We start from the raw sequence: 51,869 nt of genomic DNA, 5'->3' as shown, positions 1-51,869 counted from the left end.
CGTATGACCCATGTTCGACTTGATCGAACCCAGCCACAGCGGTAGGTCGGCCGGGCGCTCCTGGCCGTACGTGGCGATCAGCGCCTGCGCCTCGATCGGGTCACCCAGCGTCGTCCCCGTCCCGTGGCCCTCGACCACGTCGACGTCGGACGGGGAGAGGCGCGAGCCGGACAGCGCCTGCTTGATGACGCGTTGCTGGGAGGGGCCGTTGGGCGCGGTGAAACTGCTGGAGGCGCCGTCCTGGTTGACTGCGCTTCCCCGTACCAGGGCCAGCACCGGGTGGCCGTTGCGACGCGCGTCCGACAGCCGCTCCACCAGGAGCATGCCCGCGCCCTCCGAGCAGCCCATGCCGTCGGCCGACTCGGAGAAGGACTTGCAGCGGCCGTCCTTCGCGAGCCCGCCCTGGGTGCTGAAGTAGACGAACATCTCGGGGTTGGACATGACGGTCACGCCGCCGGCGAGAGCGAGCGTGCAGTCGCCGCGGCGCAGCGCCTGTGCGGCGAGGTGCAGCGCGACCAGCGACGACGAGCACGCCGTGTCCACGCTGACCGCCGGGCCCTCCAGGCCCAGCGTGTAGGCGACCCGGCCGGAGACCAGGCTGCCGGCGCTGGAGCTGCCGGCTTCCCTGCCCTGAGCGTAGTCGTGGTACATCACGCCGGCGAAGACGCCGGTGCGGCTGCCCCGCAGGGCCAGCGGGTCGACGCCCGCCCGCTCGCACGCCTCCCAGGCGGTCTCCAGCAGCAGCCGCTGCTGCGGGTCCATCACCAGCGCCTCGTTCGGGCTGATCCCGAAGAAGTCCGGGTCGAAGTCAGCCGCATCGTGGAGGAAGCCGCCTTCGCGCGCATAGGTCTTCCCGGGGGTGCCGGGTTCCGGGGCGAACACCCCCGGATCCCAGCCGCGGTCGGACGGGAACCCCGACACCGCGTCCGCCCCGTCGGCCACCAGCCGCCACAGGTCCTCCGGCGAGGCCACACCCCCCGGATAGCGGCACGCCATCCCGACGATCGCGACGGACTCGTCGTCGGGCTTCCGTGCCGCTTCGGCGAGGCATCTGCGAGCGTCACGCAGCTCCGCGAGCGTGCGCTTGAGGTATTGCAGGAGCCGTTCCTCGTTGCTCACAGGTGGCCATCTCCTTCCACATGGGGTGTTGCAGCGGTGTCGACAGGGGGTCAGGCGCCGGTGTTGGACAGTCCGGGCCTGTGAGCGTCGTGCTTGAACAGCTCGCCGATCTGCGGGAACTGGGCGGCGGCCTGTTCCGACGTGAGCTGCGGCTTGTCCGGGCCGCGCATGACCGCCGCGAGGAGCGGCAGTGACATCAGCCGGCTCTGCGGGCTGCGCAGGGAGCTGACCTCGTACACCGCGCGAAGCACCTTCTCGTTGGCCGTGGCGGTACGCGCGTAGCGGGCGGCCATGTTCTGCTGCATGCCCGCACCGCGGACGGTGATGTTGGTCTGGACCCCGGGGAAGAACAGGTCGGTGGTGCTGGCCGCCTTCCAGGAGCCGAGGCCGGCCTTGGCGATGTCGTTCTGCACCGCGCGGGACAGGCCGGGGCGCAGGCCGTGCGTCTTGAGGCGGGTACGCAGCGCCAGGGCGCCGAAGGCGGCCATCGACATGCCGGTGGCGTAGTTGGGGCTGAGTACCATCACGGCGTCGCCGATGGCGAGGAAGCCGTCGGGGACGGGCAGCTTGTGGTACAAGCGCCGGCGGTTGGCGAGACCGCGGGAGCCGCGCACCTCCGTCAGCGGGCGGGCGGTGCCGATGAGGTCGGCGACGACCGGATCGCGCACTTCGCGGGCGAACTCCAGGAACTCCTCGTCTCCGGTGGGCGGCTGGCCTCCCTTGGTGCCGATCAGGGAGACGATCCACCTGCCGTCCTCCTGCGGCATGAACGCCGCGCCCTTCCCGGGCAGTCCGGTGCCGGGCACCGTCTGGATGAGGACGCCGGGGAAGTCCTTGGCCGCCTCGACGGGGGCCTCGTACTCGCGTCCGGCGTAGGCGAGTCCGGCGTCGACGTACTCCTCGACGACCGTGGGCAGTCCCAGGTCGGCAAGCCACTGGGGCGCCTTGGAGCGGTTGCCGGAGGCGTCGACGATCAGGGAGCCGGTGACGACCTCCTCGGAGCGGCCGGCGCGCTCGACGCGGACCCCGGTGACCCTGCCGGCGTCGCCGGTCAGGCCGACGGCCTTGGTGGACTCCAGGACGGTGACGGTCCCGTCGGACAGCACCTGGCCGCGGACGACGTGGTCGATCAGCGGCCGGCTGCACGCGATGGTGTACGACTCGTCGTCGAAGGTGCGGAACCAGCCCTCGGAGGACAGGGTGAGCAGGTCCCCGCCCATCCTGAGCCGGTGGGCGCCGGCCGCGGTGAGGCGGGCGACGGTACCGGGCAGGAGCTGGTCGAGCGCCTCGGCGCCACCCGCCATGAGCATGTGGTTCTGCCGGCCCTGGGGGAGGCCCCTGCGCTGCTGTGGGCCGTCCGGGTAGACGTCACCCTCGATGACGGTGACCTTGTCCGCGTGCCGGGAGAGCACCCGTGCGGCGAGCAGGCCCGCGAGGCCGCCGCCTATCACCACCGCTTCGGTCATCGCGCGCTGCCCGTCTCTGCGGTACGGCGCCGGGCTTCCTGCTCCAGCGCCTTGAACGTGCTGCGGGTGTCACCCTGGAACGCCTTCGCCCAGAACAGCCGGAAGACGGGGGTGAAGGGGCCGTGGACCTCGACGCGGCGGCTGACCTCGACCCGGCTCGGACCGGCTTCGCGGTAGTTGTTGATGATCAGCATCTTGCCGCCGGGCATCGGGGACTCGGTGGTGTAGGAGCGCTTGTCCTCGACCTTCACGAGCTTGAAGTAGCCGCGCTGGCGGGAGACCAGGCGGGAGATGGTCCAGCCGCCGCTGCCCGGCTCGAACGGGCCGTCGAAGCCGCACTGGAGGACGTGCGGGTCCCAGGTGGCCCAGGACGGTACGTCGGACACCGTCTGCCAGACCGCGTCGAGTTCGGCATCGATGGTGTCCGACTCTTCGAATGCGTACATGTCGGAATACCTCTCAGTTCCATTTCGCGGGAGAAGGGTGCGGTGTCGCGGCGCGAGAGGGCCCCGGCGCAGGGAGATCTGGTGGAACTTCCGCGCCGGGGCCAGTGCTTGGCCGCGCCTCGCGCACCGTGGGTAAGTGCCGCCGTTCCGCGGCGGCTCAGCTCTCGGTCGCGGGCGCCTGGTTCTGGAATTCCTCCATGTCGGTGCGGATGACGTAGTCGGACACGTCCACGTCGGAGTCCGTGATGCGTTCGAGTGCGTTCTTGACCGGTACGGCAAGGCGTTCCTGCTTGGCGGTCTCCTCCGCCTCGCGGCGCTCGGCGAATTCCGGCATGACCTCGCGGGCGAAGAGTTCCAGGGATTCGCAGATGTGCTCGTGCTTGTTGGCGCCGAGCTGCACCTGGAAGATGATCTCGTCGACGCCGGCTTCCTCCTGGACCCGGATCATGTCGGCGATCTTCTGCGGGGTGCCGATGCCGCGGCGGACCACCATGTCCATGCGGGCCGCGTTCTCCGGCGGGACCGGCGGCCGCTTGGCGAACTCCGTGCGCAGGTCGGTGGTGCCGGGGCGGTGGGCGCCCTGCACGTAGAAGTGCATGAAGGAGTTGACGTAGAAGTCGACACCGCCGAGGGCCCGCTCGTAGGCGGTCTCCTCGTCGGTGTGGCACAGGAACGGCAGCGCGACGGCGAAGTTGGCGTTGACGGCCTTGCCGACGGGCACGCATTCGTCGGACTCGAGGATCCGGTAGTAGGCCGCGACGCGCTCCTTGGCCTCCTCGGGCGTCATGAACGCGAAGGAGAGGGCGCCGACGCCGTTGCGGGCGGCGGTCTCGACGGTCTCGGGGGAACTGCAGGCGACCCACAGCGGCGGGTGCGGCTTCTGCTTCGGCTTGGGCAGTACGTTGCGCGGGGGCATGTCGATCCACTGGCCCTGATGTCCGGTGAAGGGCACCTCGGTGAACATGCGGGTGATGACGCCTATCGCCTCGCGCCACTGGTCGCGCTTGGTGGCGCGGTCGATCCCGAACGCGCCGAGTTCGTGCTGGGTGCTGCCCTGTCCGGAGCCGAACTCGACGCGGCCGCCCGAGACCAGGTCCAGCATGGCGATGCGTTCCGCGACGCGCGCCGGGTGGTTGACGGCCGGCGGCAGGGTGACGATTCCGTGGGCGAGACGGATGTTCTTCGTACGCGCGGCGGCCGCGGCGAGGAACACCTCGGGGGCGGAGGAGTGGGAATACTCGTCGAGGAAGTGGTGCTCGGACGCCCACACGGTGTCGAAGCCCAGCCTGTCGGCGAGTTCGATCTGATCAAGGGCCTCGTTGACCACCTTTTCCTCACCGTCCTCGCTCCACGGGCGAGGATTCTGCAGGAGATATATCAGACCGAAGCGCATGCTCGCTCCTCATCGTCGACAGGAATTTCACCGCTGCCGGAAGACGGAATCCATGGTTTTCACCGGCCACTTCCTCGCAGAGGACTCCCTGTGGAAGCAGGCTCGGCCACGGTATGAGGAGAGCGTTCTCGACCGCTCCCCCTACGAGCCCCTTAGAAGCCCTTACCGCACCCGTCGGGGTGCGGTAAGGGGGAGGAGTGCGCCGACGCCGCGAGCCGCATGTGCCGCCGGAGGCGGTGGCCCGGCGACCCCTACGGCGCGCACCGTTCCCCCTAATGCGGCCCGGGCGGATTCGGCCGTGTTCGGGCAGCGCCCCGAAGGGCCGTCGTCGCGGGTGCTCTATCCGCGGCTCCGCCGCGACGGGGGTCCCCGGGCCGGAGCGAAGCCGAGAACCCGGGTGAGCGGTCGATCCACCACCATAATGCCGCGGATGGCAGGCGGTGGCTCGCGGCACCCGCGGCGGAGCGCTCGGTCGCGGTCGCGGTCGTGCCCTGTCAGGCACCGGGCACGACCGGTGTCAGGCACCGGACCGCTAACCACCCCGGCGGAACGGGCCTGCCGGGGCGGTCGGGGGCGGGATGGTCGTGGGCGTCGCGTGCGTTCGGTGCCCGACCGCCCGGGTTCGGTGCGCGTTCCAGCCCGACGACCGGAGTCCGGTGCTCGCCGGGGCACCGAAGGCGGACGGTCAGTGCGCGCGGGTCTCCTCCGCGAGGACCTCGCAGGGCAGCTCGATGGTCACGGTGGTGGGGCCGCCGGGCGGGCTGTTGAGGGCGAGGACCCCGTCGAAGGCACCGAGCCTGCGCTCCGTGCCGGTGAGCCCGGTGCCGCGGGTGGGGTCGGCGCCGCCCTTGCCGTCGTCGGTCACCGTGATGCGCAACATGCCGTCCTCGTGCCGCATGTCGATCCAGATGCGCTGCGCCTCGGCGTGCTTGGCCACGTTGGTCAGCATCTCGGACACCGCGAAGTAGGCGGCCGCCTCCACCGGAGCCGCCAGTCGTCCCACGGACTCGATGCCGACCTCGGTCCTGATGTGGCTGCGCAGCGCAAGCGCCCGCACCGCGTCGCCCAGCCCGCGTTCGGCGAGGACCGGCGGGTGGATGCCCCGCACCAGCTGGCGCAGTTCGTCCAGTGCCTCGGCGGAGAACTTACGGGTCTCCGCGAGCATCTGGACGGCCTTGTCGGGGTCGGTGCGCACCAGGTGCTCGATGGTGCCGAGGCTCATGCCCATCGCCACCAGGCGGGCCTGCGCCCCGTCGTGCAGGTCGCGCTCGATACGGCGGAGTTCGGCGGCGGAGACGTCGACGGCGTCGGCCCTGCTCTCGGTGAGACGCTCGATGCGGAGTTCCAGCGCACGCTCCTGGTTCGGGGCGAGGAACGCCTTGGTGAGCAGGCCGTGAGCGCGCACCAGGGCGGGGTCGTAGCGCAGTCCGGCGGCGATGACGAGGACTCCGAGCCCGGCTGCGGCGAAGGCGGTGAGCTGGCTGTCGACCGGGATGAACCCGTACCAGTAGCCGACGTCGCGCATGGGCCGCCAGACGCCGGCTGCGAGGACGAAACCCCACGCACCGTAGGCGATCAGGCCGGCGGCGAAGATCCCCAGAGCGAAGCCCGCGATCGGGTCGACGATCAGCCACAGCAGGTCCCGCCAGGTCGCGGGATCCTTCAGGAGCCATTCGCAACGCTGCGACATGCCCACCAGCCCGCCTTCGAACCGCGGCGGGGTGCGGTAGGGCACCGGAACATCCACTCCGCTCCACTTGCCGGCCAGACCGCGGCGGAAGGTGGCGTTGGCGCGGACGGCGCGCATGATCCAGGGGGTTGTGAGGACGCCGAGCCCGACGACGATGAGCGTGATCGAGACCACCGAGAGGCAGAACAGTACGAGCGAGAACGCCATGGACAGCAGGGCCAGGGCCAGGCCTCTCACTGAAGCCGTCAATCCGGCCCGAACGTTCATGTCGCCTCCCGTTGTCGAGGTGTGCCGGACCCGCCGTGCCGGCGGAGACCGGGGAACCGTTCTCGTACGTGTCCTACTCTGCCCGCGCCGCGGGCCGCGGGCACTGGTTCCAAACCCCGATTCGAGGGTGTACCCACCCCCACCCCCACCCCGCCCCCGTTCATCGCCGTCCGAGCGAGGTCCGCTCCCGGCGTGCCTTTCGGGCTCGCGGCGTACCCACGACGTGGGGCAGCGGCGTGCCTTCGGGAAGCGGCGCATGCGGTTCGGCGTCGATGCCGACGACGCCCCTCGGTTCCGTCGCGCGGGCAGGGCCGCCGGCCTCACCGCGGCCGAGGCACCGCGCCGGACGGGCCGGCCCGTGCGCTCGGGGACCGCCTCGGCCGCGGACTCGCCGGCCGAGCAGGGCCCCGGAAACCACGGAACCCCCGTCTGACCAGGTCAGCGGGGGTTCTGACCCCGAGGGGTCCGGTAGGCCCTGTGGGACTCGAACCCACATCCAATGGATCAAAAGTCCTGGCCGAAGCTTGCCGGGTGCTTCCGAGCGGTGCTTCAGGGTCCGAAACCACCTGGTCAGATCGCATCCGTCGTGCGGCGCGATCCACCTCATGGCGACTTGTACTCCACCATCCGCTCACGCCGCTCACGCAGAAGAGCCTGCTGGCCAGCGGCTCGACGAGCAGATCCGCGACGAGGTCGCCAGCGCCCTCAACTGGTGTGAGCGGCCGGACCTCTACCGCGCCGGCCCTGGTTCCCCCTGTTCGGTGTTCGCTGGCCCCGGGAAAGACCCACCATTCACGACGCCCGCCCGCGGTCACAGCAGTTCGGGCCGCTGCCACTCGGCACCGAGGACGTGGTGGTCGAGGAAGTTCAGGAACGCCTCGTACCAGACCTGGATGTGGCCCGGGGTGAGGATCCAGTGGTTCTCGTCCGGGAAGTACAGGTACTTCGCAGGCACCTCGAACCGCTGCAGATCCTGGAAGAGCGCGGCGCCCTGGCCGACCGGCACGCGGTAGTCCTTCGCACCGTGGATGACCAGCATCGGCGTACGGATCTTCGCGGCGTCCAGGTACGGCGAGTGCGCCTCGTACCGCTCGGGCCGGGTCACCGGGTCCCCGAAGATGCACCGGAAGTACCAGGGCGCGTCGGTGTCGCCCTGGAAGGACCGCAGGTCCCACAGGCCCGCGTGGCTCACGATCGCCTTGAACCGATCGGTGCTCGTGGCGACCCGGTTGGCCATGTAGCCGCCGTAGGAGCCGCCCCCGAGCGCGGTGCGCGCGGCATCGATGTCGTCACGGGCCTCGGTTGCGTCGGTCAGCGCCATCACGTCCGTGTACGGGACCCCGCCCCACTGCCCCCAGCCGCGCCGGTGGCCCTGCTGACCGTAGCCGGTCGACAGGGCCGGGTCGGGCAGCAGCACCGCGTAGCCGCGGGCCGCGAACGGCCACGGGTTCCACCGCCAGGTCCAGCCGTTCCAGCTGCCCTGCGGCCCGCCGTGCACGGCGACGAGCAGCGGCGCGGGGTTCTCGGCCGACGCGCCCTCGGGCAGCACGAGCCAGCCGCGCAGCCGGTACCCGTCCGCCGCGTCGGCGTGCACCTCGGTGAGGGTGCCCGGCAGCGCGTCGAACGCACCGGGGGCGGGCAGCTCGACCGGCGTCTGATCGGCGGCGCCGGCCTCGAACCTGACCGGCCGCGGCGGCGAGTCGATCGCGTTGCGCAGCGCGTACAGCGTCTGCCCGTCGGGGGCCACGCAGAGCGAGCCGTACGCGCCCGAGGCGGTGAGCCGGGTCACGGTGCCGTCCGCGTCCCGCCGGAAGACGGGCGCGTGCCCCTCCACATCGGCCACGAAGAAGAGGGCGTCGTCGGCCGGCGAACAGACGGCGCCGACGGGCCAGTTGTCGAACCCGGGCAGCAGATCGACGGCCTCGCCGCCGTCCACGCCGACCCGGACGAGCGTCATGTCCATCGACTCGTCGTAAGTCGGCCACGTCATCCGCGAGCACACGACCGCCGAGCCGTCGTGGGTGAACACCGGCGCCTCGTAGAGGTGCTCCACATCGCCCAGGACGAAGACCTCCTCGCCGGTGGCCGCGTCTGCCACCACCACGGCAGTGCGGTTCTCGGCGGGCACCCGGCCGGGTACGAACCGGGTGTAGGCCACTCGCGTCCCGTCGGGCGACAGCGCCACATCCCCGGGGCGCTCGAGGCCGACGCCCTGCCCGCCGGCGTCGACCGCGGCGCCCTCGGCCCCCGCGCGCACGAAGGTGTGCTGTGCCTCGGGGCCGAGATCGCGGTCCCAGGCGCGGGTCGGCCCGGCCTCGTACAGGATCGCGGTGACCTTCGCGTCCTTGCGCGCCGTGCGCAGCTTGCCGTGCGCGTCGGCGTCGGCGGCCCCGGGCAGCAGCCCGGCGGTGTGGGCCAGCGCGCCGGAGTCCCGGGCGACGGTGAACGCGGTGATCCCGCCCGGGTGCCGGGCCACGACGGCGGCCTCACCACGCCCGGGCAGCGCCCACAGCGCGGCACCCTCGTGCTTGCCCTCCTCACTGTCGTCCTCGCGTTCCGACAGGAAGTACAGCACCCCGTCCGGGCCGAACGCGGGCCCGGACTCGCCCTTCCCCGACCGGGTCAGGCGCAGCGCCTCGCGCGCCCCGGCCGGATCGATCTCCCACAGCCCGGACACGAACCTGGTCCGGTCCTCCGACAGCGTCTGCACGACGGCGACGAGACGGCCACCGTCGGCGGACAGCGCAAGGGAATTGACGCGAGGCTGGGCGAGGAACGCTGGCAGGCCGTGGAAGGCGGTCGTGCCACCGGGGATCGCAGACATGCGGACCATTCTTGCTCGCGGAGGAGGTGGTGAACAGCGGACTACGGGCGCCGCCCGTCAGGGGTGTCTGCCGCCCGTCCTGCGAAACGCAGAGATCCCGCCCGATCGAAGTGATCGGACGGGATCCCGTCAACCGCCTACGAGCTGAATCGTGAACGGCGCTGCAGTTGCGGTGGACCATCCGGGATTCGACGGCGAGGAGGCCTCGTGGACGGCGACCGAGCGGGGCGCACGTGCATCGTCCGGGCCTTCAGGCGTATTCGGCGTATGCGCGAAGTGGCGACACCATGGTGGCGCACACCCTGGACAGGCTGGGGCGCCGGCCCGCCCGTCGGTCACCCGGCACAGTCGCTCACGCACAGACCCCTGCACCTCGAAGCGCCCCGACCGAAAAAACCGATCGAGGCGCTCCTTCGCAGGTCAGAGGGCTTCTCCCTCCCCCGCCACCGGTAGGCCCTGTGGGACTCGAACCCACAACCAATGGATTAAAAGTCCACTGCTCTGCCAATTGAGCTAAGGGCCCTGGCGATGTTGCTCCCCCGAGCATAGCCGGACGAAGCCGCGTCTCCGATCCGGTATCCGGTACACGTCGCGTCGCCGGGGTCGACGGGCGGTTCCGGCGGCGGAGGACGGAGTTCGTCTGACGGCACGACAGACGGCACGCGGGGACCGGCCCCAAGCCGTCCCCCGATCCCTCGAGCCGCCCCTCGGCCCGCCGAGGGCGCCGAAGGCCTGCCGAGGCCCGTCGGGGCGCCCCGGCCCCTCCCGACGCCCTCCCGATGCCCTCCCGACGTCCGGGGGACCTCTCGCACCGATGTCTCGGTACAACGTCCCGGAGCCGCCTCATCCGACCCGTCCCGTCCGACCGCGCGCGGCACGACCGGACCGACCGAACCAGCTGAACAGACCGCACCGGCAGAACAGGCCGAACCAGCTGAACAGGCCGGACCGGCAGGCCGAACAGGCCTAACATGCCGGACGGGCCGGACCGGTGCGGTTTCCCGGAGAACGCGGCAGGGCCCGCACGAACCACGTCGTGCGGGCCCTGGCCCAGGCTGTGAGCGGGTGAGGCGTCAGCTGTTGCGCTTCCAGCGCGGCTTGTCCTCGCGGCGGCCGTGCGTGCCACCGCCGCGGTGCTCGTCGCGGCGCCCGTGGGGGCGCTCGTGGCCACCGGAACGGAAGCCGGGACGCTCACGGTTGTAGGGGCGGTCGCTGCCGCGGTGCCCGCCACGCTCGTCGCGGCGGAACCCGCCGCGCTCGCCGTCGCGGCGGTCGAAGCCGCGGCCACCCCGCTCGCGGTCGCGGTCGCGGTCGCGGTCGAACCGGCCGTCGCGGTCGAACGGGCGGCGCTCGTCGCGGCGGAAGCCGCCCCGCTCGCCGTCCCGGCGCTCGAAGCCGCGGCCACCCCGCTCGCGGTCGCGGCCCCGGTCACGATCGCGGTCGAAGGAGCGGCGCTCGTCGCGGCGGTCGAAGGAACGGCCACCGCGGTCGCCGTCCCGACGGTCGGAACCACGGTCGCGGTCCCGCTCGAACGGGCGGCGCTCGTCGCGGCGGTCGAAGGAACGGCCACCGCGGTCGCCGTCCCGGCGGTCGGAACCACGGTCGCGGTCCCGGCCGAAGCCGCCGCGCTCGCCCCGGTCCTCGCGACGCTCGCGGCGCTCGTACGGCGAGGCCGCGGGAGTGCGGTCGGTCCGCTCGGCGCGGTCCCGGGCCACCGGCTGCTCCGGCACCGCGGCGGCCTCGGACTCGACCGCCTCGGCCAGTACGGCCTGGGCCTCGGCGACGGCGGCCGCCGGGTCCTCGCCGCGCTCACGGGCAGCCTTGGCGACGAGCCGGTCGGACTCCTCGCGCAGTTCGGCCGCCCTCCGCTGGGCGCGCTCCAGCTGCTGGGTGAGCTGGGACACCTCGCGCTCGGCCTGCTGGGCGGCGTTGCCCGCGGACTCCGCCTGGACCTCGGTCATGGACCGGGCACCGGTGATCTCGGCGACCTCCGGGTCGAAGGCCGCGCCGCCCTGGATGACGTGGCGCAGGGCGTCCACGCCCGCGTCCTCCATCAGGCGGAAGATCTGCCGCCGCTGGTGCGGCAGGGCCAGCGACACGACGGTGCCGGTGCGGCCGGCGCGCGCCGTGCGGCCGGCGCGGTGCAGGTAGTCCTTGTGGTCGCCGGCCGGGTCCACGTTGAGGACCAGGTCGATGCCGTCGACGTGGATACCGCGGGCCGCCACGTCGGTCGCGACGAGGACGTTGACGTAGCCGTCCTTGAAGTCGGCCAGCGTGCGCGTCCGGGCGCCCTGCGTCATTCCGCCGTGCAGCGCGTCGGCCCGCGCACCGGCGTCCCGGAGCTGCTCGGCGACCCGGTCGGCGCCCAGCTGGGTGCGCACGAAGATGATGGTGCGGCCCTTGCGGGAGGCGATGGCGGCGGTGACCGGCGCCTTGTCCTTGGGCTTCACCACGAGGATGTGGTGCGACATGGTCGTGACCGCGCCCTGGGCCGCGTCGACCTCGTGCGAGACCGGCTCGTCGAGGTAGCGGTCGACGAGGGTCTTGATCTCGTTCTCCATCGTCGCGGAGAAGAGCATCCGCTGGCCGCCGGAGGGCACCTGGTCGAGGAGTTCCGTCACCTCGGGCAGGAAGCCCAGGTCGGACATCTGGTCGGCCTCGTCGAGAACGGCGATCCGCACGTCCTCCAGCGAGCAGGCGCCGCGGTTGATGAGGTCGCGCAGTCGGCCCGGGGTGGCGACCAGCACGTCCACGCCCTTCTCCAGGGCGTAGATCTGGTTGCCCATCGAGGTGCCGCCGCACACGACCTTCATGCGCAGGCCGAGGACGTCGCCGTACGGCTGGAGCGCGTCGGCGACCTGCATGGCCAGCTCGCGGGTCGGGGTGAGGATGACGGCGCGGGGGCGCTTCTTCTCGGTGCGGCCGCCGGACAGCAGCGCCAGCGTCGGCAGGCCGAAGGAGAGGGTCTTGCCGGAGCCGGTGCGGCCGCGGCCCAGGATGTCCTTGCCGGCCAGGGCGTCCGGGATGGTCGCGGCCTGGATCGGGAAGGGGGTGGTGACGCCGTTCTGGGCGAGCTTGCGGACGACGCCCTCGGGCAGGCCGAGGTCGGCGAAGGTGATCTCGGGAGCGTCACCGGCTCCCTCGGCGGCGGGCTCGTTCTCGGGCACCACAGCGTGTTCGGTACTGGCAAAGGACATGCGAATGCGAAACCTTCCGGAGTCTCGTCGGCACGCGCCCGTCAACTCCGTGAATCGCATCCGACCGCCTCAATGCGGTCCGCCACGGCAAGGGAGAGTACGCGCCACACGGCGCGCTCTGCGACGGCGCCGGGCAAATGGGATCAAACGATCTACCACCATACGCACCCCTCACCCCGGAAGGCAAACCGAGCCGTCCCACCCGCGCCGACCCGCCGGCGGCGCCGCTCCCGGGCCCGCCGCTCGCCCCACCACTCGCCCCGTCGCGACCCGCTCACCGCATCCAGGCTCAACCGTCCGCCGACCGAACGCCGTTGAGCCGTCCGCCCGGGCCCGGAGGGCGCCGGATGCAGGACACCGGGCGCCCCGGCACCAGGCCTCGGGCGCGCCGGGCATCCGGTCGGTCGGGCCTCCGATGCCGGACGTCGGAGCTCCGGCGCAAGACGTCGGAACTCCGGCGCAGGACGTCGGATGGGACGCGCCAGGCGCGCGACCACCGGCAGACCCCGCAGATCCACCGGCCGCCCCTCCGCCGGAGCCGGCACCCACCGGACGCACGGAGCCGGCACCCACCGGGCGCACTCACGCCGGCGTCCCGGCTGCCGGGGCCGGCTCCTGCTGGGCGAGCTGCACACCGGTCACCCCGGCCGTCCCGTGCGCCGACGAGGACGGCTCCGCGGACGGCGGCGCGGACGACTGCGAGGGCTGCGGAGACGGCTCTTCGGTCGGCTCCGGCGACGGACCGGACCGGGTGGGGCTCGGCTGCGCCGGGCTCGCGGAGGGGGTGCCCGCGGGCGCCCCGCTCCGCGTCGTCTCCGGCGAGGCGGCGGCAGCGGCATCGGCGCTCACGCTCGCCTCCGCCGACGGCGAGGCCGAGGCGGCCGGCGCCGACTGCCCCGCCTTGGCATCCTCCGCGTGCCCGTGCCCTTCGCCCCGGCCCGCCGCACCGCCGCGCACGTGCGGGTGGCCCGGCGCCGCCGCACCGCCGTCGGGCTGCGCACCGCCCTGCCGCACCGCCGGCTGCGACGGCAGGCTCCCGCCCCCGCCCCCCACGCTCATGCACCCTGCGGCGGCGGTGACGCCCAGGACGGCGGCGGCCAGGCGGACGGGCAGGTTCAAGGGGCGCACGGGGCCACCTCCGGGGCGTGAGGGAGAGTCAACATGCCCAACTCCCGTCACCCGTGTCAGGACACGCGCGGGTGTGCCGGGGTCCCCTAGCCGTACCCGAGGGCGTGCAGCCGGGCGTCGTCGATGCCGAAGTGGTGGGCGATCTCGTGCACCACGGTGACCTCGGTCTCCGCGACCACGTCGTCACGCGTCGTGCACATCCGCAGCGTCGGCCCCCGGTAGACGGTGATGCGGTCCGGCAGCACCCCCGCGTACCACTCGCCCCGCTCCGTCAGCGGGATCCCCTCGTACAACCCGAGCAGCCCGGGGTCGTCGGCCGGCGGTTCGTCCTCCACGAACACCGCCACGTTGTCCAGCAGCCGCATCAGTTCCGGGGGGATCCGGTCGAGGGCCTCGGCGACCAGTTCCTCGAACTCCTCGCGCGTCATCTCCAGCACACGGCCATTGTCCGGCACGACACCGCGCACGGGGGCGCATCCTGGACCCGTGCGAGAACACGAACAGGAACCCGGACGGGAACGCGGGCGGGAGGGCGGACGGAGGGAGCGAAGCAGGGCGAGGGGCGCAGCGCGGGGCGCACGCGGACCGGCACCGCATACCCGGGCCCCATCCGGGCATACGGGACCAATGGCCCGCGTCCGTGTCGCAGCCCTGACCTGCCTGAACCGTGTGAACCGATTCCGCAGGGCGTTCTTTGCCGCCCTCGCCCGACTGCTCCGCCGCCGTCGCCGCGCACCGCGCCTCGAGCTGGCACCCCGGCAGAACCCGTGGGTCCAGGCCTTCGGGCTGGTCGGCGTGGTCATCGTCGGCGCGTGGCTGGGCCTGCTGATCGTCGGGAACGTGCGCACCCCGGTGGGCCCCATGGACACCACCATGACCCTCCGCCCGTCCCTGACCGGCGGCACCAAGATCAACGTGTCGCCGCTCGGCGCGCTGCAGCTCGACAGCCACCACGCGCCGCTGCGCCTGGACGTCAACGTCGACCGGCTGGACCCCGTCCGCTCGCAGGCCCTGGTGGACCATCCCGACCGTTTCTCGGGGCTGCAGCACGAGGTCACCCGGGACGTCGAGCACGGCACCCGCGACCTGGCGGTGCGCTCCTCCGTCGCGGTCGTCGCCGGCGCCACCGCCCTCGGCCTCGCGGTCTACCGCCGGCCCCGGCGGGCCCTCGCCGCGGGGGGCCTGGCGCTGAGCCTGCTGGCCGCCTCCGCCGGCATGGCGTACGCCACCTGGAACCCGAAGTCGGTGCTGGAGCCGAAGTTCTCCGGACTGCTGTCCTCCGCGCCCTCCGTGGTCGGCAACGCGCGCAACATCGTCACCGAGTTCAACGTCTACCAGCAGGAGTTGGCACGGCTGGTGACGAACGTGACCAAGCTCTACGACGTCACGTCCACGCTGCCCGCCTACCGCCCGGACCCCACCACCATCCGGGTGCTGCACGTGTCGGACATCCACCTCAACCCGGCGAGCTGGAAGATCATCGCCTCCCTGGTGCAGCAGTACAAGGTCAACGTGATCGTCGACTCGGGCGACACCATGGACCACGGCACCGCGGCGGAGAACGGCTTCCTGGATCCGATCCAGCACCTGGGCGCCCCCTACGTCTGGGTGCGCGGCAACCACGACTCCCGTGTCACCCAGCGCTACCTCCTGGGTCTGCAGAACGTGCACGTCCTGGACGACGGACGCGCGGTGACCGTCGCCGGCGTGCGCTTCGCGGGCATCGGGGACCCGCGGTTCACCCCCGACCGGTCGGTCTCGCCGGGCGGCGACGCGGCGGAGCGGCTGGCCGGGGCGAGACTGGCCTCGGCGCTGCGGGACCAGCAGGCGGCGGGCGCCCCCGTGGACGTCGCGGTGGCCCACGAGCCGGTCGCGGCCCGGGAGACCGACGGCGAGGTGCCGCTCGTGCTGGCCGGGCACATCCACCACGAGAAGACGGAGATCATGCGGTACGGGACCCGGCTGCGGGTCGAGGGCTCCACCGGCGGCAGCGGACTGCGCGCCGTGGAGGGCAAGTACCCCGACCCGATCGAGGCGTCGATCCTCTACCTCGACCGGACCACGCACCGCCTCCAGGCCTGGGACGAGATCCACCTGGGCGGTCTGGGGCTGACGACGGCCGAGGTCAGCCGGCACCTGCCGAAGGAGAACCAGCCGGGCGCGTCCCCCTCCCCGACACCCTCCACCGGCCCCTCGGACGGCTCCTCCACCGGCCCCTCACCCCGCGCCACGACCGGTTCCTCCGCCGGTGCCTCGCCGGGCGGGTCGGCGACCGGGCCGGCCGAACGCCCGCGGAGCGGCTCGGCGAGCCCCGCACCGGCCCCCTCCCCCACCCGGCCGGCCACAGCCCCGTAGACGGCCCCGGCCCGGCCGGGATCCGGGCCGGGATCCCGGTCCGGAAACCGTTTTGGCGATACCTCCCGCCATCCCATATGCTTCTCACGTCCCCGACGCGCTGAGAAGCGCCCAGGCGGGCCGATAGCCCTCATCGTCTAGCGGCCTAGGACGCCGCCCTTTCAAGGCGGTAGCACGGGTTCGAATCCCGTTGGGGGCACGCGTCACCGTGTGCGACACTGTCGTACGCAGCAGCTTGGTCCTGTGGAGCAGTTTGGAGTGCTCGCCACCCTGTCAAGGTGGAGGCCGCGGGTTCAAATCCCGTCAGGACCGCTGAGGTTTGCGAAAGCCTCGACGGCTGGGTAGCTCAGTTGGTACGAGCGTCCGCCTGAAAAGCGGAAGGTCGCCGGTTCGACCCCGGCCCCAGCCACAGCGCTGAACAGCGAGAAGACCTCCGCCGGGATTCCGGCGGGGGTCTTTCGTCACCGTCCTGGCGACAGTACGACGGCAGTGGGTCTCAGGTCGGCTCTGCTGGAAGAGCTTGCCGAGCTGCGTCAACGCCTTCCGCTTCTCCTCCGCCGACGCGTGGACGCACACGCCGAGGGTGACCTGAACAGCCACGGCTCCAGGAGCGACGGGGAAGACGGCCGCTCACCCACCCGCCTTCACCCCGGCACGGAGCGTGGCGCACGCTTGCGAGGAGCCGGCGGAGAGGGAACTGATCATGTTGTCCGCGAGTGATCTCGAGGCTTGCTTCGGTGCGCCTCGCGGCTACTCCACGGTGGATGCCTGGGAAGAGATGGAGGCTTCGACGGGGCCGCTGCCCATGGACTACAAGGAGTTCGTGGCGGCGTTCGGTCCGGGCACCATCGGCCGTTTCCTGCACGTGCTGCATCCGCAGTCCGTCACGCTCGACATGTTCGAAACGATTGAGCGCATGGCTCCGCTCCACCAGGAGCTCTTTCCCGACACGATTCCCCACCCGGTGTTCCCTCGGGACGACGGCGGCATGGTCCAGTGGGCGAGCACGGCGGAAGGCGACGCCTGCTTCCTGGTCCAGGGCACCGAGGGCACATGGCGCATCGGAGTCTGGTTCCGCCAGTGGGCCCGGTGGGAGGAGTACGAGGAGAGCGTCCCGGTCTGGCTCGTCCGCCAAGCCGGAGGCAAGCTCACCGTTCCCGGCCTGCCACTGCACCTGCACGGTGGCTTCGTTCCCACCGACTGAGCCACGGCGCCGTGAGCCGCCCGAGTCGCAATCGGTCGAGCGGCCCACTGATGTCCGACACCGGCCGCTGACGCCGGCAGCGGTGGACAACGACGGACGGGAGCGGATGCCGGCGGACCGTCAGTCCTTCCCGGCAAAAGCGTTCGCCAGGAATTTCCCGGGGATGAGATCCTGGATCCCGTATGTCTACGCACCCTGCCCCCGCCCTCGGCTCCCTCGCCGCCCGCCTGACCGAGCTTTCCCTGCGCGATGCGCACCGGCTCGGGCGCAGGCTCGAAGGCGCGCGCAAGATCCGCAAGCCGGAGGCCCGTGCCGCCGTCCTCGCCGAGATCGAGGCGGAGGTCGCGAAGGCCGAGGCGCGGATGGGCGCGCGGCGCGGCCGCCTGCCCGCCGTCAGCTACCCCGAGCAACTGCCGGTGAGCCAGAAGAAGGACGCGATCGCCGAGGCGATCCGCGATCACCAGGTGGTCATCGTCGCCGGTGAGACCGGGTCCGGGAAGACCACGCAGATCCCGAAGATCTGCATGGAGCTGGGGCGCGGCGTGCGGGGCCTGATCGGGCACACGCAGCCCCGCCGGATCGCCGCGCGGACCGTCGCCGAGCGGGTCGCGGAGGAGCTGCGGACCCCGCTCGGGGAGGCCGTCGGCTGGAAGGTGCGGTTCACCGACCAGGTCGATCCGGACGCCACCTTCGTCAAGCTGATGACCGACGGGATCCTGCTCGCGGAGATCCAGACCGACCGCGAGCTGCGCGCCTACGACACGATCATCATCGACGAGGCCCACGAGCGGTCCCTCAACATCGACTTCCTGCTCGGGTACCTCGCGCAGCTGCTGCCCAGGCGGCCCGACCTGAAGGTCGTCATCACCTCCGCGACGATCGACCCCGAGCGGTTCTCGCGGCACTTCGGCGACGCGCCGATCATCGAGGTCAGCGGGCGGACGTACCCGGTGGAGGTGCGGTACCGGCCGCTGCTGGAGGAGGACGGCGACGAGGCCGACCGGGACCAGATCACCGCGATCACCGACGCCGTCGAGGAACTGATGGCGGAGGGGCGGGGCGACATCCTGGTCTTCCTCTCCGGGGAGCGGGAGATCCGCGACACCGCGGACGCGCTGAACCGGAAGAAGTACCGGTTCACCGAGGTGCTCCCGCTGTACGCCCGGCTGTCGCACGCCGAGCAGCACCGGGTGTTCCAGCCGCACACCGGCCGCCGGATCGTCCTGGCGACGAACGTGGCGGAGACCTCGCTCACCGTCCCCGGCATCAAGTACGTCATCGACCCCGGCTTCGCGCGCATCTCCCGCTACAGCCACCGCACCAAGGTGCAGCGGCTGCCCATCGAGCCGATCTCGCAGGCCAGCGCCAACCAGCGCAAGGGCCGCTGCGGGCGGACCAGCGACGGTGTCTGCATCCGGCTGTACGGCGAGGACGACTTCCTCGCCCGGCCGGAGTTCACCGACGCGGAGATCCTGCGGACGAACCTGGCGTCCGTCATCCTGCAGATGACGGCGGCCGGCCTGGGCGAGATCGAGAAGTTCCCCTTCATCGACCCGCCGGACCACCGCAACATCCGGGACGGTGTGCAGCTGCTGCAGGAACTGGGTGCGCTCGACCCGGCGCAGCAGGACCCGCGCAAACGGCTCACGCAGACCGGGCGGAAGCTGGCCCAGCTGCCCGTCGACCCGCGGCTGGCCCGGATGGTGCTGGAGGCGGACCGGAACGGCTGCGTCCGCGAGGTCATGGTCATAGCGTCCGCGCTGTCCATCCAGGACCCGCGGGAGCGCCCGGCCGACAAGCAGACGCAGGCCGACCAGCAGCACGCCCGCTTCCGCGACGAGACCAGCGACTTCCTGGCCTTCCTCAACCTGTGGCGGTACGTGCGGGAGCAGCAGAAGGAGCGCGGCTCCTCGTCCTTCCGCCGGATGTGCAAGCAGGAGTTCCTGAACTTCCTGCGCATCCGCGAGTGGCAGGACATCTACAGCCAGCTCCGCACGGTCGCCAAGCAGATGGGCATCCACCTCGACGAACGCGACGCCGACGCCGACCGCGTCCACCTCTCCCTCCTCGCGGGACTGCTGTCCCACGTCGGCATGAAGGACGTACGGGAGAACAAGGACCAGGGGCCGCGCAAGGAGGGCGGGCGCAACGAGTACCTCGGCGCCCGCAACGCCAAGTTCGCGATCTTCCCGGGGTCGGCGCTGTTCAAGAAGCCGCCGCGGTTCGTGATGTCGGCGGAGCTGGTGGAGACCAGCCGGCTCTGGGCGCGGGTCAACGCGAAGATCGAACCGGAGTGGGTCGAGCCGCTCGCCGAACACCTGGTGAAGCGGACGTACAGCGAGCCGCACTGGGAGAAGGACCAGGCGGCGGTGATGGCCTACGAGAAGGTCACGCTGTACGGCGTCCCGATCGTCGCCCAGCGGAAGATCAACTACGGGCGGATCGATCCGGAGCTGTCCCGCGAGCTGTTCCTGCGCAACGCGCTCGTCGAGGGCGACTGGCGCACCCACCACAAGTTCTTCGCCGACAACCGCAGGCTGCTCAGCGAGGTCGAGGAGCTGGAGCACCGGGCCCGGCGCCGGGACATCGTCGTCGACGACGAGACGCTGTTCGACTTCTACGACCAGCGGGTGCCCGAACACGTCGTGTCCGGCGCGCACTTCGACTCGTGGTGGAAGCGGAAGCGGCACGAGCAGCCGGACTTCCTGGACTTCGAGCGGGAGATGCTCGTCCGGGAGTCGGCGGAGGCCGTCACCAAGGCGGACTATCCGGACACCTGGCGGCAGGGCCGGCTGAAGTTCCGGGTGACGTACCAGTTCGAGCCGGGCGCGGACGCCGACGGTGTGACCGTGCACATCCCGCTCCAGGTCCTCAACCAGGTCACCGAGGCGGGTTTCGACTGGCAGATCCCCGGACTGCGGGAGGAGCTGGTGACGGAACTGATCCGCTCGCTCCCCAAGCCGATCCGCCGGAACTACGTACCGGCGCCGAACTACGCGAAGGCGTTCCTGGAGAAGGCGGCGCCCGCACCGGACACGGCCGGACCCGAGCAGGGGGACGCCGCCGGGGAGCCGTTGACGGCGACCATGGCGCGGGAGCTGAAGCGCATGGTCGGCGTGCCGTTCGAGGCGGAGGACTTCGACTGGGCGAAGGTGCCGGACCATCTGCGCATCACCTTCCGGATCGTCGACGAGCGGCGCCGCAAGGTCGCCGAGGACAAGGACCTGGAGGCGCTGAGGCTCCGGCTGAAGCCCAGGGCGCGCAAGGCGCTGTCGCAGGCCGCGGCGGCCACCGCGTCCCGTCGGGGCGGGGAGTCGCTGGAGCGGGCGGGCCTGACCGACTGGACGATCGGCACGCTCAGCCGCGTCTTCGAGACGCGCCGCGCGGGCCATCCCGTCAAGGCGTACCCGGCGCTCGTCGACGACGGCGACACGGTCTCCGTGCGGCTGTTCGACACCGAGGCGGAGCAGGCCGAGGCGATGTGGAAGGGCACCCGCCGGCTGATCCTGCGGTCCATTCCGGTCAATCCGGCAAAGTTTGCGTCCGAGAAGCTGACGAACGCACAGAAGTTGGCGCTGTCGGCGAATCCGCACGGTTCGATTCCGGCGCTGTTCGAGGACTGCGCGACGGCGGCCGCGGACAAGCTGATCGCGGACTTCGGCGGACCGGCGTGGGACGAGGAGTCGTACCGCAAGCTGTACGAGCGGGTGCGCGCGGAGATCGTCGACACGACCGTCGGCACGGTGGCGCGGGTGCAGCAGGTGCTGGCCGCCTGGCAGGCCTGCGAGCGCCGGCTGAAGGCGGCACGCAGTCCGGCTCTGCTGGCGAACCTGCAGGACGTGCGCGAGCAGTTGGACGGGCTGGTCCGGCCCGGTTTCGTGACCGGGGCGGGCCTGCGCCGGCTGCCCGACCTGATGCGCTACCTGGTAGCCGCGGACCGGCGGCTGCAGCAGATGCCGACGGCCGTGCAGCGGGACACCACCCGCATGGAGAAGGTCCACGAGATGCAGGACGAGTACGCCTGGCTGCTGGAGCAGTTGCCGCGGGGCCGCCCGGTGCCCTCCTCGGTGCGGGAGGTCCGCTGGATGATCGAGGAGCTGCGGGTCAGCTACTTCGCGCACGCCCTGGGCACGGCGTACCCGGTCTCCGACAAGCGGATCGTGCGGGCGATCGACGCGCTGGTGCCGTGACCGGACGGGTACGCGGGGTGAGTTCGACCAGGGGCTCACCCTCCTGTACAGTCTCTTCTCGCAGCGCACCGGAAGGTCCGCGCCGCGAAACCCACCCGCCGCCGAGGCGCGGGAGGGGCTCCCAGGTCCTGTGGAGCAGTTTGGAGTGCTCGCCACCCTGTCAAGGTGGAGGCCGCGGGTTCAAATCCCGTCAGGACCGCAGCAGCAGTGGTGAAGGCCCGCATCCGACGAGGGATGCGGGCCTTCTTCGTACGGGACGGCTCGCCCGCGGTGGCCGCCCGCGGTGACCGATCGAGGTGGCCGCCCACGGTGACCGATCGCGGTGGCCGATGCCCCGGCGCGCGGCGCCGCCGTTGGACGAGGGTGCTCGCCGGCGGATCGGTCGCGGAGCCGTTCCCTCCGCCGCGGTCGGCCGGCCCCGCCCCACCACCGCACCGCCCCACCGCGTCGTCCGCCGGCCCGTCCGCCGCCCCGGAACCGTGCAGGGGGCCGCTTCGGGGCCGGGACCGCCGGCGCGCCGCAGCCGGTGGCTGGGGTACGGAGCAGCCCGCCGCCGCGGGCCAACGGCGCCCGCAGGCGCACCGGGTGGCGCCGGGACGGGCTGGGACGCGCCACAGCGGACGCTCGCCGCCCCAGCCGTACCAGCACCTCCTGTGGCACCCCGTGCGGCCTTGACGGCGTCACATTCGCCCAGTAATCCGGATACAGGGCCCCGCTCTCCGACAGGCCCTGGAGGTGGCGTATGGCGGCATCGGTCAGGCACGAGACGCGGGCTCTGCTCCGCGCGCACCTGTCGGCCGCGTCGTCCTACGGCCACCTGGCCCGCCATTGCCCCATCTGCCACCATCTGGAGAGGCTGGCGATGGATTCCCCGCCACGGCGCGGCGAGTTGCCGGAGGACCGCGTGGAGGGCGACAGTCCCGGCGAGGCGTGACACCCGCCGGAGCGGGCGGAGTTGGGACCGCCGAAGCGGCACTCGGCTCCTATATCGCATGTATTGCAGGGACAACAAGCCTCCCGTTCTGTGACGGGAGTCACTGAACGAGTGAATGACTTCGGGGTTCTTACCCTGTCCCTACAAGGGGTCAATTTAATATGTGCAATTGCACCGGTAGTCCAGGTGTTCTCCAGCGGATGCGACAGGTCTCCCCAGAGTCCGACAAGCCCGCCCACGGGGGCGGTCGGCAGCACCGGCCCGGCGCACAAAAAAGATCGCGCTGGACCCGGCGGAGTCCAGCGCGATCCACGACGCACCCTGTGTCGCTTGCCTGATGAGGTCCGAGGACCTCTGCCCGGCTCGGGCGTGGGGCCTGTTGGGGCAGTACCCCGCGTCGCTTCGAGCGGTGTCCGGGCGGCTGGGCGGGTTGGGGGACCTGCCGGTTTGCCCGGTTATGCAGTTGTTCAGGCCTCGCTGCGCTGCTGCGGAATGCCCGCGAGCAGTGCGCGGACCTCGGCCTCGCGGTAGCGGCGGTGCCCGCCGAGCGTGCGGATCGACGTCAGCTTCCCGGCCTTCGCCCAGCGCGTGACCGTCTTGGGATCGACACGGAACATGCTGGCGACCTCAGCCGGGGTCAGCAGCGGCTCGGCTTCAGGGGTGCGAGCGGTCATGAGCGGCCTCCTCGGGAGAACCGAACCTTCTCGGTTCTTTCCTCTAAATTCTGCACCTTGACCCGCGTTGCCCGAAATGGCGGACGCGAGTCGAGTCGGTTATAGGACGAACGGCTTGTCCTCGGCACTACAACTACACCATCTGTCCAGCCGCGTCGGCCAAACCGATGGAATTGCCCTCCCAGGTGTCCATCAGCGACGGAAGCCGATGGACCATGCCATAGCGGACAGTCACGCCGCTGTGACGATCAGTCACAGGGCGATCAGGAGGCATCAGACCCCCCAAATGCGTGCAATGCGAAGATTCCACCCAAGGTGGAGCATAGTTGGGCGGACGGAGCCCTCCCCGGACTCCTTGTCCTATTTTGGCACGAGGAAGGGTAAGGGACGCAAGAGCGGCGTACGTGCGGTCTGTCACGCTTGACACAAACGCCCGGATCGAGCCCTACATCCCGTCAGCCGCCCGAAGTACCGTATGACCGTACGTGTTTTCGACCACGATGGACACCGTGACATACGTCACTTCTTCAACGACTGCCGTACCGTCAGTTCGCCGAACGCAGGTCCCGGACCGACCGCCAGCGCTCCACCAGCCGGCCGTAGGCCTCCCCCGCCGCGACCTGGTCACCGCGCCGCAGCGCCTCGATCCCCTCGGCGACGTCCGCCGCGGAGTGGTCGTCCTCGAGCTCGCCGGCCGGCAGCACGTGCACCAGTCCGCCGTAGTCGAGCTCCACCACCGAGCGCGGGTGGAACTCCTCCAGCCAGCGGCCCACGTCCACCAGCCCGTCGATCAGCGGGCCCTCGTCGACGGCGTCCCTGAGCGCGCGCAGTCCCCGCGCGACCCGGCGCCGGGCCTGCACCATCGGCGTGCGGTAGCGCAGCATCGGCGGGACCTCGCCGGACCCCTTGTCGAACCGCCTCTCCTCGTCGGAGACGAGCACGAACCAGTTCAGCGGCACCTGCCAGGTCGCCGTGCGGATCCACGGACGGGCGTCGGGATTGCGGACCAGCCAGCGCTCGTAGTCCTGGGCGGTCTGACGGCGCACGACCTCGGGCAGCGCCGCGTCCAGCACCGGCTTCGGCAGGTCCTCGTCAAGATCGCCCAGCGCCTGCCAGCCGCGCAGCCGGGTCCGCCAGGGGCAGACGCACACGCCCCCGTCCGCCTCCAGCACGAAGGCGTCCGCGCTCTCCTGCACCGGCACCGCCACCGGCGGGGTGGGCAGCAAGTCGGCCAGGGAACGGCGCAGTTCGTCCTGGTAGGAGGGGCGCTCCCGGCGGCGGGCATAGCGCGCCCAGTGACTGCGCTCCGGCTCGGGGAAGGCAGCCAGCGGCTCGTACACGCGCAGATAGGTCGCGTACGGAACGACCACCGAGGACGACACCTTGGGCACGCCTGCTCCCTCCCCCGCCCACTGCCGGGGAAACCTGCGGAACCCGCCCACCGGCGGACGGGAAAACTCTGCAAATCGTCGCACGCCCGTCCCCCCTCGGGGGATGATCCTCGACACAGGGAGGTCGGCGGACGGGATCAGGCTCTACGCTCATGCCACGGCGCCCGCCACCCCTACGGGAGCCGCCCTCACCCGCCGCTACGTACTCAGGAGTCACCACCGTGACCGATGTAACCGGCGCACCAACCGGTGTACTGCACACCCTGTTCCACTCGGACCAGGGAGGTCATGAGCAAGTCGTGCTCTGCCAGGACCGCGACAGCGGACTGAAGGCCGTCATCGCCATCCACTCCACCGCCCTGGGCCCCGCGCTCGGCGGCACGCGCTTCTACCCGTACGCGACCGAGGAGGAGGCCGTCGCCGACGCCCTGAACCTCGCGCGCGGCATGTCGTACAAGAACGCCCTGGCCGGCCTCGACCACGGCGGCGGCAAAGCAGTGATCATCGGCGACCCGGAGCGGGACAAGACCGAGGACCTCCTGCTCGCCTACGGGCGCATGGTCGCCTCGCTCGGCGGGCGCTACGTCACCGCGTGCGACGTCGGCACCTATGTCGCCGACATGGACGTCGTCGCCCGCACCTGCCGCTGGACGACCGGCCGCTCCCCGGAGAACGGCGGCGCCGGCGACTCCTCCGTCCTCACCGCATTCGGCGTCTACCAGGGCATGCGGGCCTCGGCCCAGCACCTGTGGGGCGACCCCACGCTGCGCGGCCGCCGGGTCGGGATCTCCGGCGTCGGCAAGGTCGGCCACCACCTGGTGCAGCACCTCCGGGACGAGGGCGCCGAGGTCGTCGTCACCGACGTGCGCGAGGAAGCGGTGCGCCGCGTCCTCGACCGGCACCCGGAGGGCGTGACCGCAGTCGCCGACACCGAGGCGCTGATCCGGGTCGCGGGTCTGGACGTGTACGCCCCGTGCGCGCTGGGCGGCGCCCTGGACGACGACACCGTTCCGGCGCTGACCGCGAAGGTGGTCTGCGGCGCGGCGAACAACCAGCTGGCGCATCCGGGCGTGGAGAAGGACCTGGCCGACCGCGGGATCCTGTACGCGCCGGACTACGTGGTGAACGCCGGCGGGGTCATCCAGGTCGCCGACGAGCTGCACGGCTTCGACTTCGACCGGTGCAGGGCGAAGGCGGCCCGGATCTTCGACACCACACTGGCGATCTTCGCACGTGCGAAGGAGGACGGTATCCCGCCGGCCGCCGCGGCCGACCGGATCGCCGAGCAGCGGATGCACGAAGCCGCGACCGGAGGCGGACGCTGAGATTCCGCGCAGTGCGGTCCGGGGTTTGCGCGGTACCCGCCGGTGGGTAGTTGGAGAGAACTCTCACTCCGACCGGCGGGTCGCCCGCCGACAAGTGGTTAAAATCGTCACTGACCTGGGAGGATGGGGCGCCTCGGGGGTCCTGTGCACACGCGCGTCCTGCGGGCGACGTACCGTATGGCCGCGGGCTCAGGTACCGTGGAAGCCCTACGGACGGACTCTCCGCGGAGAGACCGTTTTGGATCATGAACGCGTGTCAACCTGGGGCCGTCGAGCCCCGTCGTTGAGGGGGTCGAGCCATGGGGCGCGGCCGGGCCAAGGCCAAGCAGACGAAGGTCGCCCGCCAGCTGAAGTACAACAGCGGTGGGACGGACCTGTCACGCCTGGCCGAGGAGCTGGGCGCATCGACGTCGAATCCGTCGCCGAACGGCGACCGCTTCGAGGACGATGAGCACGACGACGACTTGTACTCAAAGTACGCCGATCTCTACGAGGACGGCGACGACGAGGACGAGGACGATTCCTCGCAGCGTCGAGGCGCCTGACGCCCCCAGCGGCTCAGCTGTGTCTCACCCGGTCCGGGGCCGAAGCGCCGGGCCGGGTTTCGTGCTGCACCGGTGACTCTCCCCGCCCCCGGTGCGGTCCCCGGTGCGAACCACCGGCTCCGCGACACCGCGGGCCCCGCGAGGGCACAGGCTCCGAAGCCGCTCCCGCGTTCGCCGCCGAAGCACTGGCCGACACCGGACCAAGGCCAGGGCCAGGGGCACCCTCCGACCGAAGCACCGGGCCAGGGCCAGGGCCAGGGCCAGGAGCTCCTTCCGACCGGAGCACCAGACCCGGCCGCGGGACGCCCCGCGGCGCGCCCGCCGACCGGCGGGCGGCCCGGCCCCCGGGGCTCACCCGCGCCCGCCTCACGCGTGGTCGCCCACCAGCTCGGCTCCCGTCGCCCGGTCGCCGCGCTCGGTGATCTCACCGGCGACCCAGGCGTCCACGCCCCGGTCGGCGAGGGTCGCCAGGGTCACGTCGACCGACTGCGGCGGCACCACGGCGATCATGCCGACGCCCATGTTGAGGGTCTTCTCCAGCTCGGCGCGCTCGACCGTCCCGACCCTGCCGACCAGGTCGAAGACCGGGCCGGGGGTCCAGGTGGAGCGGTCCACGCGCGCGTGCAGCCCCTCGGGGATCACCCGGGCCAGGTTGGCCGCGAGGCCGCCGCCGGTGATGTGCGAGAAGGCGTGCACCTCGGCCGTCCGGGTGAGGGCCAGGCAGTCGAGCGAGTAGATCTTCGTGGGCTCCAGCAGCTCCTCGCCGAGGGTGCGGCCGAGGTCGGCGACCTCCGCCTCCAGCGCCATGCCCGCCTGGTTCAGCAGCACGTGGCGGACCAGGGAGTACCCGTTCGAGTGAAGACCGGAGGACGCCATGGCGACCACGGCGTCGCCCGCGCGGATGCGGTCCGCGCCGAGCAGCCGGTCCGCCTCCACGACGCCGGTGCCGGCCCCCGCGACGTCGAAGTCGTCCTCGCCGAGCAGGCCCGGGTGCTCGGCGGTCTCGCCGCCCACCAGGGCGCAGCCGGCCAGCACGCAGCCCTCCGCGATGCCCTTGACGAGGGCGGCGACCCGCTCGGGGTGGACCTTGCCGACACAGATGTAGTCCGTCATGAACAGCGGTTCGGCACCGCACACCACGATGTCGTCCATGACCATGGCGACCAGGTCGTGGCCGACGGTGTCGTACACGCCGAGCTGCCGGGCGATGTCGACCTTGGTGCCGACGCCGTCGGTGGCGGAGGCGAGCAGCGGGCGCTCGTAGCGCTTGAGGGCGGAGGCGTCGAAGAGGCCGGCGAATCCGCCGAGGCCGCCGAGGACCTCGGGGCGCTGCGTCTTCTTCACCCACTCCTTCATCAGCTCGACCGCGCGGTCGCCCGCCTCGATGTCGACGCCGGCAGCCGCGTAGGAAGAGCCGGTAGCTGTCTCAGACATGGCCTGGGATCTTTCGGTTCGGTGTGACGTACGGGCTCACGGGCGACGGATGGCGTCGACCGAGGCCGGGGCGGCCGTACCGGCGGCCAGCTCGGTCTCCAGCAGCTGCTTGCCGAGCAGCTCCGGGTCGGGCAGCTCCATCGGGTACTCGCCGTCGAAGCAGGCGCGGCACAGGTTCGGCTTGGCGATGGTGGTCGCCTCGATCATGCCGTCGATGGAGATGTACGCCAGCGAGTCGGCGCCGAGGGACGTGCCGATCTCGTCGATGGTCATGCCGTTGGCGATCAGCTCCGCGCGGGTGGCGAAGTCGATACCGAAGAAGCAGGGCCACTTCACGGGCGGGGAGGAGATCCGGATGTGGACCTCGGCCGCGCCCGCCTCGCGGAGCATGCGGACCAGGGCCCGCTGGGTGTTGCCGCGCACGATCGAGTCGTCCACGACGACCAGCCGCTTGCCCTTGATGACTTCCTTCAGCGGGTTCAGCTTCAGGCGGATGCCGAGCTGCCGGATGGTCTGGGAGGGCTGGATGAAGGTCCGGCCGACGTAGGCGTTCTTGACCAGTCCGGCGCCGAAGGGGATGCCGGAGGCCTCCGCGTAGCCGATCGCCGCCGGGGTGCCGGACTCCGGTGTCGGTATCACCAGGTCGGCCTCGACCGGCGCCTCCTTGGCGAGGCGGCGGCCCATCTCGGCACGCGAGAGGTAGACGTTCCGGCCGGCGATGTCGGTGTCCGGGCGGGCCAGGTACACGTACTCGAAGACACAGCCCTTGGGCTTTGCTTCCGCGAACCTGGAGCTGCGCAGGCCGTTCTCGTCGATGGCGATGAACTCGCCCGGCTCGATCTCCCGGACGAAGCTGGCGCCGACGATGTCCAGGGCGGCACTCTCGGAGGCGACCACCCAGCCGCGCTCCAGGCGGCCCAGGACCAGCGGGCGGATGCCCTGCGGGTCGCGGGCGGCGTAGAGGGTGTGCTCGTCCATGAAGACGAGGCTGAAGGCGCCCCTGACCTGCTTCAGGACCGTCGGGGCGGCCTCCTCGACGGTCAGCCGCCGGCCGTCCTCACCGGTCTGGCCGGCGAGCAGCGCCGTGACGAGGTCGGTGTCGTTGGTGGCCGCGACGCGGGTCGAACGGCCGTTGCCGTCCTGGGGCAGGTCGGCGACCATCTCGGCGAGCTGGGCCGTGTTGACCAGGTTGCCGTTGTGCCCGAGGGCGACGGAACCGTGCGCGGTGGCGCGGAACGTCGGCTGGGCGTTCTCCCACACGGACGCACCGGTGGTCGAGTAGCGGGCGTGACCGACCGCGATGTGGCCCTGGAGCGAGCCGAGGGAGGTCTCGTCGAAGACCTGGGACACCAGGCCCATGTCCTTGAAGACGAGGATCTGGGAGCCGTTGCTGACCGCGATTCCCGCGGATTCCTGGCCCCGATGCTGGAGGGCGTAGAGCCCGAAGTACGTGAGCTTGGCGACCTCTTCGCCCGGAGCCCAGACACCGAAGACGCCACACGCGTCCTGGGGGCCTTTCTCGCCGGGGAGCAGGTCGTGGTTGAGTCGTCCGTCACCACGTGGCACGGCACCGAGTGTAGGCGAGATCGACCACTGGTCCGAATTGGGGATGCGCGGGCCCCGGTGGATCACCCGCCGGGGCCCGGGACGGCGCCTGTCGTGTTTTCCCAGCTCACGGGGGTGATGCAGGGGCCGTGGGGGGCGTTGGCCGGCGGTCCGCGCGGGCTCCGCGGGGATTCGCGCGGTGCGCGTGAGTGAGGCGTCGCACACCATTCGGGCCCGCCGGGGCGGTCCGACGGGTCTGCCAGGGCGGTACGGAGGGTCTGCCAGGGCGGTTCGGAGGGTCTGCCCGTCCGGTTCGGCGGGTCTGCCGGGTCAGGTGAGCAGCGGCAGCAGGGCCGACAGGTCGGCGCGTTCGCCGCTGGCGCTGACCCGGGCCTCCTCGACGGCGTCCGCCCAGGTCAGGCGGCCGGTGGCCAGTCTGATCCAGGTCAGCGGATCGGTCTCGACGACGTTGGGCGGGGTACCGCGGGTGTGCCGGGGGCCCTCGACGCACTGCACGACGGCGTACGGCGGGATCCGCAGCTCGGTGGCCCCGCCGGGCGCCCGGGCGGCGAACGCGTCGGCGAGCAGCCGGGTGGCCGCGGCCAGCGCCTGCCGGTCCAGCGGGACGCCGAGGCCGGGCAGGGCGGCGTTGAGGTCGTCGCTGTGGACCACCAGTTCCACCGTGCGGGTGACGAGGTACTCGTCGAGTGACAGGGCGCCCGCGCCGGTGGCGAGCAGCCTGCTGCCGGGGTGGGCGGCGAGGGCGGCGGCGAGGCGCTCCTCGGCGGCGGCCAGGTGGGCGTCCGGGTCGGGCTGGCGTGCCGCGAGGTCGCGGGCGTACGCGGCGATGTCCGGGGCGTCGGCGACGATCGCGGAGGGCCAGTCGAGCAGCGCCCCGCCGGGCCTGGCCGGCTCCGGCAGTTCGAGCAGCCGGGTCACGGCCCCCAGCACCGCCGCCAGGTGGGCGACCAGGTCCCGTACGGTCCAGGCGCCGAGCCGGGTGGGCGCCGCAAGCTGCTCGGGGGTGAGGGTGCGGACCGCGTCGCGTACGTGCCCGTACTGCGCCAGCACCGCCGCGCGGGTCCGGGCGGGGTCGTAGGTCCGGGGGCGGGTGCGCTTCTTGGCCGGGGGCATGGAGGGGAGCTTAGGCGGCGCGCCCCAGGGGCCGGGCGGGCACGGGCGGGCACGGGCGGGCGGCGCCGTCGGGCGCGGGGAAGCGGGCGGCGCCGTCGGGCGCGGGGAGGCGGGCGGCGCAGGCAGGGTCCGGCGGGCACGGGCGGGCGGAAACCCTCAGGGCCGCTCCGGCGGGCGCGGGCGTGCGGCGTCGGCGACCTCCGCGGACCCCCTGACCGAGGCCGTCCGCCGCGGGGGGCCGCTGAACCGTGCGGACGGCAACCGCGCGGACCCCGCCCGGAAGGGGCGGGGTCCGCGCGGGCGTACCGGCGTGCGGCCGGTCAGGCGAGCAGAGCGGGGAGGGTGTCCTCGTGGGCCTTCCGCAGCTCCGCCAGCGGCAGCGCGAACTGGCCCTGGAGCTCGACCGCGTCGCCGTCCACGACACCGACGCGGGTGGCCGGCAGGCCGCGGGCGCCGCACATGTCGTTGAAGCGGACCTCCTCCGAACGCGGCACGGCGACGAGAGCGCGGCCGGCGGACTCGGAGAAGAGGAAGGTGAAGGCGTCCAGCCCGTCGGGGACGACCAGGCGCGCGCCCTTGCCGCCGAGCAGGGCGGACTCCACGACCGCCTGGACGAGACCGCCGTCGGACAGGTCGTGGGCGGAGTCGACCATCCCGTCCCGGGAGGCGGAGATCAGGATCTCGGCCAGCAGGCGCTCGCGCTCCAGGTCCACCGCGGGCGGCAGGCCGCCCAGGTGGTCGTGGACGACCTGCGCCCAGGCCGAACCGCCGAACTCCGCGCGGGTGTCGCCGAGGAGGTACAGCAGCTGGCCCTCCTCCTGGAAGGCGACCGGGGTGCGCCGGGCCACGTCGTCGATGACGCCGAGGACGGCGACGACGGGGGTCGGGTGGATGGCGGCCTCGCCGGTCTGGTTGTACAGCGAGACGTTGCCGCCGGTGACCGGGGTGCCGAGCTGCCGGCAACCGTCCGCCAGACCCCGCACGGCCTCCGCGAACTGCCACATGACCGCCGGGTCCTCCGGGGAGCCGAAGTTCAGGCAGTCGGAGACGGCGAGCGGCTTCGCGCCGGTCGTCGCCACGTTGCGGTAGGCCTCAGCGAGGGCGAGCTGGGCGCCGGTGTACGGGTCGAGCTTGGCGTACCGGCCGTTGCCGTCCGTCGCGAGGGCGACGCCGAGGCCGGACTCCTCGTCGATGCGGATCATGCCGGAGTCCTCGGGCTGGGCGAGGACCGTGTTGCCCTGCACGAAGTGGTCGTACTGGGACGTGATCCACTTCTTGGAGGCCTGGTTGGGCGAGCCGACCAGCTTCAGGACCTGCTCCCGCAGCTCCTGCGGGTTCGCCGGGCGCGCCAGGCCGTCGGCGGTGTCCGCCTGCAGCTCGTCCTGCCAGGACGGGCGGGCGTACGGCCGCTCGTAGACCGGGCCCTCGTGCGCGACGGTGCGCGGGTCGACGTCGACGATCTTGCCGCCGTGCCAGTAGATCTCCAGACGGTCCCCGTCGGTCACCTCGCCGATGACGGTGGCGATGACGTCCCACTTCCCGCAGATCTCCAGGAAGCGGTCGACCTTCCCCGGCTCGACGACCGCGCACATGCGCTCCTGCGACTCGCTCATGAGGATCTCCTCAGGAGACAGGGTCGAGTCGCGCAGCGGGACGTCGTCCAGGGTGACCCGCATACCGCCGGAGCCGTTCGAGGCCAGCTCGGAGGTGGCGCAGGACAGGCCGGCCGCGCCGAGGTCCTGGATGCCGACGACGAGCTTCTCGGCGAACGCCTCCAGGGTGCACTCGATGAGCAGCTTCTCCTGGAAGGGGTCGCCGACCTGCACGGCGGGGCGCTTGGAGGGCTTGGCGTCGTCGAAGGTCTCGGAGGCGAGGATCGAGGCGCCGCCGATGCCGTCGCCGCCGGTCCTGGCGCCGTAGAGGATGACCTTGTTGCCCGCTCCGGACGCCTTGGCGAGGTGGATGTCCTCGTGCCGCATCACGCCGACGCAGCCGGCGTTGACCAGCGGGTTGCCCTGGTAGCAGGGGTCGAAGACGACTTCGCCGCCGATGTTGGGCAGGCCCAGGCAGTTGCCGTAGCCGCCGATGCCGGCCACCACGCCGGGCAGGACGCGCCGGGTGTCCGGGTGGTCGGCCGCGCCGAAGCGCAGCGGGTCGACGACGGCGACCGGGCGGGCGCCCATCGCGATGATGTCGCGGACGATGCCGCCGACGCCGGTGGCCGCGCCCTGGTAGGGCTCCACGTACGAGGGGTGGTTGTGCGATTCGACCTTGAAGGTGACCGCGTAGCCCTGGCCGACGTCGACGACGCCGGCGTTCTCGCCGATGCCGACGAGCAGGGCGTCGCTCTCGGGGGCCTTCTCGCCGAACTGGCGGAGGTGGACCTTGGACGACTTGTACGAGCAGTGCTCGGACCACATGACGGAGTACATGGCGAGCTCGGCGCCGGTGGGGCGGCGGCCCAGGATCTCCACGACCCGCTCGTACTCGTCCTTCTTCAGGCCGAGCTCGGCCCAGGGCAGCTCGACGTCGGGGGTCTCGGCCGCGTGCTCGACCGTGTCCAGAGGCGTCCTGCTCATGCGTTGACCAGCTTCTTGAGGATCGAGGTGAAGAAGGGGAGGCCGTCGGAGCGGCCGGTGCCGATCAGCGGCTCCACGGCGTGCTCCGGGTGCGGCATCAGCCCGACGACGTTGCCGGCCTCGTTGGTGATGCCGGCGATGTCGCGGAGCGAGCCGTTGGGGTTGAAGTCGAGGTAGCGGAAGGCGACCCGGCCCTCGGCCTCCAGCTCGTCCAGCGTGTACCGGTCGGCGACGTAGCGGCCGTCCATGTTCTTCAGCGGGACGCGGATCTCCTGGCCGGCGCTGTAGTCGCTGGTCCAGGCGGTGTCGGCGTTCTCCACCCGCAGCTTCTGGTCGCGGCAGATGAAGTGCAGGTGGTCGTTGCCGAGCATGGCGCCGGGCAGCAGGTGGGCCTCGGTGAGGACCTGGAAGCCGTTGCAGATGCCGAGGACCGGCATCCCCGCCTTCGCCTGCTCGATGACGCTCTCCATCACCGGGGAGAAACGCGAGATGGCACCGGCGCGGAGGTAGTCGCCGTAGGAGAAGCCACCGGGGAGCACCACGGCGTCGACCTGGTGGAGGTCTTTGTCCTTGTGCCACAGGGCGACGGGTTCGGCGCCCGCGAGGCGGACGGCGCGCTGCGTGTCCCGGTCGTCGAGGCTTCCGGGGAAAGTGACGACGCCAATACGAGCGGTCACTTCGCGGCCTCCGCGACTTCCTCGACCTTCACCGTGAAGTCCTCGATCACCGTGTTGGCGAGGAAGGATTCCGCAAGATCGTGGATGCGGGCGAGGGCGGCGTCGTCGACGGGCCCCTCAACTTCCAGTTCGAAACGCTTTCCCTGACGTACGTCGGAGATGCCGTCGAAACCCAGGCGCGGCAGCGCACGCTGGACCGCCTGGCCCTGGGGGTCGAGGATCTCCGGCTTGAGCATGACGTCGACTACGACGCGTGCCACTGGCACTCCCGGTGTGTGGTGCTGAGCAGGTTCCTTCAGACTACCCGTACAAAATTTCTACGCGAGTAGAGTTGTAGGAAACTACGTGAGCGCCGTCACGATACGGTCTCAAGGGCGTGCACCGGGGAAAACTTCCGGGAAAGATCCGACATCACCTCGCGATACCTATTGCGCCCGGACACGCGGACAGATTTAGTCGGGCTTCACTTTTCATTGCCAGGCACTGTACAAATGAATTAGAAATAACCGATACTCGGCACGTCATCGCACCGTCATCGCCGGTGAACTGCGTCGACGGCCGCACGAAGGGACCGATATTCGTGGCGCAAAAGGTCGTGGTCACACTCTTCGACGACATCGACGGCTCGGAAGCGGCGGAGACGATCGCCTTCGGACTCGACGGCAAGTCGTACGAGATCGACCTGAATGAAGCCAATGCCGGAAAACTGCGCGAGGCGCTGGCGCCCTACGTGGACGCGGGTCGCAAGCGGTCGAGGTCCGGCAAGACGTACCAGCAGACGCACGTGGCGCCCGATCCGGCCGCGGTGCGCGCCTGGGCCCAGGCGAACAAGATGGACGTCCCCGCACGCGGCCGGATCCCCAAGCGGGTCTACGAGGCCTTCGCCGCCGCACAGTGAGCCCGGCCCGACACCCGGTCACCCGCCCCTCGGTCCAACCGACTTGCGCGACACCCCTCCTGATCAGCTAGAGTCTGGAGCACGCCGAGGGGCGAGGGCGGAAAGCCCGGACCTCCGGAGTACATGCGGGTGTAGTTCAGTAGTAGAACATCCCCCTTCCAGGGGGAAGGCGCAGTGTGCAATTCCTGTCACCCGCTCTGCATCGCCGTCACGACCACCTCCGTGGATCAGGTAGGCTGATGCCCGCACCGATCGGTGGGAGCCGGTCGGGGACAGTGCGGACGTAGCTCAGTTGGTAGAGCGCAACCTTGCCAAGGTTGAGGTCGCGAGTTCGAGCCTCGTCGTCCGCTCGCAGAGAAGGCCCCGGTCCTGTGGACCGGGGCTTTTGCATGTGCCGCGCCCGTCTGACATTTGTCATGCCGAACGGTGACGGCGCACACTGCCGCCCACTCCCGGCCGCCGGGACGCTGGACCCATGAACACGGAAGAACACGTGATCGAGGTCTCCGACCTGCGGCGTGTCTACGGGGGCGGGTTCGAGGCCGTGAGCGGCATCACGTTCCACGTGAAACGTGGCGAGATCTTCGCGCTCCTCGGCACCAACGGCGCCGGCAAGACCTCCACCGTCGAGGTGCTGGAGGGGCTGGCACGGCCGGCCTCGGGAACCGTGCGGGTCCTGGGACACGACCCGCACCGGGAACGCTCCGCCGTACGGCCACGCAGCGGAGTGATGTTGCAGGAGGGCGGCTTCCCCTCGGAACTCACCGTCGCCGAGACCGCACGGATGTGGGCGGGCTGTGTGAGCGGCGCCCGTCCCGCGGGGGAGGTGCTGGCCCTCGTCGGGCTCACCGGCAGGACGGGCGTGCGGGTGAAGCAGCTCTCCGGCGGTGAACGACGCCGACTGGACCTGGCACTCGCACTGCTCGGCACACCCGAGGTGCTGTTCCTCGACGAACCCACCACCGGTCTCGACGCCGAGGGCCGCCGCGACACCTGGAACCTGGTACGCGCCCTGCGCGACGGCGGCACGACCGTGCTGCTGACCACGCACTACCTGGAAGAGGCGGAGAACCTCGCCGACCGGCTGGCCATCCTCCACGAGGGGCGCATCGCGGCCACCGGTACACCGGCCGAGGTGACCGCAGCCCAGCCGTCGCGGATCGCCTTCGAACTCCCCGAGGGCTACTTCCCGGGCGACCTGCCCCCACTGGACGCGCTGGGCGTGTGCGGCCACGAGACGGAAGGCCGGACGGTACGACTGCGTACCCGCGAACTGCAGCGCACCGCCACCGGAATCCTGGTCTGGGCGGACCGTGCCGGCGTCGCACTGCGCGGGCTCGACGTGCGCTCGGCCTCACTGGAGGAAGCCTTCCTCGGCATCGCCCGGGAGGCCTCGAACTCCCCGGCCCCGCGAACGGAGCAGCCCGTATGAGCCCCTGGAAGACCCGACCGGTCGGCGCGCCCGCGTCCGCTACGGCCGCGTCCACATCCCCGGCCGGACGGATGGCGGCACTCGCCCGCGCCGAGTTCACCCTGCTCGGCCGCAGCAAGGGCACCCTGGTCGCCGCCCTGTTCGTGCCACTGCTGCTGCCGGTCAGCGTGCGATCGGCGGCGCAGGGGATGGACCTGGAGAGCGCCGGCCTCAGCGTCGCCACCGTGGTCCTGCCCGCCGCGCTCGGCTTCTCCCTGCTGTTCGCCGTCTACGCCTCGCTGGTCGGCGTCTTCGTCGCCCGCCGCGAGGAACTCGTCCTCAAGCGACTGCGCACCGGAGAACTGCGGGACGTCGAGATCCTCGCCGGTGCCGCGCTCCCGGCCGCCGGCACCGGCCTCGTGCAGTCCCTCGTACTGACCGCCGGCTCCGCCGCGCTGTTCGACCTCGGCGCACCGCGGGCGCCGTACTACGCCGTCCCCGGCTTCCTGCTCGGCCTGCTGATGTGCGTGGCCCTCGCCGCCCTGACCTCGGCGTTCACCCGCAGCACGGAGAGCGCCCAGGTGACCACGGCACCACTGATCCTGCTGTCCCTGGCCGGTTCCGGGCTGATGGTCCCGCTGCCGCTCATGCCGGACCGGCTCGCCGCCGCCTGCGAGCTGCTGCCGCTGACGTCCGTGATCACCCTTGTCCGCGGCGGCTGGACCGGTGAACTGCCGGTCCCCGAGGCACTGCGGGCCCTGGCCGCGGCGCTGGCCTGGACCCTGATCGCGGTGTTTGCTGTACGGCGGTGGTTCCGTTGGGAGCCGCGACGCTGACCGGGCCGCGTCAGAGGGGGAGGACCACGGTGTTGGGGCGGATACGAGGATGGCAGCGGCGCCACTGGCACGACCGCAGCAAGGCCGAACGGGTCGAACTGCAGAGCATCGCCTCCTGGCACGTCGCGAGCTGGGTCTTCTTCGCCACCTGGCTGGTGCTGCCGCTCCTCGGCGACCTGCGCGACGTGGGCGACGGCACCACCTCCCTCGTCCTCGGCGGGCTGGTCCTGCTGGCGGGCACGCTGCAGTGCGTCTGGGCCGGCCGACTGCTGCGCCCCGCACTCGACCACTACCTCGGGCGCCGGCCCTTTCCGCACCGGCGCCTCGCGGTTCCCTCCGTGCTGCTCGGCCTCCTCGTGACGCTCGTCCTGGTGATGAAGGCGACCGGCTCGGCCGCCCCGACCGTCTGCCGACTGCTCCTGGGAGCCGGGCTGCTGACGTTCGGCACGGTCTACGGCATGGTGACGCCCCGGCGGCCCCTGCTGCTGCACGGCACCCTGCTCGGCGCGGCCTGCGTGGCGGGCTTCGCCGCCACCGGCGGCGGGATCGCCGACCTGCTGCTGGTCGGCGCCGTGGCCGCCTTCGCCGTGGTGTTCTCGCTGCTCGTCTCGCGCTGCGGCGCCTGGACGCTGTCCGTGCTGTGGGAGGCGGAGCGGTCCCGCGAGGTCGAGGCGCGGCTCGCCGTCGCCGAGGAGCGGTTGCGGTTCGGCCGGGACCTGCACGACGTCATGGGCCGCAACCTCGCCGTGATCGCCCTGAAGAGCGAGCTGGCAGTGCAGTTGGCGCGCCGCGGCCGACCGGAGGCCGTGGAGCAGATGATCGAGGTGCAGCGCATCGCGCAGGAGTCGCAGCGCGAGGTCCGCGACGTCGTACGCGGGTACCGGGAGATCGACCTCGGCATCGAACTCCTCGGCGCGCAGGGCGTTCTGGCCGCGGCCGGAATCGACTGCGAGGTGACCGGCGACACCGCGGGGTTGCCGGCGGAGGTCCAGTCGGCGCTGGGCTGGGTGGTGCGCGAGGCGACGACCAACGTGCTGCGGCACGGCGACGCCGGGCGGTGCTCGGTGGCGCTGCACACGACGGAGGAGCATGTGGTGCTGACAGTGGAGAACGACGGAGCGGCAGCCGGTCCCGGCGACGGCGGCGGTTCCGGCGACGGCGGCGGTTCCGGCGACGGCGGCGGTTCCGGCGACGGCGGCGGTTCCGGACTGGCCGGGCTGCGGGAGCGGCTGGACCGCGTGCACGGGACTCTCACCGCGGGACGGATCGACGGCGGGCTGTTCCGGCTGGTGGCCGACGTGTCGCTGACCGGGGCGGTCACCGAGCGGGAGGTCGCGGCGTGACCGTGCGGGTGCTGCTCGCCGACGACGAGCACCTCATCCGCGGCGCGCTCGCCGCGCTGCTCGCGCTGGAGGACGACCTCCTGGTGGTGGCGGAGGCAGCGAGCGGGCCCGAGGCGCTGGCCATGGCGCGGGCCCACCGGCCCGACGTCGCCGTCCTCGACCTGCAGATGCCCGGCGCAGACGGTGTGAAGGTCGCCACATCCCTGCGGACCGACCTCCCGCAGTGCCGGGTGCTGATCGTCACCAGCCACGGCCGCCCCGGACATCTGAAGCGGTCCCTGCAGGCGGGAGTGCGCGGCTTCGTGCCGAAGACCGTCAGCGCCCAGCGGCTGGCGGAGATCATCCGCACCGTGCACGCGGGAAACCGCTACGTCGACCCGGAGTTGGCCGCCGACGCGATCTCCTCGGGGGATTCGCCGCTGACCGTGCGCGAGGCCGAGGTACTGGAACTCGCCGCCGACGGGGCACCCGTCACGGAGATCGCGGAACGGGCCGCGCTCTCCCCGGGCACGGTGCGGAACTACCTCTCGTCCGCGGTGACGAAACTCGGGACGGAGAACCGGCATGCCGCAGTGCGGCTCGCCCGGGAGCGAGGTTGGGTATAGTTGCATCCGCGCCACGGCGCAACGCGGACGTAGCTCAGTTGGTAGAGCGCAACCTTGCCAAGGTTGAGGTCGCGAGTTCGAGCCTCGTCGTCCGCTCCAGGATCAGCCCCCGGCCCAGACCGGGGGCTTTCTCGTGCCGCCGATCCCCCCTCATCTCACCCTCGGCGACGGCAACCGGCCCGGGCCGCGATCGGCCTCGAAGCTCGAACGGCCGGGCTCGAACGGCCGGGCTCGAACGGCCGGGCTCGGGCCGTGGCCCGGCACGGCCCGCCACGGGGCGCCCTGCCCGGGCTCCCTCGTCCCGAGCCGCCCCTGGGCCTTGCCCTGAACGCCCCGGCCCTGACCTGCCCGGCCCTGATCGCCTCTGACCTGCCCGGCTCTGACCTGATCGCCTCTGAGAGGGGGACGAGCGGGCGGGGGACGAGCGGGCGGGGGACGAGCGGGCGGGGGCTCACGCCCAGCCGGTGCCGGTCAGGCGCTCGTACGCCTCGAGGTACTTCGCCCGGGTCGCCTCGACCACCTGCGGCGGCAGCTCCGGCGGGGGCTGCTCGCTCTTCCGGTCCCAACCGGACTCCGCCGAGGTCAGCCAGTCGCGCACGAACTGCTTGTCGTAGGAGGGCTGCGGGCGGCCGGGCTGCCACCGGTCGGCGGGCCAGAAGCGGGAGGAGTCAGGGGTGAGCACCTCGTCGGCGAGGACGAGCCGGTCCCCCTCGTAGCCGAACTCGAACTTGGTGTCGGCGAGGATGATGCCCCGGTCGCGGGCGATGTCCCGGGCGCGGGAGTAGACGGCGAGGGTCACCTGGCGCAACTGGGCGGCGGTCTCGGCACCGACCCGCCGGGCGACCTCCTCGTACGAGACGTTCTCGTCGTGTTCGCCGACCTCGGCCTTGGTCGCCGGGGTGAAGATCGGGGCGGGCAGCTCGGAGCCGTCGACGAGTCCCTCCGGGAGGGCCAGGCCGCAGACCGTGCGGGTCTCGCCGTACTCGACCAGCCCGGAACCGGTGAGGTAGCCGCGGGCCACGCACTCCACCGGGACCATCCGCAGCGACTTGCAGACCAGGGTGCGGCCGGCCCAGTCGGCGGGGGCGCCGGCGGGCAGCTCGGTGCTCAGCACGTGGTGGGGAACCAGGTCGGCGAGCTGGTCGAACCACCAGAGGGAGAGCTGGGTGAGGACGCGGCCCTTGTCGGGGATCTCGGTCGGCAGCACCCAGTCGTAGGCGGACATGCGGTCGCTGGCCACCATCACGAGGTCGCCCGCCTCGTTCCGGTACAGGTCGCGCACCTTGCCGGTGTGCAGGTGCACCAGCCCCGGCACCTCGCGGGGCTCGGGCTTTTCGACGAATCCGGACACGGTTCCTCCCCGTGGTTCTGTCCAAGTGGCTCGATTCTCCCGCACGGCGGGCGTCGGCACCGGCGCGGGGTGGGCGCTGCGGTGACGCGGGCGGCAGGGGACCGGAGTCGGGGGCGGAGTCCGGGCCGGAGTCGGGGGCGGTGCCTCAGTCGCGTTTGCAGATGCGGTCCAGAAGGTTGGCGGTGGCGCGCTGGACCCGCGGATCGACGTGGCCCGGGCGGTCCAGAGCGGGCGACCAGGCGAACGTCCCGGAAGCGAACACCCACGCGCCGGACGGGGCCCGGTAAAGGGACGTCTCCTGGTGGCGCAGGACGCCCGCGCCGTCCGGGTAGGGGGAGTGGGCCAGCAGGGTGCGCTCCTCGTGCTCCGGAAGCGGGACACGGGGGAAGTAGCGGTCGGCCTCGCCCGCGACCAGGCCGTCCAGACCGTCGCCTTCCCGGGCGCCGGTCGCCTCCCACAGCCAGTGGTCGGCGTTGCGGACGACGAGGGGGTGCGGCTCCGGTACCGGGCCCGCGTACTGGACTCCGATCAGCTGCTGCTCCGGGCGGTCGACATCGCGCCACTGCACCGGTTTGCCCGGCCCCCTGCGCTTGCGGCAGGTGAGCAGCCGGTCCTGGGCCCCGGACGGCGAGGGAGCCAACTCGACCTGCCAGAAGACGCTGTTGGCGGAGAGGAACACCAGCGAGGTGCCGAGATCGCGGGCGCGTTCCACGGAACGGCGCATCGCCGCCGTCCAGTACTCGTCGTGGCCGGGGAAGACCAGGCCGCGGTAGCGGGTCGGGTCCACGTTCCCGGCGTGCAGGTCGACGGCGTCGGCGTACGCGAGGTCGTAGCCGTAGCGCTCGGCCCAGCGGATGAAGTCGTAGGCGTGCCCGACGTGCAGCGGCAGACCGGAGCCGGCGAAGGGCCGGTCGAAGGAGACCGTCGTCGCGGCCTCGTCCTCGCCGAGCAGCCGGCCGTCCCCGTCCCAGGCGTGGTACAGGCTTGCGCCGGTGCGGCCGTCCTCCGGATACAGGTTGTACGCCTGCCAGGTGATGTTCGGCAGGAGCAGGAGCAGGTCCGCCGGGCGGCCGTCGCGGACGGTGAACGGGATGTGTGAGCGGTAGCGTCCGTCACCGGTGGTCAGGACGGCGACGTAGGCACCGAGGCTCCAGTACGACGGGATCTGGAGCCGCCAGGACAGCCACCAGTGGTGGCAGGAGACGGTGCGGTCCGCGGTGAGCGGCGGCGGCTGGGCGATACCGGACAGCCGTGGGCTGGTGGTCGTCTTGACCGCGCCGTCGCCACCGTAGTGGCCGATGCGGTAGACGTCGACGACGAACTCCTGCGGCGGGTTGACCGTGACGTGGAAGTCGAGCGCCCCGCCGGGGGCGACCGCGCCCGTGGAGACGAAGCCCTTGATCTGGCGGTTCACGTCGTCCGCGGAGCGCAGCCCGCCACCGGCGGTCCGGTCGGCGGTCCGGGGCGTGGGAACGCGCGGGGCACCGGGACGAGCCGTGCGCCCGGGCGCCGGTTCCACGTACCAGGGGACGACCTGGCCGGTGTCGCCGAAATACGTCTCCCCGCCGCGGAGCCAGGGGACGGGGCCCTGACCGAAGGGGTCCGTTACCGCGTGCGCCAGGGCTCCCGACTCCCAACGGCGGACCTTCTCCGATCCCATGGTCGTCCCCCTCCTCCGTGCCCCGTGCCCGTGTCGTGTGCCGTAAGCCACATGCCGTGCGCGCGAACGGTCCCAGCACATCACATTGCGCACGCGCACTGTCACTAGTCGTTGCGAATTGGCCGAAAGTGGAATACGTCCCTCCGTTCGGCGGGGGCGGCGGCGCGACCCGGACTGGTCGGGCGCGAAAGGGACAGGGCGGTGGACCGGGGTTCGGCAGGCGGCGGAGATCGGGGGCGACCGGCGTCGCCGCGGGCGACCGCGCCATGGCCCAGTGCAGGCCGGACGGTGCCGGGGAGCCCGTTCAGACGAGACGAACGGGTTTCTCTGGACGAATGCCGGACGCCGTGAGCCATTCCTGCAGGGGTGCCGGGTCGCCGTCCTCGGTGAGGCTGACGATCCGAGGGCCGAGGTCGGCCGCGCGCTCGCCGTCGAAGAGGAGTACCGGACCGTCCAACCAGTCGAGGCCGGGAGCGGCGTCGGCGGTGTCCATCGCCGCACAGCACACCATCGCCGTCACATGGTCCGCCAGCACCTCACGCGGGGTGCGCGGCGGCTGAAGGGGGAACAGCGGAAGGGCTCCGTCGTCCCAGAGCGCGGTGTCGGGCCAGAGGGCGCCGTCGGGTCCCCGGCCGGAGGCCGTCGCCGCGGCCGTGTGCCGATACGGAGCGGAGGCCTCCTCGCGGGCCAGTTCGGCGGCCAGTCCCGCGGCGAGGGCGGCGGGGACACCACCGGGTCCCGGAGCGTCCGAGTCCTCGCCGGCGAGGGCGTCTGCCGGATCCGGGCGGCCCGCCGCGACGCCCCACCGCTCCGACTCGACGGCGTCCGGCGGACCAGCGGACTCGGCGGGCTCGGCGTGACCGGTGACCGACAGATGGTCCAGAACGCGGGCGAGGGTGGGGCCCTCGGAGGACGGAGCGTGCGCCCGCCCGGAGGTGCGGCGCACACCCAGGGTGTCCAGGACCCGGTGGAGGCGGGCAGCCTCGGTACGCCACTTGCGGTCCACCACCTCGTCCGGGTAGTCCCGCCAGTCCACCGGGGACCAGTCGGGGCCGCTCTCCGCAGGCCCGCCGTGGAAGAGGCGGGCCGCGAGCAGCGAGACCGTCTCGTCGACCGTGCCGGGCTCCTCCAGCAGGTCGCAGGCGGGGCGCTCACCGAGCCGGGAGGTGAAGCCCTCGGCGAGCCGGTCGCGTCGGGACAGCTCGGTCAGCGCGGCCACGACTCCCGCGTCCAGCCGGGTCGGCCAGCGACCCATCCGCCACGCGGGCAGCGCGACCCGGGTGAGCAGCCGGTCCCAGCCGGCGTACGCCAGTCCGACCTGCTCCTGGGCGACGATCCGCGGGCCGTAGTCCACAGCCTGTGCACGCTCCGCGGCCGCCACCGCGACACCCCGCTCCATCTCGGCCGCGTACCCGCGGCAACCTCTCAGCAGCAACCGGGCCACCCAGCCCAGCCCCGAGCAGGCCAGGCGGGCCGGGGCCCGGCGGCCGGGCGCCGCTGCCACCGCCACCGTCGCGTCCAGGCCGCGTACGAAGCGGCGGGCCGCGGCTATGTCCGGATGCGCGGACGGCCCCGTGCCGGCGACGACCGGGGCGAGGACCGCCCGCAACTCGCCGACGCGCATCCACCAGAGGAACGGGGAGCCGATGACGAGGACCGTGGCGGCGGCAGGACGGCGGGTCGGGGGGCCCTGACCGACGGTGGTGGGACCGTCGCGGTCGACCGGACCGGCGTCCCCCCGGACCGACGGTTCGTACGCGGGGTGGGTGCGGTCCTCCAGCCAGCTGTCGCAGTCCGGGGTCAGCGCTATCGCGGACGGCGCGGGCACGTCGAGCCGGTCGGCGAGGTCGCGCACCATCCGGTACAGGTCCGGGGCCGCCTCCTCGGCCACCGGCACCGTGGGGCTGACGGCGGGCCGGGCCCGCGCCACCACGAGGCCGACCCCGCCGGCGGCGAGCAGGACGAGCAGCGCGGGCACGGACACCGCCCAGCGAGCGACGTCCCAGCCCCGGCCCACCAGGTGGCCGGTGGAGCCACCGGCCAGCAGGATCACCGCGAACGCGGCGGGCAGCAGGGCCACGGCCAGGGCACGGCTGCGGACACGCAGCACCGCCAGCGCCCGGGACCGCGCTGCCTGCGCGCCCGCCTCCACACCCATGCCGGTCATGACCGGACCTCACCCCCTGCGTGCAGTCCTGGTGCCGCTGCGTGCCCTGATGCGTGCCCTGATAGTGCTCACTCCCCCACTGTGGCACCCGCCGACGACATCGCAATGTCGGTGGGCCAAGTGCCGGAACGCGTGCGCCGCACCCTAGTTGGGGCTCCGGGCCCCGTCAGCCGGATGGCGCATCGGTCACCCGATGGAATGGCTTTGGTCAGAGGTGGATGACGTGCAGCGAAACAAGGGCCCCGGATCCTGAGACGGATCCGGGGCCTTAGGGGTCCAAGTGGTCCACGTGGTTGAGGGGTCCAACGGTGTCGGCGCCAAGCCCGGAAGGCAGCCCTGGGCTCCCTCCCGGTCCTCGGCTCCTGCGGGCCAGGCTTCCGCGGAGCCGGGACTTCCCCGGCCCGGCCTTCCCCGGCCGGGCCTGCGTGAGGCCCGTAGCTCTCGCGGGGGCAGAACCGGGCCGGGCGGTGGCCGGGCGGTGGCCGTGCCGGGCCGGGCGGTGGCCGTGCCGGGCCGGGCGGTGGCCGTGCCGGGCGGTGGCCGGGCGGTGGCCGGGCGGTGGCCGGGCGGTGGCCGGGCCGGGCGGTGGCCGGGTCAGGCCTGCGCTGCGGCCTTCGCGGCGATGTCGGTGCGGTGCTGCGAGCCGTCCAGCCCGATGCGGGAGACGGCCGCGTAGGCCCGGTCGCGGGCCTCGGCGAGGTCCTTCCCGGTCGCGGTGACGGACAGCACGCGGCCGCCGGCGCTGACCACCGCCTCGCCGTCGCGCCTGGTACCGGCGTGCAGGACGTAGGCGTGCGGGGCGTCCTGGGCGGCGACCTCGTCGAGGCCCGTGATGGGGTCGCCGGTGCGCGGGGTGCCGGGATAGTTGTGGGAGGCGACGACGACGGTGACCGCCGCGTCCTCACTCCAGCGCAGCGGCTCCAGTTCGGCGAGGCGGCCGGTGGCGGCCGCCGACAGCAGTGCCGCGAGCGGAGTCCTCAGACGGGCCAGCACGACCTGCGTCTCGGGGTCGCCGAAACGGGCGTTGAACTCGATGACCCGCACCCCGCGACCGGTGATCGCCAGACCGGCGTAGAGCAGACCGGAGAAAGGCGTCCCGCGGCGGCGCAGCTCGTCGACGGTGGGCTGGAGGACGGTTCGGAGGACCTCCTCGACCAGCTCCGGATCGGCCCAGGGCAGGGGGGAGTAGGCGCCCATGCCTCCGGTGTTCGGGCCCTCGTCGCCGTCCAGAGCACGCTTGAAGTCCTGGGCGGGCTGGAGCGGCAGGACCGTCTCGCCGTCGGTGACCGCGAAGAGGGACACCTCGGGGCCGTCGAGGTACTCCTCGACGACCACCCTTCCCCCCTGTCCCGACGCACTGGAGGAGGTCCCCAAGCAGGCCGAGGCATGGGCCTCGGCCGCCTCGAGGTCGCCGGTGACGACGACGCCCTTGCCGGCCGCCAGACCGTCGTCCTTGACGACGTACGGTGCGCCGAAGGCGTCCAGGGCCGCGGCGACCTCCTCGTCGGTCGTGCAGACGTAGGAGCGGGCGGTCGGTACGCCCGCCGCCGCCATGACGTCCTTGGCGAACGCCTTGGAGCCCTCCAGTTGCGCGGCCTCTCCGGACGGGCCGAACGCCGGGATGCCGGCGGCGCGCACGGCGTCGGCGACGCCCGCGACCAGCGGGGCCTCCGGACCCACGACCACCAGCTCGGAGCCGAGTTCCCGGGCCAGCGCGGCCACGGCGGCACCGTCCAGCGGGTCGACCCGGTGCAACTCGGCGACCTCGGCGATGCCGGCGTTGCCGGGGGCGCAGTGCAGCGCGGTCACGGCGGGGTCCAGGGACAGAGAGCGGCACAGGGCGTGTTCGCGGGCGCCGCTGCCGATGACGAGGACGTTCACGAGGTCAGCCTAACGGCAGGGCCGGGGCCGCCTTTGTGCGGGCTTCCGAAGGAGAGCCCCGCCGCCCATGGTGGGATTCTCCAATGCGGCGGGCTTCCCTCGGCGACCGGCCGCGCACGAACCGACCGGCCGGCAGACCTGCCGGGCCGCCTTGCCTGTCGGGCCGCCTTGCCTGCCGAGCCGCCTTGCCTGCCGGGCCGTCGGGCCTGTCGGCCGTCGGGCCTGTCGGGCCGCGGACGGATGTGAAGGCGGGGCTCCGAACCCGGCGCCTACTCGTTGGTGAACTCCTCCACGACGGTCGCTCCCAGCTCCCGCACGATCAGCTCGTGCCCGGAGAGAGCGGAGTCGACGAGGTCGGGATCGTCGTCCTCCGGGATGTCGTCCTCGGGAGCGACCGGCGCCGGCGCGGGGGCGGGCGCCGGAGGCGGGGGCGCCGCCGGAGCGGACGCAGGTGTGGAGGGAGCCGAGGGCGTCGGCGCCGCGGAGGCCGGTGGGGCGGACGGTGGGGGCGCAACCGGAGCGGCACCGCCACCGCCGTAGCCGCCGCCGTTGCCGCCACCGCCGTAGCCGCCGCCGTTGCCGCCACCGCCGTAGCCGCCGGGCCCGGGGGCACCGGTCGGCGGAGCGGGGGCCGAGCCGCCGGACGGGTCGACGACGGCCTCGATCTTCCAGTTGACGTTGAACTGCTCGACCAGCGCCTGTCGGAGCACGTCCTCGCTGCCGCTGCTCGCGAAGTTGTCCCGGGCTCCGGCGTTGACGAAGCCGAGCTGGAGGGTGGCGCCGTCGAAGCCGGTCACCTGGGCGTTCTGGCTGAGCAGGATCCAGGTGAAACGGCGGCGGTTCTTCACCGCCTCCAGGATGTTCGGCCAGAGCGAGCGGGGGTCGAGGCCGCCGGTCGGTGCCGCCGCCGCAGGGGCGGGCGTGGCGGCCGGCGCCGCGGAGGCGGGCGGGGCGGAGGCCGGCCGGGGCGCGGAAGCGGGCGGGGCGGGGGGCCGGCCGGCGCCCGCGGGGGCCGCCGTGGGCCAGCCGCCGGGACGGCGCCCTCCTCCCGCGGGGGCGGCGGTGGGCCAGGCGCCCGGCCCCTGCTGCGCCGCCAGGGCCGGCTGGGACTGCGGCTGCCGCTGCCCCTCGGCCTCCGGTCCGGCGGCCGAAGGGGTGGAGGAAGGGGTGGAGGAAGGGGTGGAGGAAGGGGTGGAGGAAGGTGCCGGAACCGGGGCCGGAGCCGGCACCGGGGGAGAGTCCGGGGCAGGCGGGGTCGCCGGTGCCGGCGGGGAGGGCGCGGGCGCAGGGCCGGGAGCCTGCGCCGCACCACCGGCGGCTCCCGGGCCGGTGCCCGCCGCGGGGCCCGGGTTCCGTACCGCCGCCCGAGCCGCGGCGGCACCGCCGCCCGGAGGGATCGGCGCTCCGCCGGTGCCCGGAGCGGCCGCCCCGGTGCCGCCGCTGTGCGCCTCTGCTCCGGGCACGTATCCCATCGCGGGCATGCCGCCACCCGCCGAGAAGTTCACTCCGCGTTCGATGCGGTCGAGGCGGGCCATCACCGAGCGCTCGTCTCCGTACGCGGCCGGCAGCAGCACCCGTGCGCAGATGAGCTCCAGTTGGAGGCGGGGCGCGGTGGCGCCGCGCATCTCCGTCAGCCCCTCGTTGACCAGGTCGGCGGCGCGGCTGAGCTCGGCGGCACCGAAAGAGCCCGCCTGCGCCCGCATGCGCTCGACGACATCGGCCGGGGCATCGAAGAGCCCCTTCTCCGCGGCGTCCGGGACGGCGGCGAGGATGACCAGGTCACGCAGCCGTTCCAGCAGGTCGGCGACGAACCGTCGAGGGTCGTTGCCACCCTCGATCACCCGGTCCACGACCTCGAAGGCGGCGGCTCCGTCACCCGAGGCGAAGGCTTCGACGACGGAGTCCAGCAGTGACCCGTCCGTGTACCCGAGCAGGGCGGTGGCCATGGCGTACGTCACACCGTCGGCCCCGGCGCCGGCCAGCAGCTGGTCCAGGACGGACATGGAGTCCCGCACGGACCCAGCGCCGGCCCGCACGACGAGCGGAAGCACGCCGTCCTCGACGGGGATGTCCTCCTTCCCGCACACCTCGGACAGGTAGTCGCGCAGTGTGCCGGGCGGCACGAGCCGGAACGGGTAGTGGTGGGTCCGCGACCGGATCGTGCCGATGACCTTCTCGGGTTCGGTGGTGGCGAAGACGAACTTCAGATGCTCGGGCGGCTCCTCGACGACCTTGAGCAGCGCGTTGAATCCGGCCGACGTGACCATGTGGGCCTCGTCGATGATGTAGATCTTGTATCGGCTCCGCGCGGGCCCGAAGAACGCCTTCTCCCGCAGGTCGCGGGCATCGTCCACGCCACCGTGCGAGGCGGCGTCGATCTCGATGACGTCGATCGAGCCGGGGCCGTTGCGCGCGAGGTCCCGGCACGACTCGCACTCCCCGCAGGGCGTCGGTGTGGGCCCCTGTTCGCAGTTCAGGCAGCGGGCCAGGATGCGCGCACTGGTCGTCTTGCCACAGCCGCGCGGACCGCTGAACAGGTACGCGTGATTGACCCGGTTGTTCCGCAGCGCCTGCTGCAACGGGTCGGTGACATGCTCCTGCCCGATGACCTCGGCGAACGACTCCGGGCGATAGCGGCGGTACAGCGCGAGAGACGACACGCCTACGAGGTTATAGGCGCCCACCGACAACCCGCCCCGACCGGGGACCGCCCCCCTGGAAGCGCCCCTTCCGCACCTACGCGAACGCCCCCCACGCACCCGCCAGAGCCAACCTACCCTTGCTGCCTTCCGGCCCTGGGGGAGTTCAGTCAGATAGCGCCGCGTGAGGGGCTGCGCACAGCGTACCTGATGGGAGCGGTCGGGAACGAGTTCGCGAGCACTCCCCTCGGTCATGTAATGTTTCCGGCGGAGGATTCGCCTAGAGGCCTAGGGCGCACGCTTGGAAAGCGTGTTGGGGGCAACCCCTCACGAGTTCGAATCTCGTATCCTCCGCCAGTGCCTCACCGGGCACGATGTCGAAGGGCCCCCTGGAAACAGGGGGCCCTTCGACGTTGTCCCTACGGCTCGTTGTCCTGGTTTTTGTCCACAGTGAGGTTGTCCGGGGCTCCCCAGATGGCGCGCTCGATCTTCCGGGCCGCTTCCTTGAGCATGGGATCGGTCACGTGCAGGTAGCGCGCCCGCATCCGTGCAGCGCCGCCCGGCTCCCAACCCATGATCTGGTCAATGACTCGGTCCGGGACCCCGAGCAGCATCAGCACAGTCCCCGCTGTATGCCGTGCGTCGTGCAGGCGCCCGTCCCGGACGCCGGCGTCCTCCAGCAGCCGCTTCCAGTCGTGGTAGTCCGTGTTCGGACTGAGCGGGCCGCCCAACGGTTTGGTGAAGACGTAGGCAGACTCGGTCCACAGGTTTCCCGCTGCCACGCGCTCCCGGGCCTGCGTCTCCATGTGGGAGCGGAGCATCACGACCAGCGGGCCAGGGAGGGGCACGGCGCGGCGCCCGGCGCGTGACTTCGTGTTCTTCGTCTCGCGCCGCACCTGCACCCGGGTCGGGCAGTATCCGGCCTTTCGGCCGCACGGCGCTGCCTCACCACACCCGTGCTCGTACTTCGGCCGCAACCGATTCCGGCGAAGCTTCAGGTACTCGTTGTCCAGGTCCACGTCCGACCACCGCAGACCGAGCGTCTCCCCCTGCCGCAACCCGAGCGCCAGGGCCAGCATCCAGCGGGCGCTGTTCCGGCGCTTGTTCACTTCGAGTAGGAGACTCTGCACCTCATCAACCGAGTAGGGCTCCACCTCGGTCTCGTCCTCTTCTATCCGGGGCGGCTTCGCCAGCGCGGCAGCATTCTTCGCCGCATGGCCACGCCGCACCGCCTCCCCCAGCGCCGTACGCGCCGTCCGGTGAGCCTGGTGGGCGGTGCCTGCCTTGCTGCCGGCACTCTGCATCCGGCGATACAGGCTCTCCAGGTGTTCGGGCTCCAGGCGATCGATGCGGTGCCGGCCGATGCCAGGCACGAGGTGAACCCGAACCGCCACCTCGTAACCGGCGTAGGTGTTCTCGCTCACGACAGGCTTGGCGATGTTCTCGACCCAGTGCTCAAACCACTTCGCCACCGTCCACGGCTTGCCGGGCTGACGCGCGGACCCTTCGTCGCGCTGCTTCTCCAGGCGCCGGACTTCGTCCACCAGCTCTTTGCGCGTGGGGCGCGTCAGGTGGCGGCGGTAGGGCGTTCCGTCGTCCTTGTAGCCCATGGGCACACGGGCATGCCAGCGTCCGTCCTTGCCCAGGTAGATGGCCGATTCGCCGTTGGCCCGGCGAGTGCGCTTTTTCTCCTCTGCCACTGGCAGTTCCTCCGGTCGGTGCGAGGTAGACAGGCCGGAGCGCCGCCCGCACGTCGGGCGGCGCTCCGGGAGGGTGAGATCAGGCGGCGCGCTGCTCGGCGCGGCGCCGGGCGAGGTAGGCAGCGGGGGCATCGGCGGGGACGCGTCGGAGTCCGCCGATGGTCAGGGACTCCAGTTCTCCGGTGCGGATGAGGGAGTAGCAGGTCGTGCGGCCGATGCGGAGGCAGCGGGCAGCCTCTTCGACGGTCAAGAGAACGGGGGCCAGGTCGCCAGTCTCAGCGAGTGGCGCGATGTCCACAGTGGCGATGCTCATGGAACGGTCTCCTCGGGGACTGTCCGTCGGGGGCGGGGTCTGTGTCGGGAGTTCGTGTGTGTCCGAGGTGGGCATTTCTGCGTCACCGCGTCATCTGCGTCACCGATACGGTCTGACCTGCGGGTTTCGGGTGACACAGGGCGGTTGGGGTGCGTCATCGGTGACGCAGGCTGTTCGTCACCGGTGACGCGGGTGACGCGGGGTGACGCAGAATTCCGGCTCTGCGTCACCCCTGTACGCGCAGCTCAGGGACCGTTTTCCGGCCGATGGTGACGCAGGTGACGCAGCGCTTCCTACTTAGGAAAAGAGAAGGGGCGTCTGTGGTGGTGCCGGTGAGACTCAGAGCGTGAAGAGGGAGCCGCTGCGCGGCGCGTCCCTTGCAGGGCGGCGCCGCCGCCGAACAGCAAGAAGAGCACGCCCCCGGGGCGGCGGTGCTCTTCTTGCTCGTACCGGCCGGGCGGTGCCGGTCAGAACGCCTGCTGCTCGGGTGGGGGTGTGGTGGGTGAGCGGGTCATTTCGAGGTAGCGGCCGTGTTTGGTGCGGCCCGAGTCGATGAGGACGCCGCGGGCGGCCAGGGTCGGTTGGAGGCGCTTGAGGCGGTCGGAGAGGACTTTGCCGGTGGTTGGCCACCCCTTGGGCAGGGCACGGCAGTCCTCACCTGTGTAGAGGCGGCTGAGGTGGTGTAGCCACTCTGTGGACGTCATCCGCTGCGCTGCCCCCGGTTCGATGTCGGCGGCGTGCCGCAGGACGGTTTGCGCGAGGAGGTCGCCCTCGATGACGTCGTCGTTGAGGTCGTCCAGGCTGCGCCGGTACGCGGCGAGTGCGCCGAGGCCGGTGGCGGCGTCGAGCTGCGCGCACAGGTGCGCGAAGTCCGCCATCCGCAGGTCGGTCGGTGTCTCGACGTCGACCGCGCGGACCTTGACCGTGAGGTCCAGCAGCGAGCCGAGGACGACGGGCAGCACGTCCGCGTACTCCGCCCACAGTTCCGCCTCCGTGCGCCGTACCCGCGGGCGTTCCAGGCGCAGCGGTAGGAGCCGTTCGGCGAGGTCGCCGCGGATGACTCCGACGTCGATGCCGGTCAGCAGCAGGGGGCGGCGGTAGCCGACGCGGAAGACGTCGCCGTCGGTGAACAGGGCGCGTTTGACGTTCTCGGCGCCGGTGACGATGCAGCACACGGCGTCGGACAGTTCCGGGGTCAGGTGGGAGAGGTTGTCCAAGGCGGTGACCCATCCGGCCGCCACCGCGGCGATCAGGTTCTCCTCATCCTTCGGGGCCCTGCGCAGGTCCCCGGTCATGCCTTCGATGATGCGGATGAGCATGCGTCCGCCGGTGGACTTGCCCGCGCCCTGGGGGCCGGTGAGGAACGGGGCGGGCACGGGCACGGACGGTGCCAGGCAGCCGATCAGCCAGGCGATGGCCAGACACTCGGTCTCGGCGCCGGCGAAGTTGCATAGCCTGAGTAGCAGGTCGATGCCCTTGCCGTCGGTGTCCTTCACCGGCAGCGGCAACTCCCCGGTGAGCTGGGTGCGCCGCCAGCACACCTCCCGC

Annotated in this window: 36 protein-coding genes, 9 tRNA genes and 1 other RNA gene (1 of these 46 only partly in view); 19 read left to right on the top strand and 27 right to left on the bottom strand. The window is 72.1% G+C overall.

Annotation, left to right across the window (positions count from 1 at the left end):
* From ACL02U_RS02050 to ACL02U_RS02005, 10 genes are all read right to left on the bottom strand, one after another.
* The coding region (locus tag ACL02U_RS02050; RefSeq protein WP_412788815.1) for a beta-ketoacyl synthase N-terminal-like domain-containing protein at nucleotides 1-1,119 on the bottom strand (1,119 nt) is incomplete at its 3' end.
* A gap of 50 nt (nucleotides 1,120-1,169) precedes the next feature.
* On the bottom strand, nucleotides 1,170-2,585 hold the full coding sequence (locus ACL02U_RS02045) for an NAD(P)/FAD-dependent oxidoreductase (protein ID WP_412788814.1): 1,416 nt from the start codon (nucleotides 2,583-2,585) through the stop codon (nucleotides 1,170-1,172).
* Entirely contained in the window at nucleotides 2,582-3,031 is a 450-nt protein-coding gene (locus tag ACL02U_RS02040; RefSeq protein ID WP_412788813.1) for an SRPBCC family protein, read from the bottom strand. Before ACL02U_RS02040 ends, ACL02U_RS02045 begins: the two co-directional genes overlap by 4 nt.
* Before the next feature lie 157 nt (nucleotides 3,032-3,188).
* Nucleotides 3,189-4,424, bottom strand: a complete 1,236-nt coding sequence (locus ACL02U_RS02035; protein ID WP_412788812.1) for an LLM class flavin-dependent oxidoreductase — start codon at nucleotides 4,422-4,424, stop codon at nucleotides 3,189-3,191.
* 685 nt (nucleotides 4,425-5,109) lie between these two features.
* Entirely contained in the window at nucleotides 5,110-6,381 is a 1,272-nt protein-coding gene (locus ACL02U_RS02030; protein ID WP_412788811.1) for a sensor histidine kinase, read from the bottom strand.
* 811 nt (nucleotides 6,382-7,192) lie between these two features.
* Complete coding sequence (locus tag ACL02U_RS02025; protein ID WP_412788810.1) at nucleotides 7,193-9,205, bottom strand: S9 family peptidase; 2,013 nt, start codon at nucleotides 9,203-9,205, stop codon at nucleotides 7,193-7,195.
* Between the two features lie 450 nt (nucleotides 9,206-9,655).
* Nucleotides 9,656-9,728, bottom strand: a tRNA-Lys gene (locus ACL02U_RS02020).
* A 550-nt stretch (nucleotides 9,729-10,278) separates the two neighbouring features.
* On the bottom strand, nucleotides 10,279-12,402 hold the full coding sequence (locus ACL02U_RS02015) for a DEAD/DEAH box helicase (RefSeq protein ID WP_412788809.1): 2,124 nt from the start codon (nucleotides 12,400-12,402) through the stop codon (nucleotides 10,279-10,281).
* A 582-nt stretch (nucleotides 12,403-12,984) separates the two neighbouring features.
* The gene (locus tag ACL02U_RS02010) at nucleotides 12,985-13,530 is read right to left on the bottom strand and encodes a hypothetical protein (protein WP_412788808.1); all 546 of its coding nucleotides are present in this window, start codon (nucleotides 13,528-13,530) and stop codon (nucleotides 12,985-12,987) included.
* Between the two features lie 86 nt (nucleotides 13,531-13,616).
* Nucleotides 13,617-13,967, bottom strand: a complete 351-nt coding sequence (locus tag ACL02U_RS02005; protein WP_412788807.1) for a metallopeptidase family protein — start codon at nucleotides 13,965-13,967, stop codon at nucleotides 13,617-13,619.
* 190 nt (nucleotides 13,968-14,157) lie between these two features.
* Here ACL02U_RS02005 and ACL02U_RS02000 point away from each other — a divergent pair, with 190 nt between their 5' ends.
* From ACL02U_RS02000 to ACL02U_RS01965, 8 genes are all read left to right on the top strand, one after another.
* On the top strand, nucleotides 14,158-15,885 hold the full coding sequence (locus ACL02U_RS02000) for a metallophosphoesterase (RefSeq protein WP_412788806.1): 1,728 nt from the start codon (nucleotides 14,158-14,160) through the stop codon (nucleotides 15,883-15,885).
* 126 nt (nucleotides 15,886-16,011) lie between these two features.
* Nucleotides 16,012-16,084: transfer RNA gene (locus ACL02U_RS01995), tRNA-Glu, on the top strand.
* Between the two features lie 38 nt (nucleotides 16,085-16,122).
* A tRNA-Asp gene (locus tag ACL02U_RS01990) sits at nucleotides 16,123-16,197 on the top strand.
* A gap of 23 nt (nucleotides 16,198-16,220) precedes the next feature.
* Nucleotides 16,221-16,294: transfer RNA gene (locus tag ACL02U_RS01985), tRNA-Phe, on the top strand.
* A gap of 294 nt (nucleotides 16,295-16,588) precedes the next feature.
* Nucleotides 16,589-17,089, top strand: coding sequence for a hypothetical protein (locus ACL02U_RS01980; RefSeq protein ID WP_412788805.1), 501 nt, complete (start codon nucleotides 16,589-16,591; stop codon nucleotides 17,087-17,089).
* A 182-nt stretch (nucleotides 17,090-17,271) separates the two neighbouring features.
* Entirely contained in the window at nucleotides 17,272-21,279 is a 4,008-nt protein-coding gene (gene hrpA, locus ACL02U_RS01975) for an ATP-dependent RNA helicase HrpA (RefSeq protein ID WP_412788804.1), read from the top strand.
* A 124-nt stretch (nucleotides 21,280-21,403) separates the two neighbouring features.
* Nucleotides 21,404-21,478: transfer RNA gene (locus tag ACL02U_RS01970), tRNA-Asp, on the top strand.
* 543 nt (nucleotides 21,479-22,021) lie between these two features.
* On the top strand, nucleotides 22,022-22,213 hold the full coding sequence (locus tag ACL02U_RS01965; RefSeq protein ID WP_412788803.1) for a DUF6274 family protein: 192 nt from the start codon (nucleotides 22,022-22,024) through the stop codon (nucleotides 22,211-22,213).
* A 467-nt stretch (nucleotides 22,214-22,680) separates the two neighbouring features.
* On the opposite strand, the gene bldC is transcribed toward ACL02U_RS01965, so the two are convergent.
* Nucleotides 22,681-22,887 carry a developmental transcriptional regulator BldC gene (gene bldC, locus ACL02U_RS01960; protein ID WP_016905998.1) on the bottom strand — a complete coding sequence of 69 codons (207 nt, stop codon included), beginning with the start codon at nucleotides 22,885-22,887 and terminating at the stop codon, nucleotides 22,681-22,683.
* A gap of 545 nt (nucleotides 22,888-23,432) precedes the next feature.
* On the bottom strand, nucleotides 23,433-24,278 hold the full coding sequence (locus ACL02U_RS01955) for a hypothetical protein (protein ID WP_412788802.1): 846 nt from the start codon (nucleotides 24,276-24,278) through the stop codon (nucleotides 23,433-23,435).
* Nucleotides 24,279-24,499: 221 nt separating this feature from the next.
* Between ACL02U_RS01955 and ACL02U_RS01950 the strand changes: the two genes are divergently transcribed.
* On the top strand, nucleotides 24,500-25,603 hold the full coding sequence (locus ACL02U_RS01950) for a Leu/Phe/Val dehydrogenase (protein WP_412788801.1): 1,104 nt from the start codon (nucleotides 24,500-24,502) through the stop codon (nucleotides 25,601-25,603).
* A gap of 299 nt (nucleotides 25,604-25,902) precedes the next feature.
* Nucleotides 25,903-26,148, top strand: a complete 246-nt coding sequence (locus tag ACL02U_RS01945) for a DUF3073 domain-containing protein (RefSeq protein ID WP_412788800.1) — start codon at nucleotides 25,903-25,905, stop codon at nucleotides 26,146-26,148.
* Nucleotides 26,149-26,514: 366 nt separating this feature from the next.
* Here ACL02U_RS01945 and purM read toward each other — a convergent pair whose 3' ends face one another.
* The 6 genes from purM to purS form a co-directional block, all read right to left on the bottom strand.
* On the bottom strand, nucleotides 26,515-27,582 hold the full coding sequence (gene purM / locus ACL02U_RS01940; protein ID WP_412788799.1) for a phosphoribosylformylglycinamidine cyclo-ligase: 1,068 nt from the start codon (nucleotides 27,580-27,582) through the stop codon (nucleotides 26,515-26,517).
* A gap of 36 nt (nucleotides 27,583-27,618) precedes the next feature.
* Complete coding sequence (purF, locus tag ACL02U_RS01935) at nucleotides 27,619-29,148, bottom strand: amidophosphoribosyltransferase (RefSeq protein WP_412788798.1); 1,530 nt, start codon at nucleotides 29,146-29,148, stop codon at nucleotides 27,619-27,621.
* Between the two features lie 309 nt (nucleotides 29,149-29,457).
* Nucleotides 29,458-30,261, bottom strand: coding sequence for a sterol carrier family protein (locus ACL02U_RS01930; protein ID WP_412788797.1), 804 nt, complete (start codon nucleotides 30,259-30,261; stop codon nucleotides 29,458-29,460).
* A 320-nt stretch (nucleotides 30,262-30,581) separates the two neighbouring features.
* Nucleotides 30,582-32,840 (bottom strand): phosphoribosylformylglycinamidine synthase subunit PurL, encoded by a 2,259-nt coding sequence (purL, locus tag ACL02U_RS01925; protein ID WP_412788796.1) that lies wholly within the window; start codon nucleotides 32,838-32,840, stop codon nucleotides 30,582-30,584.
* Nucleotides 32,837-33,517 (bottom strand): phosphoribosylformylglycinamidine synthase subunit PurQ, encoded by a 681-nt coding sequence (purQ, locus tag ACL02U_RS01920; RefSeq protein ID WP_412788795.1) that lies wholly within the window; start codon nucleotides 33,515-33,517, stop codon nucleotides 32,837-32,839. Before purQ ends, purL begins: the two co-directional genes overlap by 4 nt.
* Nucleotides 33,514-33,777, bottom strand: a complete 264-nt coding sequence (purS, locus tag ACL02U_RS01915; RefSeq protein WP_412788794.1) for a phosphoribosylformylglycinamidine synthase subunit PurS — start codon at nucleotides 33,775-33,777, stop codon at nucleotides 33,514-33,516. The genes purQ and purS overlap by 4 nt, the downstream gene beginning before the upstream one ends.
* A 320-nt stretch (nucleotides 33,778-34,097) precedes the next feature.
* Here purS and ACL02U_RS01910 point away from each other — a divergent pair, with 320 nt between their 5' ends.
* The 8 genes from ACL02U_RS01910 (at nucleotide 34,098) to ACL02U_RS01875 (ending at nucleotide 38,709) form a co-directional block, all read left to right on the top strand.
* The gene (locus tag ACL02U_RS01910) at nucleotides 34,098-34,415 is read left to right on the top strand and encodes a histone-like nucleoid-structuring protein Lsr2 (protein ID WP_412788793.1); all 318 of its coding nucleotides are present in this window, start codon (nucleotides 34,098-34,100) and stop codon (nucleotides 34,413-34,415) included.
* Nucleotides 34,416-34,540: 125 nt separating this feature from the next.
* Nucleotides 34,541-34,612: transfer RNA gene (locus ACL02U_RS01905), tRNA-Gly, on the top strand.
* 80 nt (nucleotides 34,613-34,692) lie between these two features.
* A tRNA-Gly gene (locus ACL02U_RS01900) sits at nucleotides 34,693-34,765 on the top strand.
* 125 nt (nucleotides 34,766-34,890) lie between these two features.
* Nucleotides 34,891-35,847, top strand: coding sequence for an ABC transporter ATP-binding protein (locus ACL02U_RS01895; protein ID WP_412788792.1), 957 nt, complete (start codon nucleotides 34,891-34,893; stop codon nucleotides 35,845-35,847).
* The gene (locus tag ACL02U_RS01890; RefSeq protein WP_412788791.1) at nucleotides 35,844-36,662 is read left to right on the top strand and encodes an ABC transporter permease; all 819 of its coding nucleotides are present in this window, start codon (nucleotides 35,844-35,846) and stop codon (nucleotides 36,660-36,662) included. The genes ACL02U_RS01895 and ACL02U_RS01890 overlap by 4 nt, the downstream gene beginning before the upstream one ends.
* A 29-nt stretch (nucleotides 36,663-36,691) precedes the next feature.
* Nucleotides 36,692-38,005, top strand: a complete 1,314-nt coding sequence (locus tag ACL02U_RS01885; protein ID WP_412788790.1) for a sensor histidine kinase — start codon at nucleotides 36,692-36,694, stop codon at nucleotides 38,003-38,005.
* Entirely contained in the window at nucleotides 38,002-38,610 is a 609-nt protein-coding gene (locus ACL02U_RS01880; RefSeq protein ID WP_412788789.1) for a response regulator, read from the top strand. Before ACL02U_RS01885 ends, ACL02U_RS01880 begins: the two co-directional genes overlap by 4 nt.
* A gap of 23 nt (nucleotides 38,611-38,633) precedes the next feature.
* Nucleotides 38,634-38,709 (top strand) — tRNA-Gly (locus tag ACL02U_RS01875).
* A 352-nt stretch (nucleotides 38,710-39,061) separates the two neighbouring features.
* On the opposite strand, the gene ACL02U_RS01870 is transcribed toward ACL02U_RS01875, so the two are convergent.
* From ACL02U_RS01870 to ffs, 6 genes are all read right to left on the bottom strand, one after another.
* Nucleotides 39,062-39,961, bottom strand: a complete 900-nt coding sequence (locus ACL02U_RS01870; protein ID WP_412788788.1) for a phosphoribosylaminoimidazolesuccinocarboxamide synthase — start codon at nucleotides 39,959-39,961, stop codon at nucleotides 39,062-39,064.
* 145 nt (nucleotides 39,962-40,106) lie between these two features.
* Nucleotides 40,107-41,621, bottom strand: coding sequence for a N,N-dimethylformamidase beta subunit family domain-containing protein (locus tag ACL02U_RS01865; protein ID WP_412788787.1), 1,515 nt, complete (start codon nucleotides 41,619-41,621; stop codon nucleotides 40,107-40,109).
* 304 nt (nucleotides 41,622-41,925) lie between these two features.
* The gene (locus ACL02U_RS01860; RefSeq protein ID WP_412788786.1) at nucleotides 41,926-43,788 is read right to left on the bottom strand and encodes a hypothetical protein; all 1,863 of its coding nucleotides are present in this window, start codon (nucleotides 43,786-43,788) and stop codon (nucleotides 41,926-41,928) included.
* 594 nt (nucleotides 43,789-44,382) lie between these two features.
* Nucleotides 44,383-45,669: a phosphoribosylamine--glycine ligase gene (gene purD / locus ACL02U_RS01855; RefSeq protein WP_412788785.1), complete on the bottom strand. Its 1,287-nt coding sequence runs from the start codon at nucleotides 45,667-45,669 to the stop codon at nucleotides 44,383-44,385.
* 269 nt (nucleotides 45,670-45,938) lie between these two features.
* Nucleotides 45,939-48,329: a DNA polymerase III subunit gamma and tau gene (locus tag ACL02U_RS01850; protein WP_412788784.1), complete on the bottom strand. Its 2,391-nt coding sequence runs from the start codon at nucleotides 48,327-48,329 to the stop codon at nucleotides 45,939-45,941.
* Nucleotides 48,330-48,408: 79 nt separating this feature from the next.
* Nucleotides 48,409-48,505, bottom strand: an RNA gene (gene ffs, locus ACL02U_RS01845) — signal recognition particle sRNA small type.
* 72 nt (nucleotides 48,506-48,577) lie between these two features.
* On the opposite strand from ffs, the gene ACL02U_RS01840 reads away from it, so the two are divergent.
* Nucleotides 48,578-48,665 (top strand) — tRNA-Ser (locus tag ACL02U_RS01840).
* Between the two features lie 62 nt (nucleotides 48,666-48,727).
* Here the strand turns inward: ACL02U_RS01840 and ACL02U_RS01835 are convergent.
* From ACL02U_RS01835 to ACL02U_RS01825, 3 genes are all read right to left on the bottom strand, one after another.
* A complete protein-coding gene (locus ACL02U_RS01835; protein ID WP_412788783.1) occupies nucleotides 48,728-50,008 on the bottom strand; it encodes a tyrosine-type recombinase/integrase in 1,281 nt (426 codons plus the stop codon).
* A gap of 79 nt (nucleotides 50,009-50,087) precedes the next feature.
* A complete protein-coding gene (locus tag ACL02U_RS01830) occupies nucleotides 50,088-50,321 on the bottom strand; it encodes a helix-turn-helix domain-containing protein (RefSeq protein ID WP_412788782.1) in 234 nt (77 codons plus the stop codon).
* A 467-nt stretch (nucleotides 50,322-50,788) separates the two neighbouring features.
* Nucleotides 50,789-51,869: the 3' portion of an ATP-binding protein gene (locus tag ACL02U_RS01825; RefSeq protein ID WP_412788781.1), read on the bottom strand. 392 nt of this gene lie beyond the right edge of the window; the window shows 1,081 of its 1,473 coding nt (coding positions 393-1,473); its start codon lies off the right edge, out of view; the stop codon is at nucleotides 50,789-50,791.

The sequence above is a fragment of the Streptomyces sp. MS06 genome (genome assembly GCF_047200655.1).
Taxonomy (GTDB): Bacteria; Actinomycetota; Actinomycetes; order Streptomycetales; family Streptomycetaceae; genus Streptomyces.
This window is presented reverse-complemented; position numbering and strand designations above follow the sequence as displayed.

Excerpts from the sequence above, each read along its gene's own strand:
- ACL02U_RS01965 (WP_412788803.1), top strand. The coding sequence starts at position 22,022 with ATGGCGGCATCGGTCAGGCACGAGACGCGGGCTCTGCTCCGCGCGCAC.
- ACL02U_RS01830 (WP_412788782.1), bottom strand. The coding sequence starts at position 50,321 with ATGAGCATCGCCACTGTGGACATCGCGCCACTCGCTGAGACTGGCGAC.
- ACL02U_RS01865 (WP_412788787.1), bottom strand. The coding sequence starts at position 41,621 with ATGGGATCGGAGAAGGTCCGCCGTTGGGAGTCGGGAGCCCTGGCGCAC.
- ACL02U_RS02015 (WP_412788809.1), bottom strand. The coding sequence starts at position 12,402 with ATGTCCTTTGCCAGTACCGAACACGCTGTGGTGCCCGAGAACGAGCCC.
- ACL02U_RS01945 (WP_412788800.1), top strand. The coding sequence starts at position 25,903 with ATGGGGCGCGGCCGGGCCAAGGCCAAGCAGACGAAGGTCGCCCGCCAG.
- ACL02U_RS02045 (WP_412788814.1), bottom strand. The coding sequence starts at position 2,585 with ATGACCGAAGCGGTGGTGATAGGCGGCGGCCTCGCGGGCCTGCTCGCC.
- ACL02U_RS02035 (WP_412788812.1), bottom strand. The coding sequence starts at position 4,424 with ATGCGCTTCGGTCTGATATATCTCCTGCAGAATCCTCGCCCGTGGAGC.
- ACL02U_RS02030 (WP_412788811.1), bottom strand. The coding sequence starts at position 6,381 with ATGAACGTTCGGGCCGGATTGACGGCTTCAGTGAGAGGCCTGGCCCTG.
- ACL02U_RS01860 (WP_412788786.1), bottom strand. The coding sequence starts at position 43,788 with ATGACCGGCATGGGTGTGGAGGCGGGCGCGCAGGCAGCGCGGTCCCGG.
- purM (WP_412788799.1), bottom strand. The coding sequence starts at position 27,582 with ATGTCTGAGACAGCTACCGGCTCTTCCTACGCGGCTGCCGGCGTCGAC.
- ACL02U_RS01895 (WP_412788792.1), top strand. The coding sequence starts at position 34,891 with ATGAACACGGAAGAACACGTGATCGAGGTCTCCGACCTGCGGCGTGTC.
- ACL02U_RS01980 (WP_412788805.1), top strand. The coding sequence starts at position 16,589 with ATGTTGTCCGCGAGTGATCTCGAGGCTTGCTTCGGTGCGCCTCGCGGC.
- ACL02U_RS02000 (WP_412788806.1), top strand. The coding sequence starts at position 14,158 with ATGGCCCGCGTCCGTGTCGCAGCCCTGACCTGCCTGAACCGTGTGAAC.
- ACL02U_RS01930 (WP_412788797.1), bottom strand. The coding sequence starts at position 30,261 with ATGCCCCCGGCCAAGAAGCGCACCCGCCCCCGGACCTACGACCCCGCC.
- ACL02U_RS02025 (WP_412788810.1), bottom strand. The coding sequence starts at position 9,205 with ATGTCTGCGATCCCCGGTGGCACGACCGCCTTCCACGGCCTGCCAGCG.
- hrpA (WP_412788804.1), top strand. The coding sequence starts at position 17,272 with ATGTCTACGCACCCTGCCCCCGCCCTCGGCTCCCTCGCCGCCCGCCTG.
- bldC (WP_016905998.1), bottom strand. The coding sequence starts at position 22,887 with ATGACCGCTCGCACCCCTGAAGCCGAGCCGCTGCTGACCCCGGCTGAG.
- purL (WP_412788796.1), bottom strand. The coding sequence starts at position 32,840 with ATGAGCAGGACGCCTCTGGACACGGTCGAGCACGCGGCCGAGACCCCC.
- ACL02U_RS02040 (WP_412788813.1), bottom strand. The coding sequence starts at position 3,031 with ATGTACGCATTCGAAGAGTCGGACACCATCGATGCCGAACTCGACGCG.
- ACL02U_RS01890 (WP_412788791.1), top strand. The coding sequence starts at position 35,844 with ATGAGCCCCTGGAAGACCCGACCGGTCGGCGCGCCCGCGTCCGCTACG.